This window comes from Bradyrhizobium sp. Y36, from assembly GCF_002531575.1.
Classification (GTDB): domain Bacteria; phylum Pseudomonadota; class Alphaproteobacteria; order Rhizobiales; family Xanthobacteraceae; genus Bradyrhizobium.
In genome coordinates this window covers 1-55,787 of record NZ_NWTI01000015.1, presented here as the reverse complement: position 1 = coordinate 55,787, position 55,787 = coordinate 1, and the positions used below count along the sequence as shown (strand labels likewise).

57 protein-coding genes and 1 tRNA gene (1 of these 58 running past the window's edge) are annotated in these 55,787 nt (G+C 64.3%); 35 read left to right on the top strand and 23 right to left on the bottom strand.

What is annotated here, in order from left to right; all coding sequences use genetic code 11:
• The 3 genes from CO669_RS23195 to CO669_RS23185 all read left to right on the top strand — a co-directional run.
• Positions 1-553, top strand: the 3' portion of a protein-coding gene (locus CO669_RS23195; RefSeq protein ID WP_097662257.1) for a NirA family protein. The gene continues 1,229 nt to the left of window position 1, outside the view; only the last 553 of its 1,782 coding nucleotides appear in the window; its start codon lies beyond the left edge, outside the window; it ends in the stop codon at positions 551-553.
• Positions 550-2,163 (top strand): sulfite reductase subunit alpha, encoded by a 1,614-nt coding sequence (locus tag CO669_RS23190; RefSeq protein WP_097662256.1) that lies wholly within the window; start codon positions 550-552, stop codon positions 2,161-2,163. The genes CO669_RS23195 and CO669_RS23190 overlap by 4 nt, the downstream gene beginning before the upstream one ends.
• Positions 2,164-2,366: 203 nt before the next feature.
• A complete protein-coding gene (locus tag CO669_RS23185) occupies positions 2,367-2,519 on the top strand; it encodes a hypothetical protein (RefSeq protein WP_198964215.1) in 153 nt (50 codons plus the stop codon).
• Positions 2,520-2,664: 145 nt separating this feature from the next.
• On the opposite strand, the gene CO669_RS23180 is transcribed toward CO669_RS23185, so the two are convergent.
• From CO669_RS23180 to pxpB, 3 genes are read right to left on the bottom strand one after another with little or no spacing between them, the layout of a single operon-like run.
• A complete protein-coding gene (locus tag CO669_RS23180) occupies positions 2,665-3,435 on the bottom strand; it encodes a LamB/YcsF family protein (protein ID WP_097662254.1) in 771 nt (256 codons plus the stop codon).
• A 28-nt stretch (positions 3,436-3,463) separates the two neighbouring features.
• On the bottom strand, positions 3,464-4,501 hold the full coding sequence (locus CO669_RS23175; protein WP_097662253.1) for a 5-oxoprolinase subunit C family protein: 1,038 nt from the start codon (positions 4,499-4,501) through the stop codon (positions 3,464-3,466).
• Positions 4,498-5,229 (bottom strand): 5-oxoprolinase subunit PxpB, encoded by a 732-nt coding sequence (pxpB, locus tag CO669_RS23170; protein ID WP_097662252.1) that lies wholly within the window; start codon positions 5,227-5,229, stop codon positions 4,498-4,500. The genes CO669_RS23175 and pxpB overlap by 4 nt, the downstream gene beginning before the upstream one ends.
• A gap of 260 nt (positions 5,230-5,489) precedes the next feature.
• Here pxpB and CO669_RS23165 point away from each other — a divergent pair, with 260 nt between their 5' ends.
• On the top strand, positions 5,490-6,188 hold the full coding sequence (locus CO669_RS23165; protein WP_097662251.1) for a ribonuclease activity regulator RraA: 699 nt from the start codon (positions 5,490-5,492) through the stop codon (positions 6,186-6,188).
• Positions 6,189-6,211: 23 nt separating this feature from the next.
• Entirely contained in the window at positions 6,212-6,616 is a 405-nt protein-coding gene (locus CO669_RS23160) for a (R)-mandelonitrile lyase (protein WP_097662250.1), read from the top strand.
• A 145-nt stretch (positions 6,617-6,761) separates the two neighbouring features.
• Here CO669_RS23160 and CO669_RS23155 read toward each other — a convergent pair whose 3' ends face one another.
• From CO669_RS23155 to CO669_RS23145, 3 genes are all read right to left on the bottom strand, one after another.
• A complete protein-coding gene (locus CO669_RS23155) occupies positions 6,762-7,118 on the bottom strand; it encodes a hypothetical protein (protein WP_097662249.1) in 357 nt (118 codons plus the stop codon).
• A 180-nt stretch (positions 7,119-7,298) separates the two neighbouring features.
• The gene (locus CO669_RS23150) at positions 7,299-8,177 is read right to left on the bottom strand and encodes a DUF2147 domain-containing protein (RefSeq protein WP_097662248.1); all 879 of its coding nucleotides are present in this window, start codon (positions 8,175-8,177) and stop codon (positions 7,299-7,301) included.
• Between the two features lie 268 nt (positions 8,178-8,445).
• Positions 8,446-9,240: a transporter substrate-binding domain-containing protein gene (locus tag CO669_RS23145; RefSeq protein WP_198964214.1), complete on the bottom strand. Its 795-nt coding sequence runs from the start codon at positions 9,238-9,240 to the stop codon at positions 8,446-8,448.
• 114 nt (positions 9,241-9,354) lie between these two features.
• On the opposite strand from CO669_RS23145, the gene CO669_RS23140 reads away from it, so the two are divergent.
• Positions 9,355-9,858: a DUF1993 domain-containing protein gene (locus tag CO669_RS23140; RefSeq protein WP_198964228.1), complete on the top strand. Its 504-nt coding sequence runs from the start codon at positions 9,355-9,357 to the stop codon at positions 9,856-9,858.
• Positions 9,859-9,869: 11 nt separating this feature from the next.
• Here CO669_RS23140 and CO669_RS36105 read toward each other — a convergent pair whose 3' ends face one another.
• From CO669_RS36105 to CO669_RS23110, 6 genes are all read right to left on the bottom strand, one after another.
• Positions 9,870-10,361 carry a hypothetical protein gene (locus CO669_RS36105; RefSeq protein WP_198964213.1) on the bottom strand — a complete coding sequence of 164 codons (492 nt, stop codon included), beginning with the start codon at positions 10,359-10,361 and terminating at the stop codon, positions 9,870-9,872.
• A 169-nt stretch (positions 10,362-10,530) separates the two neighbouring features.
• Positions 10,531-11,520 carry a hydroxyacid dehydrogenase gene (locus CO669_RS23130; RefSeq protein WP_097662247.1) on the bottom strand — a complete coding sequence of 330 codons (990 nt, stop codon included), beginning with the start codon at positions 11,518-11,520 and terminating at the stop codon, positions 10,531-10,533.
• Positions 11,521-11,554: 34 nt separating this feature from the next.
• Positions 11,555-12,655: an ABC transporter ATP-binding protein gene (locus tag CO669_RS23125; RefSeq protein ID WP_097662246.1), complete on the bottom strand. Its 1,101-nt coding sequence runs from the start codon at positions 12,653-12,655 to the stop codon at positions 11,555-11,557.
• 20 nt (positions 12,656-12,675) lie between these two features.
• The gene (locus tag CO669_RS23120; protein WP_097662245.1) at positions 12,676-13,587 is read right to left on the bottom strand and encodes a carbohydrate ABC transporter permease; all 912 of its coding nucleotides are present in this window, start codon (positions 13,585-13,587) and stop codon (positions 12,676-12,678) included.
• The gene (locus CO669_RS23115) at positions 13,587-14,525 is read right to left on the bottom strand and encodes a carbohydrate ABC transporter permease (RefSeq protein ID WP_097662244.1); all 939 of its coding nucleotides are present in this window, start codon (positions 14,523-14,525) and stop codon (positions 13,587-13,589) included. Before CO669_RS23115 ends, CO669_RS23120 begins: the two co-directional genes overlap by 1 nt.
• A 141-nt stretch (positions 14,526-14,666) precedes the next feature.
• Positions 14,667-16,007: an ABC transporter substrate-binding protein gene (locus CO669_RS23110; protein ID WP_097662243.1), complete on the bottom strand. Its 1,341-nt coding sequence runs from the start codon at positions 16,005-16,007 to the stop codon at positions 14,667-14,669.
• Positions 16,008-16,486: 479 nt separating this feature from the next.
• On the opposite strand from CO669_RS23110, the gene CO669_RS23105 reads away from it, so the two are divergent.
• Together CO669_RS23105 and CO669_RS23100 are read left to right on the top strand one after the other, a co-directional pair.
• A complete protein-coding gene (locus CO669_RS23105; RefSeq protein ID WP_198964212.1) occupies positions 16,487-17,272 on the top strand; it encodes a Spy/CpxP family protein refolding chaperone in 786 nt (261 codons plus the stop codon).
• A 111-nt stretch (positions 17,273-17,383) separates the two neighbouring features.
• A complete protein-coding gene (locus CO669_RS23100; RefSeq protein ID WP_097662241.1) occupies positions 17,384-17,761 on the top strand; it encodes a response regulator in 378 nt (125 codons plus the stop codon).
• A 61-nt stretch (positions 17,762-17,822) separates the two neighbouring features.
• Here the strand turns inward: CO669_RS23100 and CO669_RS36100 are convergent, their stop codons facing one another.
• The 3 genes from CO669_RS36100 to glk all read right to left on the bottom strand — a co-directional run bounded on the left by CO669_RS36100 (position 17,823) and on the right by glk (position 19,458).
• Positions 17,823-17,978 (bottom strand): hypothetical protein, encoded by a 156-nt coding sequence (locus CO669_RS36100; protein WP_198964211.1) that lies wholly within the window; start codon positions 17,976-17,978, stop codon positions 17,823-17,825.
• 143 nt (positions 17,979-18,121) lie between these two features.
• Positions 18,122-18,325 carry a hypothetical protein gene (locus CO669_RS23090; protein WP_097662239.1) on the bottom strand — a complete coding sequence of 68 codons (204 nt, stop codon included), beginning with the start codon at positions 18,323-18,325 and terminating at the stop codon, positions 18,122-18,124.
• Between the two features lie 146 nt (positions 18,326-18,471).
• Positions 18,472-19,458, bottom strand: coding sequence for a glucokinase (gene glk / locus CO669_RS23085; protein WP_097662381.1), 987 nt, complete (start codon positions 19,456-19,458; stop codon positions 18,472-18,474).
• 275 nt (positions 19,459-19,733) lie between these two features.
• On the opposite strand from glk, the gene pncA reads away from it, so the two are divergent.
• From pncA to CO669_RS22995, 18 genes are all read left to right on the top strand, one after another.
• On the top strand, positions 19,734-20,360 hold the full coding sequence (pncA, locus tag CO669_RS23080; RefSeq protein WP_097662238.1) for a bifunctional nicotinamidase/pyrazinamidase: 627 nt from the start codon (positions 19,734-19,736) through the stop codon (positions 20,358-20,360).
• A gap of 16 nt (positions 20,361-20,376) precedes the next feature.
• The gene (locus CO669_RS23075; protein WP_097662237.1) at positions 20,377-21,492 is read left to right on the top strand and encodes an alpha/beta fold hydrolase; all 1,116 of its coding nucleotides are present in this window, start codon (positions 20,377-20,379) and stop codon (positions 21,490-21,492) included.
• 142 nt (positions 21,493-21,634) lie between these two features.
• Positions 21,635-23,668 (top strand): NAD(+) synthase, encoded by a 2,034-nt coding sequence (locus CO669_RS23070; protein WP_097662236.1) that lies wholly within the window; start codon positions 21,635-21,637, stop codon positions 23,666-23,668.
• Between the two features lie 29 nt (positions 23,669-23,697).
• A complete protein-coding gene (locus tag CO669_RS23065) occupies positions 23,698-24,078 on the top strand; it encodes a GrlR family regulatory protein (RefSeq protein ID WP_198964210.1) in 381 nt (126 codons plus the stop codon).
• A gap of 21 nt (positions 24,079-24,099) precedes the next feature.
• Positions 24,100-25,428 (top strand): DUF1236 domain-containing protein, encoded by a 1,329-nt coding sequence (locus tag CO669_RS23060; protein ID WP_245444447.1) that lies wholly within the window; start codon positions 24,100-24,102, stop codon positions 25,426-25,428.
• Positions 25,429-25,852: 424 nt separating this feature from the next.
• The gene (locus tag CO669_RS23055) at positions 25,853-26,668 is read left to right on the top strand and encodes a sugar phosphate isomerase/epimerase family protein (RefSeq protein WP_097662233.1); all 816 of its coding nucleotides are present in this window, start codon (positions 25,853-25,855) and stop codon (positions 26,666-26,668) included.
• A gap of 29 nt (positions 26,669-26,697) precedes the next feature.
• The gene (locus tag CO669_RS23050) at positions 26,698-28,335 is read left to right on the top strand and encodes an ABC transporter substrate-binding protein (protein WP_097662232.1); all 1,638 of its coding nucleotides are present in this window, start codon (positions 26,698-26,700) and stop codon (positions 28,333-28,335) included.
• 1 nt (position 28,336) lies between these two features.
• Positions 28,337-29,320 (top strand): ABC transporter ATP-binding protein, encoded by a 984-nt coding sequence (locus CO669_RS23045; RefSeq protein ID WP_097662231.1) that lies wholly within the window; start codon positions 28,337-28,339, stop codon positions 29,318-29,320.
• Positions 29,317-30,303, top strand: coding sequence for an ABC transporter ATP-binding protein (locus CO669_RS23040; RefSeq protein ID WP_097662230.1), 987 nt, complete (start codon positions 29,317-29,319; stop codon positions 30,301-30,303). The genes CO669_RS23045 and CO669_RS23040 overlap by 4 nt, the downstream gene beginning before the upstream one ends.
• A complete protein-coding gene (locus CO669_RS23035; RefSeq protein WP_198964209.1) occupies positions 30,303-31,232 on the top strand; it encodes an ABC transporter permease in 930 nt (309 codons plus the stop codon). The genes CO669_RS23040 and CO669_RS23035 overlap by 1 nt, the downstream gene beginning before the upstream one ends.
• Entirely contained in the window at positions 31,229-32,089 is an 861-nt protein-coding gene (locus CO669_RS23030) for an ABC transporter permease (protein ID WP_097662228.1), read from the top strand. Before CO669_RS23035 ends, CO669_RS23030 begins: the two co-directional genes overlap by 4 nt.
• A 197-nt stretch (positions 32,090-32,286) precedes the next feature.
• A complete protein-coding gene (gene ilvD, locus CO669_RS23025) occupies positions 32,287-34,137 on the top strand; it encodes a dihydroxy-acid dehydratase (RefSeq protein ID WP_097662227.1) in 1,851 nt (616 codons plus the stop codon).
• Between the two features lie 345 nt (positions 34,138-34,482).
• Positions 34,483-34,806, top strand: coding sequence for a hypothetical protein (locus CO669_RS23020; protein WP_097662380.1), 324 nt, complete (start codon positions 34,483-34,485; stop codon positions 34,804-34,806).
• Positions 34,807-35,084: 278 nt separating this feature from the next.
• Positions 35,085-35,174 (top strand) — tRNA-Ser (locus tag CO669_RS23015).
• Positions 35,175-35,190: 16 nt separating this feature from the next.
• On the top strand, positions 35,191-36,948 hold the full coding sequence (locus CO669_RS23010) for a site-specific integrase (protein ID WP_097662226.1): 1,758 nt from the start codon (positions 35,191-35,193) through the stop codon (positions 36,946-36,948).
• A complete protein-coding gene (locus CO669_RS23005) occupies positions 36,948-37,466 on the top strand; it encodes a hypothetical protein (protein ID WP_097662225.1) in 519 nt (172 codons plus the stop codon). Before CO669_RS23010 ends, CO669_RS23005 begins: the two co-directional genes overlap by 1 nt.
• A gap of 10 nt (positions 37,467-37,476) precedes the next feature.
• On the top strand, positions 37,477-39,333 hold the full coding sequence (locus CO669_RS23000) for a hypothetical protein (protein ID WP_097662224.1): 1,857 nt from the start codon (positions 37,477-37,479) through the stop codon (positions 39,331-39,333).
• Positions 39,326-40,114 carry a hypothetical protein gene (locus CO669_RS22995; RefSeq protein WP_198964208.1) on the top strand — a complete coding sequence of 263 codons (789 nt, stop codon included), beginning with the start codon at positions 39,326-39,328 and terminating at the stop codon, positions 40,112-40,114. Before CO669_RS23000 ends, CO669_RS22995 begins: the two co-directional genes overlap by 8 nt.
• On the opposite strand, the gene CO669_RS22990 is transcribed toward CO669_RS22995, so the two are convergent.
• From CO669_RS22990 to CO669_RS22980, 3 genes are all read right to left on the bottom strand, one after another.
• Positions 40,098-40,676, bottom strand: a complete 579-nt coding sequence (locus CO669_RS22990) for a Swt1 family HEPN domain-containing protein (RefSeq protein ID WP_198964207.1) — start codon at positions 40,674-40,676, stop codon at positions 40,098-40,100. The genes CO669_RS22995 and CO669_RS22990 overlap by 17 nt on opposite strands.
• Position 40,677: 1 nt before the next feature.
• Positions 40,678-41,367 carry a DUF5343 domain-containing protein gene (locus tag CO669_RS22985; RefSeq protein WP_097662223.1) on the bottom strand — a complete coding sequence of 230 codons (690 nt, stop codon included), beginning with the start codon at positions 41,365-41,367 and terminating at the stop codon, positions 40,678-40,680.
• Between the two features lie 222 nt (positions 41,368-41,589).
• Entirely contained in the window at positions 41,590-41,790 is a 201-nt protein-coding gene (locus tag CO669_RS22980; RefSeq protein ID WP_097662222.1) for a hypothetical protein, read from the bottom strand.
• A gap of 257 nt (positions 41,791-42,047) precedes the next feature.
• Between CO669_RS22980 and CO669_RS22975 the strand changes: the two genes are divergently transcribed.
• The 4 genes from CO669_RS22975 (at position 42,048) to CO669_RS22960 (ending at position 46,325) form a co-directional block, all read left to right on the top strand.
• The gene (locus CO669_RS22975) at positions 42,048-42,686 is read left to right on the top strand and encodes a recombinase family protein (protein ID WP_097662221.1); all 639 of its coding nucleotides are present in this window, start codon (positions 42,048-42,050) and stop codon (positions 42,684-42,686) included.
• 112 nt (positions 42,687-42,798) lie between these two features.
• Positions 42,799-43,869 (top strand): TIR domain-containing protein, encoded by a 1,071-nt coding sequence (locus CO669_RS22970; protein ID WP_097662220.1) that lies wholly within the window; start codon positions 42,799-42,801, stop codon positions 43,867-43,869.
• A gap of 16 nt (positions 43,870-43,885) precedes the next feature.
• Positions 43,886-44,524 (top strand): hypothetical protein, encoded by a 639-nt coding sequence (locus CO669_RS22965; protein ID WP_143278712.1) that lies wholly within the window; start codon positions 43,886-43,888, stop codon positions 44,522-44,524.
• Between the two features lie 1,057 nt (positions 44,525-45,581).
• Positions 45,582-46,325, top strand: coding sequence for a DUF7168 domain-containing protein (locus CO669_RS22960; protein ID WP_097662218.1), 744 nt, complete (start codon positions 45,582-45,584; stop codon positions 46,323-46,325).
• Between the two features lie 165 nt (positions 46,326-46,490).
• Here CO669_RS22960 and CO669_RS22955 read toward each other — a convergent pair whose 3' ends face one another.
• Positions 46,491-46,784, bottom strand: a complete 294-nt coding sequence (locus CO669_RS22955; protein ID WP_097662378.1) for a hypothetical protein — start codon at positions 46,782-46,784, stop codon at positions 46,491-46,493.
• Between the two features lie 120 nt (positions 46,785-46,904).
• Here CO669_RS22955 and CO669_RS22950 point away from each other — a divergent pair, with 120 nt between their 5' ends.
• On the top strand, positions 46,905-47,648 hold the full coding sequence (locus CO669_RS22950) for a DUF7168 domain-containing protein (RefSeq protein ID WP_097662217.1): 744 nt from the start codon (positions 46,905-46,907) through the stop codon (positions 47,646-47,648).
• 89 nt (positions 47,649-47,737) lie between these two features.
• Here CO669_RS22950 and CO669_RS22945 read toward each other — a convergent pair whose 3' ends face one another.
• A complete protein-coding gene (locus tag CO669_RS22945) occupies positions 47,738-48,346 on the bottom strand; it encodes a sll1863 family stress response protein (protein WP_143278711.1) in 609 nt (202 codons plus the stop codon).
• A 322-nt stretch (positions 48,347-48,668) separates the two neighbouring features.
• Here CO669_RS22945 and CO669_RS22940 point away from each other — a divergent pair, with 322 nt between their 5' ends.
• The gene (locus CO669_RS22940; protein WP_097662216.1) at positions 48,669-48,860 is read left to right on the top strand and encodes a hypothetical protein; all 192 of its coding nucleotides are present in this window, start codon (positions 48,669-48,671) and stop codon (positions 48,858-48,860) included.
• A 47-nt stretch (positions 48,861-48,907) separates the two neighbouring features.
• Here the strand turns inward: CO669_RS22940 and CO669_RS22935 are convergent, their stop codons facing one another.
• Positions 48,908-49,129 (bottom strand): hypothetical protein, encoded by a 222-nt coding sequence (locus CO669_RS22935; protein ID WP_097662215.1) that lies wholly within the window; start codon positions 49,127-49,129, stop codon positions 48,908-48,910.
• 255 nt (positions 49,130-49,384) lie between these two features.
• Between CO669_RS22935 and CO669_RS22930 the strand changes: the two genes are divergently transcribed.
• On the top strand, positions 49,385-49,705 hold the full coding sequence (locus CO669_RS22930) for a DUF1476 domain-containing protein (RefSeq protein ID WP_198964206.1): 321 nt from the start codon (positions 49,385-49,387) through the stop codon (positions 49,703-49,705).
• 16 nt (positions 49,706-49,721) lie between these two features.
• Here CO669_RS22930 and CO669_RS22925 read toward each other — a convergent pair whose 3' ends face one another.
• Entirely contained in the window at positions 49,722-50,312 is a 591-nt protein-coding gene (locus tag CO669_RS22925; RefSeq protein ID WP_097662213.1) for a TIGR00645 family protein, read from the bottom strand.
• A gap of 217 nt (positions 50,313-50,529) precedes the next feature.
• On the opposite strand from CO669_RS22925, the gene CO669_RS22920 reads away from it, so the two are divergent.
• Both CO669_RS22920 and CO669_RS22910 read left to right on the top strand, forming a co-directional pair.
• Positions 50,530-50,763, top strand: coding sequence for a hypothetical protein (locus tag CO669_RS22920; RefSeq protein WP_502694510.1), 234 nt, complete (start codon positions 50,530-50,532; stop codon positions 50,761-50,763).
• Between the two features lie 934 nt (positions 50,764-51,697).
• The gene (locus CO669_RS22910) at positions 51,698-52,633 is read left to right on the top strand and encodes a septal ring lytic transglycosylase RlpA family protein (RefSeq protein WP_097662212.1); all 936 of its coding nucleotides are present in this window, start codon (positions 51,698-51,700) and stop codon (positions 52,631-52,633) included.
• A gap of 69 nt (positions 52,634-52,702) precedes the next feature.
• On the opposite strand, the gene CO669_RS22905 is transcribed toward CO669_RS22910, so the two are convergent.
• Positions 52,703-55,787: beta strand repeat-containing protein (locus CO669_RS22905; RefSeq protein WP_158228784.1), on the bottom strand; the 3,085-nt coding region annotated here is incomplete at its 5' end.

Sequence of the window (55,787 nt, the reverse complement as noted above, 5' to 3'; positions counted from 1 at the left end):
CGTCTGGCAGAACCTCTTGATCTCGGGCGTGCGCGACGAGAACGTCGAGCTCGCCGTTGCCGCGATCAAGCAGATCGGGCTTGCGGTCGAGGCTTCTCACATCCGGGCCGGACTGATCGCCTGCACGGGGAATGCCGGCTGCCGCTTCGCCGCTGCCAACACCAAGCGCAATGCCGAGGAGATCGGCGACTGGTGCGAGCCGCGTGTCGCCATGGACAAGCCGGTCAACATCCACGTCACCGGTTGCCATCATTCCTGCGCGCAGCATTACATCAGCGACATCGGCCTGATCGGCGCGCGCGTGCCGGTCGGCGAGGACGACACGGTCGAGGGCTATCACCTCTTCACCGGGGGCGGCTTCGGCCCTGACGCGGATGTCGGGCAGGAGGTCTACCACGACCTCAAGGCGGAGGACGTGCCGAAGACGGTCGAGGGGCTGCTCAAGGCCTATCTCGCCCATCGCTCGTCCGCCGACGAAACCTTCCTCTCCTTCGCGCGCCGCCACGACGGCGAGGCGTTGCGCAAGCTTGCCGATGCACAGGTGTCCGCATGAACCAGATCACTCCTCCGCCCAGGCTCGATATCATTCCCGCCAGCGCGCCGTTCTCCGACGCGCAGCGCTCCTGGCTGAACGGCTTTTTTGCCGGACTGCTGTCGCCTGACGTCGCCGCGCCGCTGTCGGCCGAGCAGGGCGCTGCGGTCATGCAGGGGGCTGCCGGCGACGGTGACGACGGCGAAGCGCCCTGGCATGACCAGACCATGCCTATCGCCGATCGGATGAAGCTCGCCGAGGGCCGCCCCGTGCGTCGCAAGATGATGGCGGCGATGGCGCAGCAGGATTGCGGTCAGTGCGGCTACAATTGCCACGACTATTCCGAGGCGATCGCCAGCCGCAGCGAGGCGCGGCTCAATCTCTGCGTCCCCGGCGGCAAGGAAACCGCGCGGATGCTGAAGTCGCTGTACGAGGAGCTCGACAAGGCGCCTGCGGCGAAAGCGCCGGAGAAGGCGGACGCGGTGGCCGCGCCCGCCGTCACCGTGACGATCGCCGAGCCCGGCCGTTCACGCGACAATCCAACCGAAGCAACCTTTCTGTCACGCCGTCTGCTTAACAAGGGCAAGTCGGAGAAGGAGACCTACCACGTCGAGTTCGATCTGTCCGAGAGCAAGCTCGACTACGTCGTCGGCGACAGTTTTGGCGTGTTCGCACGCAACGATGTCGGCCTCGTCGACCAGATCATCGCGCTGCTCGGCGCCTCCCACACCACCAAGGTCAACGGCAAGACGCTGCGCGAGGTGCTGATCGACGACGTCTCGCTGTCGCCGGCACCGGACTCGCTGTTCGAGCTGATCTCCTTCATCACCGGCGGCGCGGCGCGCGAGAAGGCAAGGGCGCTGGCGCAGGGTGAGGATCCCGATGGCGATGCAGCGACGCTCGACGTGATGGCGGCGCTGCAGAAGTTCTCCGGCACGCGGCCGCATCCGGAGGCCTTCGTCGAGGCGCTGGAGCCGCTGCAGCCGCGGCTTTACTCGATTTCTTCGTCGCATAATGCGACGCCGGGAAAGCTGTCGCTGACGGTCGATTCCGTGCGCTACCTGATCGGCAAGCGCAAGCGCATCGGTGTCGCCTCGACCTTCCTCGGCGAGCGCATCAATGAGGGCGAGAAGCTCAAGGTCTATGTGCAGAAGGCGCATAATTTCGGCCTGCCGCAGGATCCGAAGACGCCGATCATCATGGTCGGCCCCGGCACGGGCATCGCGCCATTCCGCGCCTTCCTGCTCGACCGCAAGGCAACTGGCGCGCCCGGCAAGAACTGGCTGTTCTTCGGTCATCAGCGCAGCGACTGCGATTTCTTCTACCAGGAAGAGCTCAATGCGATGAAGACCTCGGGCCAGTTGACGCGGCTGTCGCTGGCTTGGTCGCGCGACGGTGAGAAGAAGTTCTACGTGCAGGACCGCATGCGCGAGGTCGGCCGCGAAGTGTGGACCTGGCTCGCCGAGGGCGCGCATCTGTATATCTGCGGCGATGCCAAGCGCATGGCCAAGGACGTCGAGCGCGCGCTGGTCGACATCGTCGCCCAGTTCGGTGCGCGTTCGACGGACGAGGCGGTCAGCTTCGTCGCCGAACTCAAAAAGACCGGCCGTTTCCAGGCGGACGTGTACTGAGGAAAGTCACCGCAGCGTCATCCGGGCCGGTTCCAGCTGGCTCGGATTTGAACGAATAAGATTCTCGGAACCTGCCCCGGCAAAGAATTTACGTCTGCGATGCGGCTTCCTCGGAGGAGGCGCATCGCTATTTCTGCCGGCATCTTGCCTCCTGCCCCGGGTGATCCCTCATAATCCCGCAAATGGGGCCTTGGAGATCGACCATGCGCGAGCTATCGGCGGAAGCCAGACTGCATCTTTACGCGCGCTCGCTCTCGCAGCGGACGCGGGCGAACGTCCATCATGTCGCGCTCTACAGCGCGTTCGCGGTCATCGCGGCGATCGTGTTCGGCACGCTCTCGGTGCACCCGTTCTAGCGTCTTGCTCAGTCTCGTAGGGTGGGCAAAGCGAAGCGTGCCCACCACCTGTTTCGATCACGCGGAAATCGTGGGCACGGCGCGCGAAGTGCGCGCTTTTGCCCACCCTACGGCACTTCGCATCATCCCTGAATGACGGCGTACTTCACGCGCCGCGCTTGAACGGCGCGACCTCGATCCCTGCCGTCGTCAACGCCTGCCGCAAGGTCCGCGCGATCTCGACGGCGCCGTGCGTGTCGCCGTGGATGCACACCGTGTCCGTGCGCATCTTGATGACCTTGCCCGTCACCGACACCACCGCGCCGTCCTGCACCATGCGCACCACGCGGTCGGCGATCGCCTTGGCGTCGTGCAGCACTGCGCCGGGCTTCTTGCGCGAGACGAGGTTGCCGTCGTCCTCATAGGCGCGGTCGGCAAACACCTCGTGCACCATCGGCAGATTGGCGTCTTCGCCTGCCTTCACCAGCTTCGAATTGGCGAGCACCACGAAGATCAGGCTGGGATCGACCGCCTTGATCCCGGCCGCGATCGCCTTTGCCGTCATGTCGTCTTCGCAGGCGACGTTGGAGAGTGCGCCATGCGCCTTCACATGCGTCACCTTGTGGCCCGCCGCGGTCGCGATCGCCTGCAGCGCGCCGATCTGGTAGGCGACCAGGTTCTCGATCTCGGAGGCCTTGAGCCCTGCGATCGGATGCCGGCCGAAGCCGTGCAGGTCGCGATAGCCGGGATGCGCGCCGACCGAAACGCCGCGTGCCTTCGCAAGCTCCACCGTCCGTCGCATGATGTCGGGGTCGCCGGCATGGAAGCCGCAGGCGACGTTGACCGAGCTTGCAAGGTCGATCATGGCGGCGTCGTTGCCCATCTCCCAAGCGCCGAAGCCTTCGCCGAGGTCGCAGTTCAGATCGATCGTCTTCATGGGTGCTCTCCGCCTCTGGTCTTGTTGTTTAAGGCTCCGCGGTGACCTGCCACGTCCCGGCGTCGACGGCGCTCACGGCATAGCCGGCGACGTTCGCATCGCTGAGGGCCTCGATGTTGAGCTCGACGGTGTCGGAAGCGCGCAGGCGATCAGGCAGGGTCTTGATCGCTTGCGCGAACTTGCGCGCCTCGTCCTGCGCCTCGGCCATGCTGACGGCCTTGAAGCGGAACGCCGTTCCCGCCGAGGTCTGCGCGAGGCGGCCGACATCGGCGGTGATGATGGTTGCGATCTTCGGATAGCCGCCGGAGGTGCCGCGATCCATCATCAGCGCGATCGGCGCGCCGTTGCCGGGCACCTGGATGCTGCCATTGACGGTGCCGTCGGAGACGATGTTGTGACCGTGGAGATGCTTGATGGCGGGTCCTTCGAGCCGGTAGCCCATGCGGTCGGAGGTCGCCGAGATCTTCCACTCGCTATCCAGGAACAGCGCCTTGTTGGCGTCGTCGAACTCGTCGTCCTGCGGCCCCAGCACGACACGGATCGGGCCGCTCACGGGCTTGGGCAATTCGATCCGCAACTCCGGCGCGCCGCTGGCGGCATCGACGCTGAATTCATCGCCGGCCTGAAGCGGGCGCGGGTAGGGGCTGCCGAGGCCCGCGCGGGCATTCACCGCAAGACTGCCGAACACCATCTCGCCCTTGATGGCGCCCTCGATGGCGAGATATGTGAACGCGCCGCCGCGGGCAAAGCCCAGCGTCAGCGTCTCGCCGTCCTTCAAGGTCACCGATGTATCCGTGGCGACCGGGCTGCCGGCGATGTCGGCATTGCGCGGGGCGCCTGAAATCGCAACGCGTACGGCCCCGTCACGTGCGGTGAAGGCGGCGCCGAACGGGCCAATTTCCACAGCCGCTGCGAACGGCTCGTTGCCCACGAGCGTATTCGCCGCGGCCAGCGACAGCCGGTCCATCGCGCCGCTGACCGTGAGGCCGTAGCGCTGCGCGCCGTGGCGGCCGCCGTCCTGAACGGAGCTTGCCGGCCCGATGCTGGCGACGACGAGCCGGCTCATGCGTTCACCTGCTCGGCGACGATCTCGCCGGCTTCCGCAGCGCGGTCCATCTCGTCGAAGGTCTTGTGGTCGATGGCGAAGAACGTCACGCGGTCACCGGGTTCGGTGAGGAAGGTCGGATTGCGATGGAGCTGGTAGGTTCGGACAGGCGTGCGGCCGAGCAGGTGCCAGCCGCTGGGGGCGGCGAGGCACTGGATGCCGGCCTGGACGCCGCCGATCGAGATCGTGCCGGCCGGCGTCAGCAGCCGCGGCGACTGCCGGCGCGACATGTGCAGGGATTTGTCGAGGCCGCTGAGATAGGACCAGCCCGGCGTGAAGCCGATCATGGCGACCTTGTAGTCGCCGCCCGCGTGCCGGGCGACGATGTCGTCGGGCGTGGTGTTCAGCGCCTTGGCGACATCCTCGAGGTCGATGCCGTGCTCGCCGCCATAGGCGACGGGAATGCGCCAGCGGCGGGCTTTGGTCACCGGCGGCGGCGGCTGGATCGCAATCGGAATCAGCTTGTCGCCGAGCGCATCGAAACCGATCTTGCCGGGGTCGTAATGCACCAGCAGCGAGCGATAGGTCGGCACCGTCTCGGTGATGCCCTCGATGGGGCTTGCGGCGAGCGCCTTGTCCAGCGCCAGCACGCGCTGGTTGGCGTCGTCGTCGATGGTGCGGCTGAACTCGACCGTGACGGCGCTGTCGCCACTGGGCAGAAGGCGGGGCGGGGGAAGCGTCGCGGCCATTGAGCTGTCGAAGTGAGCTGTCAAAATCGGGCTTCGGAAGAGCGCGGGCTCGAGTTCGAGTTCCGCCTTACCCCTGCTTCGCGTAAATGCGCCCGCAAGTCCAATAAATTAATCCAGGGGAAGGTGATAAAGCCTTGTTATCGCGTCGCATAACGGCCCGGCGGCTCTGCATTTCTGCAGGTCTATTGGCCCTTGACGCAAGGGCTGCGGCTCGCAAGATGCGCGCGTTCTTTCCCGCACCCCGGAGCTCGTTCTCGTCCATGTCGCTGTCCCCCGAAGCCCGCAAGACCCTCGCCGGCATCACCACCGCCACCATCACCACGGTCCTGCTCAAGAAGGGCCTGCGCAATGTGTGGATGCGGCGTGCGCGGCCGCTGCGCCCGGGCCTGCCGCGCCTGGTGGGACCGGCCTTCACGCTGCGTTTCGTGCCGGCGCGCGAGGATCTGGCGACGCCGGAATCCTGGTCCTCGCCGATCTCCACCCGCACCGCGATCGAGGCGATGCCCGAGGGCTGCATTGCCGTGGTCGACGCCATGGGCATTACCGACGCCGGCATCTTCGGCGACATTCTCTGCGCCCGCATGGTCAAGCGCGGCGTCACGGCGCTGGTCACCGACGGCGTCGTGCGTGACGTCGAGGGTGTGCTCGGCACCAATCTCCCGGTGTGGTGCGACGGCTATGCCGCGCCGCCGTCGGTTGCGGGCCTGACCTTCGTCGGCTGGGGCGAGCCGATCGGTTGTGGCGGCGTTGCCGTTTTCCCGAATGACATCGTCGTTGCCGACCAGGACGGCTGCGTGCTGATCCCGCAGGCGATGCTCGAGCACGTGCTCAATGAAGGCGTCGAGCAGGAGCGGATGGAAGCCTGGATCGTCAACGAGGTGAACAACGGCGCCGCGCTGCCCGGCCTCTATCCCATGAACGCCGAGACCAAGGCGCGCTACGCCGCCAGCAAGACGTAACGGACAAGGAAACGAGGTAGCCCATGGATATCACGCTCGCCGGCACGCGGCCCACCCGCCGCGCGCCGAAGGAACATTTCACCGGTACCGTGCTGCAGGACCCCATCAACATGGCGCCCGCGCCGGCGCGGCTGAACGTCTCGCGCGTCGCCTTCGAGCCCAGCGCCCGCACCAACTGGCACCATCATCCGCTCGGCCAGACGCTCTACGTGATTTCGGGTGTCGGCCGTGTCCAGACCAAGGGCGGGCCGGTGCAGGAAATCCGTCCCGGCGACACCGTCTGGATTCCGCCGGGCGAAGTGCACTGGCACGGCGCCTCGCCTGATAACAGCATGTGCCACATCGCCATGCAGGAAGCGCTCGACGGCGTCTATTCGACCTGGCTCGAGCCGGTGAGCGACGCGGACTACGGGGCAGCGGTCGGCTAGCCTCGTGTCCCGGACAAGACGCATCGCCCCCAGGCGATGCGTTGCCGATCCGGGACCCAGAATCTTCCAGCACCCAAGAGAATTGGGTCCCCGCTCTGCGCGGCAGCGTCGCATGCTGCTGCGCGTCCGGGATACGCGAAACGAGTTACATCTTCTCCGCGGTCCAGGTGCCCGTGCACAGCGCACCGCGCCAGGTGCCGGAGCCGGAGCTGCCGCTAAGGCGGCCGAAGCCGACGGCGCGCTTGATGCCGGTGCTCAGGGTGACGTTGATGCTGCCGGCGTCGGCGACGCGCCCGGACGCCGTCACTGCCGTGCTGCCCGAGGCAATCTGCCCATTGTTGATGCCGATCGCGACGGTGGCGCCGTTGCCGCAGGTCTCGCTCGATGACGAGATGCGGACATTCCATGTCCCGTCGAAAGTGCTTGTCGCAGCATCAGCCTGCGCGAGCGGGAAAGCGATGGCGACGAGGATGGCGAAGAGACCTTTGCGAAAGCCGTTCATGACACGCCCCTTTGGGTGACCATGCGGGGAACGTGGCACGGGTGCGGAACCGGCGATGTGAGACCTGTCACGCGCGCGGGAGGCTCTGTGAGGCCGCGTACCTTGCGATCAATCGCGGGGTAAAAGCAAAGGGGCCCGGTTCGCGGGCCCCTTCTTTAGCGGACATATCGACGTTGAAACTCAGTTCACCCGCGTCCAGGTCTGGCCGCCGCAGAACATGCCGCCGAAGGCGCAGCCCTGCACGCGCAGGCGGTCGGTGCCCTTCATCGCGATGGTCGAATCGTAGGTCGAGCCGGAGTTCGGATCGAGGATGCGGCCGGACCATTTCTGGTCCTTGCCGGGCTTCATGTTGATCAGGACCTGCTCGCCGTTCTGGTTCGATTTGCTGTCGACCGAATAGCCACAGAGATTGCTGCCGCACTGCTCGATGCGGACCTTGCCTTCCTTCTCCTCGGTGAGCCAGATCCCGAGCGGGGAATTGAGATCGCGCGTGGGCGCAGCCGCCGGGGCCGGCGGAGCCACGGCCGCAGCCTGAACCGGGGCGGGTGCGGGGGCCGCCGGAGCGGGTGCCGGAGGCGGCGCGGGCGGGGCCGCGGCCACGGTCGGGGCCGGGGGTGGTGTCACGGCGGGAGCAGCCTGCTGTGCGGCCGGCGCCGACGCCGGAGGAGGCGCGGGGGGCGGCAGCACGGCAGTTTCGGCCGGCGCATTGCTGGCGGTTGCCGCCGCAGGCGGAGCCGGCGGGGGCGCCACGGCCGCGGCGGCAGGCGCAGGCGCCTGCGCGGCCGCTGGCGGCGGGTTGACGGGGGCGGGAGCCGGCGTAGCCGGGCTTTGCGGCTCGACTGTGGCTTGCTGCGGCGGCTGCTGGCCCGGCGCCGTTTCGTTCTTCTTGGCCTTCTTGGCCTTGGGCTGGCCGGTGTTGTCGTAGACGCCGGGAATCTGCACCGTGCCGCGGTCCGGATCGATGCGGATGGTGCGCCCGCCATATTCGAATGTGTACTGCGCCTGGGCAGCTGTGCTCGCCAACAAAAGGAACGTGGCCGCAGCCAACAGCTTCCTCATTTCGGATCTCCTCAACAGATGGTCCCCGCACCGACGCTTAGGCGCCGGTCCGATCGCAAAAAGTGATCTAGATCACTGTCTCGGTATGAGTCGTCGTCCTGCTGTCCCGGGTTCAATAGCCCGGGGGCCAGTCCAAAGTGAGGCCGCGGCAAGCGACAGGAGGACGCGGCCTGAGGCGCCGTTCCAGCGGAATCGGAACGGCATTCCGGCTTCTCACGTCACCGTCCTTCTCGATGCGACCGGTCCCTTGCCTCGCGTGACAAACGCGCTAGTCGAACCAGGCGGCGTAGATCTTCCTGTAGCTGCCGTCTTCCATGGCAATGTGCAGCCATTGGTCGACGAAGGCCTTCAGGGCCATGTCGCGCTGAAGCCAATAGGCCTTCTCGGAGAAGTCGAATGGCTTTTCCGGGTGCACCGCGCAGAGCACGCCCTGATGCTGCTTCTGCTGGTAGCGCGTCTCGGAGGCGTCCGTCATCATCAGGTCGGCATTGCCCTTGGCGATCTCGTCGAAGATCACGGTGTTGTCGGGGAAGACAGTGATGTCGGCGTCCTTGATGTTGGCGCGCGCGAAGCGCTCGTTGGTGCCGCCGGGATTGACGATGACGCGGGTGCCCTTCTTGTCGATGTCGGCGATGCTCTGGTACTTGCCGACGTCGGCGCAGCGCGTGATCGGCGTCTTGCCCTCGCGCATGATCGGCGTCGAGAAGAAGCCCTTCTTCTGGCGGTCGAGCGTGACCGAGACACCGCCCATGGCGATGTCGAACTGGTCGGCCTCGAAATCCTTCATCAGCTTCGGCCAGGCCGTGGGCACGAACTCGACCTTGACCCCGAGCGCCTTGCCGAGCGCTTCCGCCATGTCGACGTCGAAGCCGCTGAATTTCTGCGTCGCCTTGTCCAGATAGGTGAAGGGCTTGTAGTCGCCGGTCATGCCGACGCGCAAGGTGCCGCGCTTGACGATCTCGTCGAGGCGCGAGGGCGATGCCTGCTGCGCGTAGGCCGAAAGGTTTGCCAGCAACGCCAAGGCTACAGCCGCCAAAACGCGAACGGATATTCGAACGATCATCTCTTCTCCACCCCTGCGCGAGCTGTCATTGTGCAGCTCTCCAAAGCTGGATTTAGACCAGATGCCAGTCGCTGGCGAGACGGAATTGAAAGGAATCTCGGCGTGACGATCTCGATGTACGAGGCTTCAGTCGGCCTGTTCGTGCCTTACCTGCGCAACCTGTCTGCGCTGCTTGACAAGGGCGTTGCCTATGCCGAGGCGCGCAAGTTCAACCCGACAGTCCTGCTCGGCATGCGCCTTGCGCCGAACATGTACGATCTCGCGCAGCAGGTCGGAGAGGCCTGCCGCCATGCCGTGGTCGCGCCGGCCTTGCTGGCAGAATGCGAGCCGGTCGCGCTGCCCCCGCTCGAGCACGACATGGCCGGGCTGCAGGCGCGCATCGCGACGTCGATCGAGTTCATTGAAGAACTGCCGCGTGCGAAGATCGACGCGGCGGCAGAGCGGAATGTCTTCTTCAAGCTGAAGAACGGGACCGAGCTGCCCTTCACCGGGCGGACGCTGCTGCTGACGTTCAGCGTTCCGCAGTTCTTCTTTCACGTCACGACTGCCTACGACCTGTTGCGGCACGCAGGCGTCGAGCTGGTGAAGCGGGACTTCCTCGGCCCGCGCGAGCGCTGACTCGCCGCGCCTTAGGCTTCGCCTTTGCGCTCGTAGTCGGCGAGGGAGCTGCGGCCGGCGATCTCGCTGCGCAGCAGCTCGAAGCGCCTCTGTGCCTCGTCCTCCTGGACGTCGACGAAATGGACTGCGGCCTCGCTCGTCATGGGGCCGCTGACCACCGGCGCGGATTGTTCGCCGATGGTCTCGTGCACGTAGTACTGGCCGTCATCGCCGCGATGGACCGTCCATTTGAGCCGGATCGCCACCATGGGGCCGGGCCCGACCTTGCTGTAGCCGTCGGCATCGGTGTGGTCCGGGACCAGCGGCTGCTCTTCGACGACCGGATGCTCCTCGAGAGCCGGCTGCTCGTCGATGACTGCCTGCTCGTCTGAAGCGAGGTGTTCACGCTCGCCGGCGAGCACGATTTCAGTCTCGGTCTCGCGGACCACGAGAACAGGCTCGGGGCGCTCCAAAATGCTGGCGATGGTCGCCAGCGCGTGGTCGGTCGGGTCGATCTCTGACAAGGGTCCATCCTCCAGCTCGACGCGGCCGGCGAGTTTGTCCCACTGCCGCCGCGGCCGGGAACATTAGGCGCGTTTGATTAAGGCTGAGTTGGGGCTCGATCTGCACCAAAATGGGACGCATTCTGGCCTTCCGAAGGCGGATGGGGTGACCATCCGCCTCGGGTCGCGTTCAGCCCAGCACGTCCTGATTGATGACGTTCTGCGTGATGGGGTCCCCGTCCAGCACACTCAGGATGTTGCGCGCGGTCTGCTCGCTCATGCGCTGCACCGCCTCGACCGTCACGCCGGCGACATGCGGGGCGATGATGACGTTGGGCAGGGCGAACAGTGCGTTGCTGACCGGCGGCGGCTCCACCTCGAACACGTCGATGCCGGCGCCGGCGAGCTTGCCGGACGTCAGCGCATCGTACAGCGCGGCTTCCTTCACGATGCCGCCGCGCGCGGTGTTGATGAGATAGGATTTCGGCTTCATGCGGCCGATCCTGTCGGCATCGAACAGGCCGACGGTTTCCGGCGTCTTCGGGCAGTGGATAGTGACGAAATCGGCGTGAGGCAACGCCGCGTCGAGGTCCGCGACCGGCTCGCAGCCGGCGGCCTTGATGTCGGCTGCAGGCTTGTAGGGATCGTAGACCTGCACCTTCATTTCCATGGCGAGGCACCGCTTGGCGGTGCGGGTGCCGATGCGGCCGAAGCCGATGATCAGCACAGTCTTGCCGTAGAGATCGAACGGCAGCATGCCGAGCCGGTCGGCCCATTTGCCGTCCTTGACGCAGGCGTGCAACTCGTTCGCGCGCTTGGCCAGCGTCAGCATCATGAACAGCGCCTGCTCGGCGACCGAGGGCGAGTTGGCGCTGCCTGCCACCATCAGCGGCACTTTGCGGCGGGAGAGGGCGGGCACGTCGACGGCGTCGTAGCCTACACCGATACGGGTCACCACTTTCATGTCCCCGGCGGCTTCGAGCTCGGTCTCGCCAAAGGCGGTCGCGCCGAGTGCGACACCGTGGACCGGCGCATGGCTCTTCAGCAGGGCCTCGAAATCCCGAGCCGAGATCAGGTTCGCGAACTCGACGAGCTCGATATCGTCCCGCTGGGTGAGGAGGGCGCGTGCCCCTTGCGACAAAGTTTGTGTAACGAAAATCTTCTTCTTGTTGGTCGCCATCGTCCCCTGCCTGCGCGAGTTTCTTGAACCGGCGTCATATCACGACGCCGGTCGCCTCGTTTAGCAGGTGCATGTTATTGAGGTCCATCGCCAAACGCATGGGAGCCCCGTCCTTGGCGCCGGCATTGGGATCGACGCGGCCGCAGACCGGCGTGCCGTCGAGCCCGAAATAGACCAGGGTTTCCATGCCCATCGGCTCGGTGACGTCGAGCACGGTATCGAAGGACTCGACGCCCGGTCCGAGATGCGCATGCGACTCGGTGAGATGCTCGGGGCGGATGCCCAGCAGCAGCTTCTCCGTGCGCGGCAGCGCGTTGTAGCGCGCGGCGCGAGCCGGCGGCAGCGCGAAGGCGATGCGGTCAGTCAGGCGGATCTGCAGCGTGCCGCCGACATCCTCGAGCCGGCACGGGATGAAGTTCATCGCGGGCGAGCCGATGAAGCCGGCCACGAAGCGCGTTGCCGGCTTGTGGTAGAGCTCGTTCGGCGTGCCGATCTGCTCGATCCGTCCCTTGTTCATCACCACGACGCGGTCGGCCAGGGTCATCGCCTCGACCTGGTCGTGGGTGACGTAGACGGTGGTGGTGCGGACCTTCTGGTGCACCTTCTTGATCTCGATCCGCATCTGCACGCGCAGCTTGGCGTCGAGATTGGACAGCGGCTCGTCGAACAGGAAGACCTTGGGGTTGCGGACGATGGCGCGGCCCATCGCGACGCGCTGGCGCTGGCCGCCGGAGAGCTGCTTCGGCTTGCGGTCGATCAGGTCGGTGATGTCGAGCAGGCGGGCGGCCTCCGTCACCCGCGCCTTGATCTCGGCCTTGGGGTAGTGCTTGAGGCGGAGCCCGAACGACATGTTCTCGGCGACCGTCATGTGCGGATAGAGTGCGTAGTTCTGGAACACCATCGCGATGTCGCGGTCCTTCGGCGGCACGTCGTTGACGACGTCGCCGCCGATCATGATGTCGCCGTCGCTGATGTCCTCGAGGCCGGCGATCATCCGCAGCGTGGTCGACTTGCCGCAGCCGGAGGGGCCGACCAGCACGATGAACTCGTGGTCGGCGATGTCGAGGTCGATGCCGCGCACGGCTTCGACGTCGTCGTAACGCTTGACTACTTTCCGCAAAGCAACGTCAGCCATCGAAGTTCAGCTCCTCGCCATCAACCCTTTGTCGCACCGGCGGTCAGGCCGGCAATGTAATAGTCCATCAGGAACGCGTAGATGATCAGCGGCGGCGCCGCGCCAAGCAGCGCGCCGGTCATGATCTGTCCCCAGTTGAATACGTCGCCCTTGATCAGCGTGGTAATGATGCCGACCGGCAGCACGAGTTGATCCGTGGAGGTCGTGAACACGAGCGGATAGAGGAATTGCGCCCAGGAAACGGTAAAGGCGAAAATGGTCGCAGCGATCAGACCCGGCAGCGCCACCGGAATGAAGATCCGGGTCAGCGTCTGGAACCAGGACGCCCCATCGATGATCGCGGCCTCGTCGAGCTCCTTTGGGATCGATGCGAAGTATCCGATCATGATCCATGTGCAGAACGGGACCGTCAGTGTCGGATAGATGAAGAGCAGCACGTACCAGCGGTTGATGAGCTGGATGCCGGTCCAGTCGCCGAACTGTGCGAAAACCTTGAACAGTGGAATGAACAACAGGCTGTCCGGAATCAGGTAGGTCAGGAACACGCCGGTCGCCAGCGTGGCCGACCCCCAGAATCGCATCCGCGCGAGGGCAAAGGCTGCGGGCACGCTGATCAGCATCGTGATGGTGACCACGAAAATCGAAACCAGCGCGGAATTCAAGAAGAACCGCAGGAACTGGTTCGACGTCAGCAGGCCGACATAGTTCTCGAGGGTGGGATGGAAGACCCACCATGGATTGGTCGCCGCCGAGATTTCGGCGCTGCTCTTGAGAGAGGTGACCAGCATGTAAATGGGCGGCAGCAGCGAGAAGATCGCAAACAGCGTCAGAAAGAAATACGACCATCGCAGCGCCCATTTGCGGTCGCGGCTCATGCTTCCCAGCTTGACGGTGCGCGTCGGCGCGGCCTTGTCTATCGTGACTGAGCTCATCAGGCTTCATTCCCGCGCTTGTTGACGTCCCGCAGGATGAATATCGCTGCGACCGCCAGGATCGGCACCATGAACAGGGAGACGCTTGCGCCAAGCGGAATATCGCTTCCTTCGATGCCGATCCGGAAGGCCCAGGTCGCAAAGATATGGGTGTGGTCGAGAGGGCCGCCGGCGGTCAGGATTCTCACGATGTCGAAATTGGCGAAGGTCACGATCAGCGAGAACAGCGTCGTGATCGCTATGATGTTGCGCATCATCGGCAGCGTGACGTACCAGATGCGCTGCCACCAATTGGCTCCGTCGATCGCCGCGGCTTCATAGAGCTGCTCGGGCACCGATTTCAGGGAAGCCAGATACATGATCATGAAGAACGGCGCGCCGTACCAGACATTGACGAGGATCACGGAAAAGCGCGCCCAGTCGGCATCGCCCGTCCACGGGATCGGCCCGATCCCGAAAAACGACAGCGTGTAGTTGAACGCGCTGTAGGAAGGGTCGAACAGCCACAGCCATGCGAGCGTGCTCATCGCGGGCGGGATGACCCAGGGCACCAGCAGCATGCCGCGCCATTTGCGTTGACCCTTGGCCGGAATGTTATGGACGAAGTGGGCGACAATGAATCCGATCAGCGCTTTGAACAAGACGGCGGTGATCGCGAAGATGCAGGATTGCTTGACGACCAGCCAGAACGTGTCGCGTTTGAACAGGAACTCGAAATTGCCGAGGCCCACGAATCTCTGCATCGACTTGTTGAGCGTCGCCAGATGGAGCGAATAGAACGCAGGATAAAGCACCAGAAGCGCGATCAGGATGATCAACGGCAGCGTCATCAGGAACGCCGCGGTGGATTTGCGTTTGAGCGCCTTTTGCAGACCGGAGCGTTTTCGTACCGGTTGCGCTGCGCCGACCGTGTTCGGCTGCAATGCGACATCCGCCATGATGCATTTTCCTCGCGCGATTTGGTCGATCAACCCGACTCTTGGAAGGTGCGAGAACCGAGGCTGCCGGTTCTCGCCAAGTGAGTGAGACGGAGGACTCGTCGCGGACGGCTTGGTGCCGGCGCGGCGAGCCTGTCCGGCTTAGCTCCGCATGAAGCCTTCGCATTCGCCTTCGGCCCAGGCGAGCGTCTTTTCCATCGCTTCGCCCTGATGATACCGCAGGCACATCTTGGTGAGCGTGGCTTGCGCGTAGATTTGCTGGGCGATCTTCGGCGGGGCAGGAGAGGCCGCAATCGACAACGTCTGATGCTTGTAGGGGTTTGGATAATGAAAGAGCGTCCCCTTCGGCGGCCCCTCTTCCTGCCAAACCTTCAGCGTTGTGAGCTTCTCATAGGCCGGCAAATCGTAGCCTCCGCTGGCGTTCACCATCTTTTCGATGGCTGCCGGCTTCGACAACGCGATGAGCAGACTCTTTGCGGCTTCCTTGTTCTTGGAGAAATTCCAGATGCTCCAGAAATAGGGCAGATAGGGTGCAAAGCGCCCCTTCGGCCCCTTCGGGAATCCGTGCGTCCAGCACTGCTCCGCAACCTGCGGCGCGTCGCGTTTGGCGACGGCCCAGGCGCTCGGCGGATTCATGATCATCGCGCCACGGCCGGAGACCAGCCATTTGTTGTTGGATGCGTCGTCCCATGCCGCGACGTCGGGCGGCAGGAAGCTGATCAGCTTCTTGTAGAAATCGAGAGCCTGACGAACCGCGTCGGTCTTGACGGTGAGATTGCCCTTGGCGTCGACGAGCTGGGCACCGAACGACAGGAAAATCGCGCCTGCGGTATCGACGTTGTCGGTGGTCTCTCCGAGGCCGATACCGAAGGGGACGCCGGCCTTGTGGCAGGCTTCCGCGGCTTTCAGGAAGGTTTCGAGCGTCCAGTCATCGGCTTTTGGTTCGGAGCCCGCCGGGTACATCGCCTGAACGTCAATGCCGGCATGCTTCTTCATCAGATCGATGCGGGAGCAGGGGCCCTTGATCTGGCTGCCGACACAGGCGGGGACGCCGAGCCATTTGTTGTCGGCCATGCCCAGATATTTGACCGTGCCGTTCACCTCGCCATTTTCCGCGATGATCGGTCCCATGATGTCGGCCACGTTTTCGAGTTGGTCCGCATTGGAATGAGCCCACCACGTCGGCATCGCGAAGATATCGTGGCCGGACTTTGCCTGCGCTTCCGCCGCAATGGTCAGAAGGTTCTTGTTTCCCTGACTGGGAATGTAGTCGATGGTGACTTCGACCTTCTCCTTGGCGGCCCATTCGTTGACCAGATCGGTCGAGGCTTTGTTGGCGCCTGGTACCCAATGGTCCCAGAAGCCGATCGAGAGTTTGCCGGCGGCGTAAGCGCCCCGGACGTAGGGCGCCGTGATCAGCGCCGCGGAGGACATTGCAGTGGCAGCCACAAATTGACGTCGCGTCAGTTTCTTGCGTGACATCTCGTTTCCTCGCCTGGGTTTTGTTGTTGGAGTTTCCTCTGAGAGACTTTCTTTTTGTATTCTTGTTGTTGGATTTTCTTATTGGTGCCGTCGGCTGACGTGAACAATCCACGCTGGCCGCAGCAAATTGGTAGCGCGATCAGATCATGATTGATCGCGTCTGTCGAGAAAGCCGAACGGCTCCTCGTCTAGAACTAAGGATGTGCCCGGCGCCGTCTTGCTTGCACGTCTGGATCATGCGTCGCGCCAACGCAGCTGTTCATTTTGCGACGCACACTTCGTGCGAGAGAGCCTTCGAAGATCCCGTGCGCAATTACGCCGCAGTTTCGAATAAGCCTGCATAACCGCTTCGCGCGAAAGACTTTTCGGGCGTGGACAGCAGTCGGCTGCGTCTGGACCGCGAAGCGGCGGAGACGATAGAGTTGCAATTGGCGGGAGTTCTCGCCGACAGGCCAGCCAGATCGACGATGGAGACGAGAATGATCAACCCGGCGCCGCCAGCGCGGCTTCACCTGCGACGATGGTTTGCGCTGGGGTCGGTGCTCGCGCTGCTGCTCGGATGCGCCGCGGCGGCGAATGCTCAGGGTCTGGTCAAGGGCGTGCAGGACGGTGCGGCGGCCGGGAACAAGGCGGCCGGTCCGGTCGGTGGCGTGCTTGGCGGCGCAATCGGCGGTGTGGTCGGCGTCTTCACCGGCGTGCTCGGTGTCGGCAACAACAATGGCAATCAGGCTCCTGCCGCCAAGGACAGCGCGGGCAAGGATGCCAAGCAGCAGGGTGCCGCCAAGGACAAGGATGCCAAGAGCGCCAAGGGGGCGAAGGGCGCCAAGGCGAGCAAGGAGGCGAAGAACGCGCCACAGGGCAAGGACAACAAGGACGTCACGGTCCTCACCCAGCCCGGCGCGCCGCAGCAGACCGCCGAACAGATCGTTGCCAACAGCGATTCCTATATCGAGCGGATCAAGACCCAGCTGAACCTCACGCCTGACCAGGAGAAGCACTGGTACGGCTTCTCGAGCGCAATGCACTACCTCGGGCATAATGGTGCAGAGCGGCTCAACTTGCGGGTTGCCCGCGCCAAGCGGGATCCGCCCGATGACATCATCGAGCAGATGCGCAACGAGGCGCAGTTCCTGATCGACCGCGCTGCCGACCAGCGCAATGTCGCCGATGCCGCCGAGCCGCTGTATTCGAGCCTCGACGACAAGCAGAAGCAGGTCTTCATCCAGGAGATGGTGCGCCTGAGCCACGAGCGGGGATTGGATTGATCAAGTTGAATCGGATCGGGCGCGTGCGAATTAACGGCGCCCACCACGAATTCGTGTATCCCATTCGCGATTGAGGTATGATTATCTTCGCAAGCTGACTGCGGGGTTGATATGGCGGACGGACTCTCCGTTTTCCTGGTCGAAGACGAGGCGTTGATCCGGATGATGATCGCCGACATGGTGGTGGAACTCGGCCATCACGTCGTCGCGGAAGCGGACAATGTCCGGGACGCCAGCGCGTTCGCGATGACCGCTCAATATGATCTGGCCATCCTCGACATCAATCTCATGGGCGTCTACGTCGATCCCGTCGCCGACCTGATCGAGCGCCGCGGCAAGCCGTTTCTGTTCGCCACCGGTTACGGTCCGGAACTGCTGCCGTCCTTGCTCCGGCGCAGGCCGATCCTGCGCAAGCCCATCGCGATGGATCAGCTCAAGGCGATGATCGATTCGATGTTTCCGGGCGCTGCGCCCCAAGCGCCGCACTGAGCCGCAACGAAAACGGCCGCCCGTCAAGGGCGGCCATTTGGCGATGGAACTTGTGACGGTCTCAGACCAGGCCGGCGCCGAGGTCGATGCCGTACGCCATCAGGCCGAACGAGGCGACCAGGCCCGTGCAGCACAGCAGCAAAATGGTCTTGAAGGACGAATCGGAAAAACGCGTTTCGACGACGGCCGGCATCGCGGCAAGCGAAATCATGCTCATGTTCATTCCCCCCTTGTTGATCCTGAATTGCATCAGGTGAGGGAACTTCTAGAGCAAAAAGTTTGACATCAGATTGCGAGGCGTCGTTAACGGAGTCGCAATCGAAGCTCGCGTCCTCGCCGGCGTCGGCCGGATTGCAAGCCTCAGTTGCGGCCGTTCTTCAGCACCGTGGCAATGGTCTGGGCGGTCATGGCGGCCCGGTCCGAAGCGCGCTGGGCGGCCAGCCGGTCCCGCGCCTTTTCCTCGATCAAGAGGTCGATCAGCGCCAGCCGCTTGTCGTCGTCGTCCGCCTCGCACAGCAGGCGGTGATAGCGGTGATAGTCGAAACCCAAATCCTGCTTACGCAAGTCACGCCCCCGCAACTACGCCACACACACGGCGGGATTGTTTCTCATCCGAAACAGGCGCGCAAGTGCGATCCCGTCCGGAGGCGCGCATGCGCAGCAATCAGCTGTGCATGACTGGAACTCTGGGCAGCAAAGACAACCGGACCTCAACCCGCCTGGGAATCGGCAAACATCTTCAGGCCGAGGAAGCTCGCATCGGGCTTCGTGACCAGCCAGGTCGGGATGTTGCGCACGTAGTTCTCAAAGCGCCCCTTCGCCTCGAAGCGCGCACGAAAGGCGGAGGCTGCAAGGAACTCGGGAAAGCGGGGCGCGATGCCGCCGGCGATGTACACGCCGCCGCGGGCGCCGAACGTCATCGCGAGATTGCCCGCAACGGAACCGAGAATGGCGCAGAACATGTCCAGCGTCGCACGGCTGTGCGCACAGCTGCCGTCCAGGGCCGCCTTGGTGATGCCAGCCGCGTCGCGCCGCGGCACGTTTGCGCCGTCGACCTCGGCCAGCGCGTCGTAGAGATTTTGCAGGCCGGTACCGGACAGTGCCCCGAATTCGATGTCGACATGGCCCAGGCGCCGGCGCAGGGACGCGATCACACGTTCCTCATGCTCGTTCTCGGCCGGCAGGGTCGCATGTCCGGCTTCGGTGACGATGGCCAGGCGCGCGCCATGGCGCTCGACCAGGCAGGAGACGCCAAAGCCGGTTCCCGGCCCGACCACCAGCAGCGGCTCTCCGGGCAGGCCGTCCTGTCCTCCGAGCGGGATCAGATCGGCAGAATGCAAGGCGGGCAGGGACCAGGCGACCACCTCGAAATCGTTGAGGACATGGACGCTGTCGAAGCCGAGGGCGGGCTGCAGCTCGTTACCGTCGATAACCCAGGGACTGTTGGTCATGACGCAGCGATTGTTGGTGACAGGGCCCGCTACGGCCAAGACGGCTCTTTGCGGGCGCTGGCCGCCGGCCCGCCGCGTCAGGACGTCCGCAATGGCGTCCCGGACGGTTGGGAAGTCGGCAACCTTCACGTAGTCGATCGGTCCGGCCTGATCGAGTTGGCCCAATTCGCTCCGGCTCAGCGCGAAGCGCGCATTGGTGCCGCCGATATCGGCGAGAAGTATCTGTCCAGTCTTGCCGATATCCATGCCGGTATTCATGACCTCGTGGCTGCCGCCGCCCGCCGGCTGCGGCACCCTGTCCTCCACACATTCGACCCGATCCGCCTGTCGCGGACGATGCGAGAATCCGCCCTGGGATGCGGCTAGTCAACACGGACAGGACGAAACCGTTGCATGCTGGCGGCCGTTCGGTGACCAATTCGCATGGCAAGGCGGCGGCGGTTGCGAAGCAGCGCGGGAAGACCGACACTAAGGGGCCCTGTCCGGCGCCAGCGTGCCGGACCTTTCGAACGAGACCGGCGATGAGGATTTCCGACCGCGACGTGCTGCTGGCGATCGACGTGCAGAACGACTTCTGCAGCGGCGGAGCGCTCGCCGTTCCCGGCGGCGAGCAGGTCGTCCCCGCCATCAACCGCATCGCCCAAAGATTCGGCAATATGGTGCTGACCCAGGACTGGCATCCGCGCGACCATGTCTCGTTTGCGCCGAACCATGCGGGCAAGCAGCCTTTCCAGACCATTGAGCTCGACTACGGCACCCAGGTGCTCTGGCCGGCGCATTGCGTGCAGGGCACCTCCGGTGCCGAATTCCATCGCGAGCTCGACGTCACGTGCGCGAGCCTCGTGGTGCGCAAGGGCTTTCGCCGCGGCATCGATTCCTATTCGGCCTTGTTTGAGAACGACAAGAGGACGCCGACGGGCCTGCTCGGCTATTTGCGCGAGCGCGAGTTGAAGACCGTCTTTGTCGCCGGGCTTGCGCTCGATTTCTGCGTCCGCTTCTCGGCAGAGGACGCCCGCAAGGCGGGATTCGAGGTCGTCGTCATCGAGGAGGCCTGCCGCGGCATTGATCTCGACGGTTCGGTGGCCGCGACGCATCAGAGCTTTCGACAGCGGGGCATTTCGGTGGTCGGCCTGGAGGCGTTGCTGTGAGGTTCGTGAGATAGCCATGGTGGAAAAGGCCCGCAAAGAGAAGGACGCACGGGACGCCAACCCGGAGGATCCGCTGCTGTGGCCGTTTGCGGCGGCGCGCCTTGCCATGGATTCCTGCTTCTGGTGGCTGGAGCGCGGCCCGGTGGAGCAGGACGACCGCTGTTTGGCCTGGACGACGCCGAACGATGTCGCGCTCGAGCTCGCGACCATGCGCCTGCGCGATTGCTCGAAAGACAAGTCCGGCCCGCCGGCGTTGGTCTGTGCGCCCTATGCATTGCATCGGGCGCTGATCGCTGATTTCGCGCCCGGCCACAGCGTGGTGCAGTCCCTGCAGGCCGGCGGCATCGACCGGGTCTATCTGACCGATTGGCGCTCGGCGACGCCGGATATGCGCTATCTCTCGATCGACAGCTATCTCGGCGATCTCAACGTCGCCATCGACGAGATCGGCGCGCCGGTGGATCTGGTCGGCCTGTGCCAGGGCGGCTGGTTGTCGCTGCTTTATGCGGCGCGCTTTCCGGCCAAGGTGCGGCGGCTGGTGCTGGTCGGCGCTCCCGTCGACCTGTCGATCGAGTCCTCGTTGTGCCGGCTCACCCGCAACGCGCCCGATATGGTCTACGACCAGCTCGTGGCACGCGGCGGCGGCAATGTCAGCGGCGGGGAGATGCTGCGCCTGTGGTCCAAGGCGCCGAACCGCGATGATATCGTCGCGGCTCTGCAGAGAGACCTGTCGGACGAGGAGGGCGCGGCACTGCTCGCGCGCTTCGACCGCTGGAACGCGGAGACGCTCGATCTGCCGGGCAAATATTATCTGGAGATCGTCAACCGGATATTCCGGGAGAACCGGATCGCCGGCGGCAGTTTCGTCGCACTTGGTCGCCCGATCGATCTGACGGACGTCAAGGTACCGGTCTTCCTGCTGGCCGGGCTTGACGACGAGGTCGTGCCGGCTGCGCAGGCGCTTGCCACCGCGGGGCTCCTCGGCACGCCGCCGGCCTTCATCGCGGCAGCCTCCGAGCCGAGCAATCACCTCGGCCTCTTCATGGGCGCACGCACCCATGCGCACGCCTGGCCGCGGATTGCCGCCTGGCTGCGCGACGACCTGTCCGGCGTGCTGGCCCGCCGCGCCTGAAACCCCGCCAGGCGCTGGCCAAGCGGTCCTGCAAATCCGTTATGCATGACGGTGGATGGCCTGCACGGGCCGCGGTCGATGGGCTACATAGGGTTCGGAGCTGATGGCTTCGGCCGTGAAGAGATTAAGGGTACTGCGCTCGATGACTTTCCACTCGATCTACGCTCACGGATTTGCGCGCGTGGCGGCCTGTGTCACCACCTCCCATGTCGCCGATCCCACGGCCAACGCCAAGGCGGTGCTGGCGGCGGCCGATGCCTGTCACGAGCAGTCGGTGGCGGTTGCCGTGTTTCCCGAGCTGTGCCTGTCCGGCTATGCGATCGAGGATCTGGTCAAGCAGGATCCGCTGCTGGACGCCGTCGAGCGGGGCCTTGCCGGCATCGTCGAGGCCTCCGCGGGGCTGATGCCGGTCCTGATCGTCGGCGCGCCGCTGCGCTTTGGTCATCGCATCTACAACTGCGCCGTCGTCATTCATCGCGGCAACGTGCTCGGCGTGGTGCCGAAGACCTATTTGCCGACCTATCGCGAGTTCTACGAGGGCCGGCATTTCGGCTCCGGCGCCGGCATGGCCGGAGAGACGATCGCGTTCGGCGGGCTGCATGCGCCGTTTGGCGTCGACCTGCTGTTTGCGGCCGAGGACGTTCCGGGCCTCACCATCGGCGTCGAGATCTGCGAGGACATGTGGATCCCGGTGACGCCGGCCTCGGAGCTCGCGCTGGCGGGCGCCAGCGTGCTGGTCAATCTCTCCGGCAGCCCGATCACGATCGGCCGGGCGCGCTCGCGCGCGCTGTTGTGCCAGTCGACGTCGGCGCGCTGCCTTGCGGCTTACGTCTATTCGGCCGCCGGTGCCGGGGAATCGACCACGGATCTGTCCTGGGACGGCCAGACCTCGATCTACGAGAACGGCGTGCTGCTGGCCGAGGGCGAGCGGTTCCGCCAAGGCGGCCAGATCACCACCGCCGACGTCGATCTCGATCTGCTCAGGCAGGAACGTGCGCTGATGGGCACCTTCGACGACAACCGCCGCCAGCGCGAGGCATTCTATCGCAAGGTGACGTTTGCGTTGAAGCCGCCGTCCGCCGACATCGGCTTCCTGCGCAAGATCGAGCGCTTTCCGTTCGTGCCGAGCGACGAAAGCCTGCTCGAACAGGATTGCTACGAGGCCTACAACATCCAGGTCGCGGGCCTCGTGCAGCGCATGCGCGCCACCGGCACCAAGCGTGTCGTGATCGGCGTCTCGGGCGGGCTTGATTCCACCCACGCTTTGATCGTCGCTGCCAAGGCGGTCGACCTGCTCGGCCTGCCGCGCGAGAACATCCTCGCCTACACCATGCCGGGATTCGCCACCGGCAGCGAGAGCAAGAGCCATGCGCTGGCTTTGATGCAGGCGCTGCGCACGAGCTGGCAGGAGCTCGACATCCGCACCACCGCGACGCAGATGCTCAAGGATATCGGCCATCCCTTCGGCCAAGGCGAGAAGGTCTACGACGTCACTTTCGAGAACGTCCAGGCGGGCCTGCGCACGGACTATCTGTTCCGGCTCGCCAATCATCACGGCGGCATCGTGATCGGAACCGGCGACCTCTCCGAGCTCGCGCTGGGCTGGTGCACCTATGGCGTCGGCGACCAGATGGCGCATTACAACGTCAATGCCGGCGTGCCGAAGACGCTGATCCAGCATCTGATCCGCTGGGTGATCTCATCACAGCAGTTCAGCGGCGACGTCAACCGCACCCTCGGTTCGATCCTCACCGCCGAGATCTCGCCCGAGCTGGTGCCGGTGGAGCCCGGCCAGAAGCCGCAGAGCACGGAAGCATCCGTCGGGCCGTACGAGCTGCAGGATTTCAACCTGTTCTACACGCTGCGCTTCGGCATGCGCCCGTCCAAGATCGCCTTCATGGCGCAGCACGCCTGGAAGGACGTGGCCAAGGGCGAATGGCCGCCGGCGTTTCCGAGCGATCGGCGCAGGGCTTACGAACTCAAGGAGATCAGGCGCTGGCTCGAGGTGTTCCTGCGCCGGTTCTTCGCCTTCAGCCAGTTCAAGCGTTCGGCGATGCCGAACGGCCCGAAGGTCTCGTCGGGCGGCTCGTTGTCGCCCCGCGGCGACTGGCGCGCGCCGTCGGATTCGAGTGCGGCGGCATGGCTCGAGGATCTCGAGCGGAACGTGCCGAACTGATCGACTGGATCGGCGGGGGAGATGGTCGGATGTCGGCAGGGGATCGGGCGGAAGCGGACGAGGCCAGGGTCGTCAACGGCCTCTACATCTTCGACATCGAGATGCGCGACGGCAAGCGCGGCCAGGCGAGAGGTGTCGTGGTGCTCTGCGACGGACGCATCATGGGCGGCGACAGCTATTTCTCCTACACCGGCAGCTACACCTTCCGGAACGGCAAATGGCGCGGCGACATGATCGTCAATCAGCACACCGAGGCCGTCGGCCGAACGCTGGCCTTCGGCGGAAGGGAGGTCACCTGCGGTTTCTCGGGCGACTATTCCGCCGGCGGTGCCGAGGTCGAAGGCATGGCCCTGGTCGGCAAGACCAGCGTGACCTTTACGGCCCGTCTCACGCTCAAGGACCCTATGTAAGGCTGCCTGATCCGCCTGGCTTTGTCGTTCTCCGATCAGGAACCTTCGTCCCCACGGAACGTTCGCGTCTGTCGCTGCGAATTGTCGAGGAGAGGGACTATGCGTAAACACTTGATGTTATCGACTGCGGTCATCGGCCTGATGCTCGCATCCGGCTTGGCCCACGCCCAGGCGCCCGGTGAGCGCCGAGACGAGCCGAGACGGACCGAAGAACCGGCGAAGGGGACCGCGCCCCAGCGTGGTGGCGCAGCTCAGGAACGCATTCAAGAGCGCGCTCAGGGCGTCCAGGAGCGACTGCAGGGCGCCGGGCGCGACGAGAAGGGCGGCGCTGCCAAGCAGGACGCGAACGACGACAAGCGCCAGCCGACCAATTCTGCCGAGCGCAATCAGCCGAAGGGCAAGGACGCGAAGGACGCGAAGGACGCGACCAAGGATCAGGCGCAGGAATCTCGCGAGAACGCGCGCGATCGCAACCGCGAGGCCGAGGGCGGCAAATCGGGCCGGGACGCCGGCAAGAGCGGCGCGGAGACTAACAAGAACAGCGCGGAGACGAAGCAGGACAAGTCCGCGCCGCAGAAATCAACGGCCGAGTCCGAGAAGTCGAAGAGCGGGACCGCGGCCAATCAGAAAGAGACCCAACAGCCGGCGCAACAGAACAACCGGCCTGCCACCGCGACGGACGCGAACCGCACGGCTCCGACCAACAACGCGCAGACCACGCCGTCTGGTACGCAGACCAATCAAGCCAATCAGACCACGCAGACCAACACCCAGGTCAATCAGCAGGCCCAGGTGACGACGGAGAAGCAGGTGCGGATCTCCGAGACAGTGAGCCGTGCGCGCCTGGCCCAGCCGGAACGCAATCTGAACATCTCGATCCGAATCGGCGAGACGATCCCGCCACGCGTCCGTCTCTACCGCGTTCCGCCCGAGATCGTTTCGATCGAGCCGGAATACCGGGACTACGAGTATTTCACCACCGATGACGACATCGTCATCGTGGAGCCGCGCACGCATCGCATCATCAGCCAGGTGCCGCGTGATCCCTCGCGCGCCCGGGCGCAGATGGGCGGCAGCACGCCATCGAGCGTGGCGGCGGCCGGAACGAGCAATGTGACAAGCAATTTGAACTGCCAGGTCATGCGGCGGGACGCGTCGGGCAATGTCGCCCAGGCAGAGCCTTCAACCGTTGGCTCGACCGCACGCAGCGATTCCATGAGCGTGACGGTTCAGATGCCCGGCGGCGGCACGTCGGCCCCGATCGCGCTTGGCGCACCGGCCGGCAACATCGTGGTTGCGACGCAAGGGCAGGGCGACTGCACTGTCACGGTCGAGCCGCAGACGCGCTGACCGAACGCGGACGCTGAAACGACAACGCGCCGCCCGGATGCCCCAGCCGGACGGCGCGAAGTTGCGTTCAATCTCAGAAAGCTTCGAGGTCCGGAGTGCCTAGGAGTCCGGACCTCGTCACCTTGCCCCAGCCTTCAATCCCCCGCCCCATGCGGTCCCCCAACCCCATGTAGCGCGATCAGAGGGTGATGCCCGTGGAAGTGGCCGCCGATCGATGTCCCGCGATGTACGCGAACTATGGTTAGGATTCCATTCCGGATCACTACGGACACCGATACCGCTTGCCACGTGTTCGTTTTGCCATGCGTTGGTTCTGCCATGATGTCCACAGCGCGTCCGCTCTGCGGAACCTGCGTTTCACGGGCCTGTCATTGAACTGGTCTAGCGCTGCTCCCCGTCATCGCTGACGGTCAAGGAGCAAGCCATGTCGAAGCCGGTGCTGGGCGCCGCATTGTCCATCAAATCGATCCCCGCGCATCGCGACTGGCTTCTGGAACGGCAGCGCGACCTCGAGATCCAGGACTTCTTCCGCGCCGATCTGCTCGACAGCGACTGGCGCAGCACGGCCGGCGAGATCAAGCAGATGCTGTCGGGCCACACCGGGCGGCTCGGCATCCACGGTCCGTTCTGGGGCTTCAAGATCGACAGCCATGATCCCATGATCCGTCAGGCGGTGACCAAACGCCTGCTCCAGGGCCTCGATGCCGCAGAATTCCTCGGCGCGACGCAGATGGTGATCCATTCGCCGTTCACGACCTGGGACCACAACAATCTCGACCTCTATCCGGACAATCGCGCCAATATCGTCGAGCGCGTCAAGGCAACGCTCGCCGAGGTGGTCGCGCGCGCCGAGACCATCGGCTGCGAGATCGTCATCGAGAATATCGAGGACAAGGATCCGCGCGACCGCGTCCGCCTCGCCAAGGCGCTGGAAAGCGCCAAGGTTCGCGTCTCGCTCGACACCGGTCACGCCAACTACGCCCACATCTCCACCGGCGCGCCGCCTGTTGATTACTACGTCGAGACCGCTGGCGACATGCTGACGCATGTGCATCTGCAGGACACCGACGGCTTTGCCGACCGGCACTGGGCGCCGGGCGAGGGCAACATCCCCTGGGTCGCCGTGTTCCGCGCGCTCGGACGGCTGAATTCCAATCCGCGGCTGATCCTCGAGCTCCGCAACCACGACGACGTCCGCAAGGGCGCAGCGCATCTCGCCGCGCTCGGTCTCGCCGAATAACCGCATCATCCAGGGCAGGGGCCACCGCCATGAGCAAACTTACCCGTCGCACCATCCTGAAATCCGGCGGCGCTGCCGCAGGCGCGCTGCTGCTGCCGCGCTTTGCCATCGCGCAAGGCGACAACCGCCCGTCGGTGACGGTCGCCGTGCAGAAGGTGACCAACGCAAACGTGCTCGACGTGCTGCGCGAGCAGTCCAATGTCGGTGAACGCGTGTTCTTCTCCTCGATCTGGGAAGGCCTGATCTCCAAGAACTGGCGCGGCAATCTTGAAGCCGTGCCGGGCCTTGCCACCGAATGGCGCCGCATCGACGACCAGACCGTCGAGGTGAAGCTGCGCCAGGGCGTCAAGTTCCACAATGGCGACGAACTGACGGCCGAAGACGTCGTCTTCACCTTCAGCCGCGAGCGCATGTTCGGCGACACCGAGGCCAAGAGCCGTTCGACCATCCAGGCCTTCGAGAAGATCCCGACGCCGCGGCCTGGCAAGGAATTGCCGCCGGACGTGCCCGCCGTCGCACGCCGCATCTGGCCCGACCTCGTCCGCGTCGATGCCGTCGACAAGTACACGGTGCGCTTCTACAACGCGACGCCCGACGTCACGATCGAGGGCCGGCTGTCGCGCTACGGCTCCGACATCATGAACCGCCGCGCCTGGGAGGAGTCCGCCAGCTATCTCGACTGGGCGCGCAAGCCGGTCACGACCGGTCCCTACAAGGTCGTCGAGCTCAAGCCCGACGTGTCGCTGACCCTGGAAGCGCACGACGAATATTGGGGCGGCCGTCCGCCGCTCAAGCGCATCCGCTTCCTCGAAGTGCCTGAAGTGGCGAGCCGCATCAACGGTCTTCTCTCGGGCGAATACCAGTTCGCCTGCGACATCCCGCCGGACCAGATCGCCGGCATCGAGAAGAATGCCGCCTTCGAAGTGCAGGGCGGCACCATCCTCAATCATCGCCTGACCGTGTTCGACAAGAACCACGCCGTGCTCGCCAATCCGCTGGTGCGCCGCGCCTTCACCCATTCGATCGACCGCCAGGCCATCGTCGACAGCCTGTGGGCCGGCCGCACCCGCGTGCCGAAGGGACTGCAATGGGAGTTCTACGGCGACATGTTCAACGCCGACTGGAGCGTGCCGGCCTATGATCCCAAGCTCGCGCAGGATCTGCTCAAGCAGGCGAATTACAAGGGCGATCCGATTCCGTACCGCTTGCTCAACAACTACTACACCAACCAGGTCGCGACCGCGCAGGTGCTGGTCGAGATGTGGAAGTCGGTCGGCCTCAACGTGCAGATCGAGACCAAGGAAAACTGGTCGCAGATCATGGAACGGGCGCCGACTCGCGCCGTGCGCGACTGGTCGAACTCGGCTGCCTTCAACGATCCCGTGTCCTCGCTGGTGGCCCAGCACGGCCCGAACGGCCAGCAGCAGCAGATCGGCGAATGGACCAATGTCGAGCTGAACAAGCTCTCGGAGTTCCTGGAAACGTCGACCGACCGCGCGGCCCGCAAGAAGGCGTTCCGCCGCATGCTGGAGATCGCCGAGCGCGAGGACCCCGCCTACACGGTGCTGCACCAGAACGCGACCTTCACCGCCAAGCCGAAATCGATCAAGTGGAAGGCCTCGCCCGCCTTCGCGATGGATTTCCGCGCCGGCAATTTCGAGGCCTGAGGTGTCGCCGCTGGTCAGCATCCGGGACCTGCGCGTCGCCTTCAGCGGCGTGCCGGTCCTGCGCGGCGTCGATCTCACCCTTGGCAAGGGCGAGGCGCTCGGCCTCGTCGGGGAGTCCGGATCGGGCAAGTCGGTGACCTGGCTTGCTGCGCTCGGGCTCCTGCCGCGCCATGCGAGGGTCTCGGGCTCGGCCCGGCTCGATGGCCGCGAGCTCCTCGGCGCGCCAGCTTCGCAGCTCGACCAGGTCAGGGGCGGGCGCGTCGCCATGATCTTCCAGGATCCCGCGAGTGCGCTCAATCCGGTGCTGACCATCCGCAGGCAGCTCTCCGAAGCGCTGGCGCTGCATCGAAACCTCTCCGGTGAGGCCGCGAAGGCGGAAGCCCGGAGGCTGCTCGATCTCGTCGGCATTCCTGATGCGGCGCGGCGGTTGGAGGCCTATCCGCACGAATTCTCCGGCGGACAGGTCCAGCGCATCATGATCGCGATGGCGCTCGCCGGAAATCCGGATCTGCTGATCGCGGACGAGCCGACCACGGCGCTCGACGCAACCATCCAGGCCCAGATTCTGGAGCTGCTCTCCACCATCCGCCGCGAGATGAACATGGCGATGGTGCTGATCAGCCACGATCTCGGTGTCGTCGCCGAGAACTGCGACCGCGTCGCCGTGATGTACGCCGGCCGCATCGTCGAGCAGGCCCCCAGCAACCAGCTTTTTGCCGATCCTGTTCATCCTTATGCGCAGGGCCTGATCGGCGCGCTGCCGCCGCTCGACGGCCCGCGCCGTCGTCTCGTCGCCATTCCCGGAACGGTCCCCGATCCCGCGCACATGCCCGTTGGCTGCGCCTTCGCGCCGCGTTGCGCGATGGCGGCCGAGGCATGCGGCGTTTCCGCGCCGAAGCTGGCGCCCATTGCCGATGATCGGGCTGTCGCCTGCATCCGAGCCGAGGCTTCGCGCCGCGCGCTGCTCGGGATCGCCGCCGAATGAGCCCGCCGCTCGTCGAGGTAGCCGCGATCTCTCGCAGTTATTCCATGCGCTCGGGCATGTTCGGCCGCAGCACGGCCGTGCATGCGGTCGACGGCGTGTCGCTGACGATTCGCAAAGGCGAAACGCTGGGCCTCGTCGGCGAGTCCGGTTCGGGCAAGTCCACCACCGGCCGCATCGTGCTCGGGCTCGAGCCGCCCGATCGCGGCGAGGTGCGTTTCGACGGCAAGCCGATGGCTGCAACAGGAACGGTTGCGTGGCGGGCGCAGCGCGCCCGCATGCAGATGATCTTCCAGGATCCGCTCGGTGCGCTGGACCGGCGCTTGCCGGTCGCAACGCAGATCCGCGAGCCGCTCGACATTCACGGCCTCGGCACGGCCGCGGAGCGCGAGGACCGAGTGCGCGAATTGCTGCGCGCGGTCGAGCTGACGCCGGCGCACGGCGCGCGCTATCCGGGCGCGCTGTCCGGCGGCCAGCGCCAGCGCATCGTGCTGGCGCGGGCGCTGGCGACCAAGCCCGATTTCCTCGTTTGCGACGAGCCCGTCAGCGCGCTCGACGTCTCGATCCAGGCGCAGGTGGTGAACCTGCTCTGCGATCTCCAGGCGCAGCTCGGGCTGACGCTGCTGTTCATCAGCCATGATCTGCGCGTCGTCAGGCAGATCAGCAACGTCGTCGCCGTGATGTATCTCGGCCGCATCGTCGAGACCGGCAGCGCCGACGATCTCTTTGCGCGCCCCGAGCATCCCTACACGCAGGCGCTGGTCTCGGCATCGCCCGCGCCAGGGCGCCGCAGTGCCGGCCGCATCGTGCTGGCGGGCGATCCGCCGAACCCGGCGGCGCGTCCCAAAGGCTGCGCCTTCCATCCGCGCTGCCCGCGCGCCATCGCCCGCTGTGCGAGCGAGGTGCCGACGCTCTCGGCCGTCGACGGTGACAGGCAGGTGGCCTGTCATCTCGTCACGGGCACGCAGGCGCGGGACGCGGCGTGATGGCACGCTATCTCGCCATCCGGATCGGACGCGCGGCACTCACCATCGTGCTCGTCGTCACCTTCGCCTTCGTCGTGCTGCGGCTGTCGGGCGATCCTGCGCTGATGATTTTGGGACCCGAGGCACCGCCCGAGGTGCTCGCCGCGTTCCGCAAGGCCTGGGGCCTCGATGATCCCATCTGGTTCCAATACCTCGATTACTTCGGCGCCATCGCCAAGGGCGAGCTCGGCCGCTCCATGCGCGACGGACGGCCCGCGATCGAGCTGGTGCTGGAGCGCATTCCGGCGACGCTGGCGCTGACCCTGCCGGCCTTCGTCTTCAAGGTCGCGCTCGGCGTTCCCGCCGGCATCTACGCCGCACTGCATCGCGGCTCGGCCATCGACCGCGCCGTGATGATGACGGCAGTCGCCGGCTTCACCGTCCCGAGCTTCGTGCTGGCGCTGATCCTGGTACTCGTTTTCGCCGTGCAACTGGGCTGGCTGCCCTCGGGCGGGCAGGACAGCTGGCGCCATGCCATTCTGCCGATCGCAACCCTGAGCCTCGGCGGTGCCGCCGTGCTGGCGCGCTTCACCCGCAGCGCCATGCTGGAGGTGTTGGGCCAGCCCTATATCCGCACCGCCTCGGCCAAGGGCGTGCCGTGGCGCAAGGTGGTGACCTCGCATGCGCTGCCGAATGCCGCGATCCCGACCGTGACCATTCTGGGCTTCATGGTCGGCACGCTGATCGCGGGCGCGGTCGTGGTCGAGAGCGTGTTTGCCTGGCCGGGAGTAGGGCGCCTCCTCGTCGTCGCGGTTGCCAATCGCGATCTCGCCGTCGTGCAATGCATCCTGCTGCTGGTCGCGATCACCATGGTCACCTCGAACCTGATCGTCGACTTCCTCTACGGCTTCCTCGATCCGCGGCTGCGCGCCAAAGGAGCGCACGCATGACGGACGCGACGTTGAAGGATACCACCGCGCGCCGCCGCATCGGTCTCCCGGCCATCCCGGTCTCGGTCCTGCTGGCGATCGGCTGGATCGTCGCGATGCTGGTGGTCGCGGCCTTCGCCGAGAAGATCGCCCCCTATGGCTACACCCAGCTCGATCTGCGCAACCGTCTGGCGGCGCCCGGCAATGTCGCGCACTGGCTCGGCACCGACGAGCTCGGCCGCGACGTGCTGTCGCGGCTCCTCGTCTCCATCCGCATCTCGCTGCTGATCGCCTTCGGCGCCACCGCGATCTCCGCCGTCGTCGGCACCACGCTCGGCTTCCTCGCCGCGCATTTCCGCGGGATCGTCGAGCAGCTCGTGCTGATGCTGACCGACTTCCAGGCCAGCATGCCGTTCCTGATCATGGCGCTCGCGGTGCTCGCCTTCTTCGGCAATTCGCTGCCGCTCCTGATCGGCCTGATGGGCCTGTTCGGCTGGGAGCGCTATGCCCGCATCGCCCGCGGCCTTGCCATCTCCGCCAATGCGCAAGGCTATGCCGCCGCCGTCCGCCAGCTCGGGGCGACGCCGCCCCGGATCTATCTCCGGCACATCCTGCCCAACATCGCCTCGACCCTGATCGTCTCGACCACGCTGGTCTTCCCCGAGGTGATCCTGATGGAGTCAGGCCTGTCCTTCCTCGGCCTGGGCGTGCAGCCGCCGATGACCAGCCTCGGCAACATGGTCGGCTACGGCCGCGAGTACCTGACCCGCGCGCCCTGGATCATGCTGGCGCCGGCGGCCACCATCGTCGTCACCACGCTGGCGGTGTCCGTGATCGGCGACTGGCTGCGCGACCGGCTGGATCCGACGCTGCAATAGGGGCTGCTTGTAGCCCGGATTGCGCTTCGCTCCATCCGGGCTACGAATGCCCCGCCAGATGCCCGCGCCGGGAGCAGGGGAGCCCTGTCCGGCCCAAGTTCCCGTTGCGCGCGCCCACCCCGTGCGCTATCCGGCCACAAAGGCCTGAGGCGACGCCACATTTTCCCGCCCGGCCAAACCCGAGGACGGAAACCGCCATGCCAGCCTATCGCTCCCGCACCACCACCCACGGCCGCAACATGGCGGGTGCCCGCGGCCTCTGGCGCGCGACCGGCATGAAGGACGGCGATTTCGGCAAGCCGATCATTGCGGTCGTCAATTCCTTCACCCAGTTCGTGCCCGGCCACGTCCATCTGAAGGACCTCGGCCAGCTGGTCGCCCGCGAGATCGAGCAGGCCGGCGGCGTCGCCAAGGAGTTCAACACCATCGCCGTCGACGACGGTATCGCCATGGGCCATGACGGCATGCTCTACAGCCTGCCGTCGCGCGAGCTGATCGCCGACAGCGTCGAGTACATGGCCAACGCGCACTGCGCCGACGGTCTCGTCTGCATCTCCAATTGCGACAAGATCACGCCCGGCATGCTGATGGCCGCACTGCGCCTCAACATCCCCGCCGTGTTCGTCTCCGGCGGCCCGATGGAGGCCGGCAAGGTCAAGCTTCAGGGCAAGACCAAGGCTGTCGATCTCATCGACGCCATGGTGGCTGCCGCCGACTCCAAGGTCAGCGACGAGGACGTCAAGGTGATCGAGCGCTCGGCGTGCCCGACCTGCGGCTCCTGCTCGGGCATGTTCACCGCCAATTCCATGAACTGCCTCACCGAGGCGCTTGGCCTCGCGCTGCCCGGCAACGGCACTGTCGTTGCCACCCATGCCGACCGCAAGCGCCTGTTCGTCGAGGCCGGCCACACCATTGTCGATCTCGTCCGCCGCTATTACGAGCAGGACGACGCGAGCGTGTTGCCGCGTAACGTTGCGAACTTCAAGGCGTTCGAGAACGCGATGACGCTCGACATCGCCATGGGCGGCTCGACCAACACCGTGCTGCATCTGCTCGCCGCCGCCCACGAGGGCGAGGTCAAGTTCACCATGCAGGACATCGACCGGCTCTCTCGTCGTGTCCCCGTGCTCTGCAAGGTCGCGCCGTCCGTCGCCGACGTGCACGTCGAGGACGTGCATCGCGCCGGCGGCATCATGGGCATTCTCGGCGAGCTCGACCGCGCCGGCCTGATCGACACTTCGGTGTCGACCGTGCACGCGCCGACCATGAACGACGCGCTGGAGCGCTGGGACATCAAGCGCTCCAAGAGCGAAGCCGTGCGCACGTTCTATCGTGCCTCGCCCGGCGGCATTCCCACGCAGGTCGCTTTCAGCCAGGAGCGCCGATACGACGAACTCGATGCCGATCGCGAGAAGGGCGTCGTGCGCAACATCGAGCATGCCTTCAGCAAGGACGGTGGTCTTGCCGTGCTCTACGGCAACCTCGCGCAGGACGGCTGCATCGTGAAGACCGCGGGCGTCGACGCCTCGATCCTGAAATTCTCCGGCCCGGCGCGCGTGTTCGAAAGCCAGGACGCCGCGGTGGAAGGCATTCTCGGGGGCAAGGTCATCGCCGGCGAGGTCGTGGTCATCATCTACGAAGGCCCGCGCGGCGGCCCCGGCATGCAGGAGATGCTCTATCCCACCAGCTATCTGAAATCGATGGGCCTCGGGAAGGCTTGCGCGCTCGTCACCGACGGCCGCTTCTCGGGCGGCTCGTCCGGCCTGTCGATCGGCCATCTGTCGCCGGAAGCGGCGGAGGGCGGCAACATCGGTCTCGTACGCACCGGCGACATCATCGCCATCGACATCCCGAACCGCAGCATCACGCTGGAGGTCTCCGACGAGGAGCTCGCCAAGCGCCGCGCCGCGGAAGAGGCGAAGGGCGATGCCGCCTGGCAGGCGGTGGGGCGCAAGCGCAACGTCTCGACCGCGCTGCAGGCCTACGCCGCACTCACCACCAGCGCCGCGCGCGGCGCGGTGCGTGAGGTGAAGCGCCGCGGGAAGTGACAGTCTTGTAGCCCGGATTACGACAATGGTCGGCGCGAAGCGCCGATCATTGTCGTAATCCGGGGCAGGTACGAGACTGGACGAGAGACCGGCCCCGGATTGCGCTGCGCTCCATCCGGGCTACGTGTCGGGCGCGCGTAGCGCGACCGTCGATGGTCAACGAGTCCTGAACGGCCGGCGCAAGCCGGCCGTTCGCGTTAAGGATGCCTCCACGAACTTCAGCAAAGCAAGGTTTTGCGGCGTATAATGCGCCCACCTTCGCAAATCCATTTCGGGCAATTGGGGCACCACATAATGTCGCGTACTCTTGCTGTTGTTTTCTCGACCGCCGTCGCCGCGATGTCCATGACGGGCGCAGCCTCCGCCGGCTGCTACAATTGCTACGCACCGCCGCCGTGCCAGACCTGCTATCAGCAGCAATACGTCGCGCCGCAATACCGCAGCGTCGACGAGACGGTGATGGTGTCGCCGGGCGCCGTCGTCGCGCACCGCACGCCCGCGCAATACCGCACCGTGATGGTGCCGCAGACCGTGATGGTCGCGCCTCCGAGCGTCCAGTACCAACGCATCCCGCCGCAATACGCCACGCGCCAGCGCGTCGAGATGGTCTCGCCCGGCTATTCCTACTACGCCCCGGTGCAGATGGGCTGTGCGTCCTGCGGCTACTGAGCCAGATGCCGTAACGATCGAATTTCGGCGCGGCGCTCCCTGGTGGGGCGCCGTTTGCTTTTGGAGGCCAGCAAACGAGGCCCGGACACGGAGGCGACTCCAAACCGGGCCTCGCAACCAGCGACGCCCTGGGAGATGTCGCCAGTGTCCGGGATTGCCGAGCGGACGTAGGGTAAGGGAACAGCCTGACGCTCGCCTGACAGATCGTGCCTGGGGCCGCGCCAACTTCGCGTTGCCATGGGCCGCCGACTACGTTAAGCGACAGCCATTCCAGGCTTGGAAGGGTGGCCGAGTGGTTTAAGGCACCGGTCTTGAAAACCGGCGTGCCCGCAAGGGTACCGTGGGTTCGAATCCCACCTCTTCCGCCACTCCCGCCGTAAGTCGTTGATCTTCCAAAAACTCAGCAGTTCCAACGGCTTCCAGTTGATGGGTGCTACGGTGAGCTGCTACAGCGAGCCCATGGAAGACGTGCCTCATCCTCGACTGCATAAGCGCAAGAACACCTACTATCTTCGAGCTTCGTACCCCGCCGACCTGCTGCATCTGTTCAAGGGCAAGGAGCGGTGGAAGTCCCTTGGAACCACTGACTACCGCGAAGCGGTGCGGCGGGTCCGGGCTGCGAGTGCGGACTTCGACGCCGAGATGGAACGCCTCAGGGCGACCGAGGCCGGTCCCCCGGCGAACCTCTCTCAACGGGAGATCGTCCGACTGTGTGGGAAGGCCTACGACTTCGCCATGCGGCAATGGGAAGATCAGCCCGGTGGGGCGGTGATCTACGAGAAGTTCATCGACAAGATGTCGAGGACGAACACCGCAGCCGAGCTGGAAGCAGAGATTGGCCCCCATCTCGCAGAGTTACTAAGCCGCTCATCAACGGTTGGGAAGATCGACGAGGATACTAAGGCGCGGTTCCTGCCCGCCTTGCGCGACACTATCCGGGACGCCGCTACTACACTCCGGCGTCGCGCCAACAACGATTACGGCACTGACCACCTCGTGAACCGTTTCGGAGGAGCGAACAAGAAGCCTGCTGGAGGTCTCAGCCTGCGGCGACTTATGGATGACTACTTGGCTGATCCAAGCGTCAGGCGCGGTGAGAAGACGCTGCTCAGCTATCGTATCCTGTTCGACGCTATCGAAGAACTCATAGGACCGGACAAGCTGGTCCGGGATGTCACCCGAGAGGACTGCAAGCGGGTTCGATCTCTGTTGCAGACGATCCCCAAGAATGCGCGGAAGGTCTACCCCGGCAAGTCGCTGTTGGAAGCCGCCCGACGGGCCAAGATCGAGGGCAAGCCGCTCATGTCTGTCGGAACGGTCAACTCGTACCTGAACAATCAATCATCGCTGTTCAACTGGGCAGTCAAAGAGGAACTGGCAGACCGCAACCCGGCCAGAGACCTGCAGTTAGCCGACCCGGTCAAGGACAGGAACAAGCGCAAGCCAGTGCCACAGACCGATCTATCAAAGCTGTTCCAAATGCCGCTCTACACCGGCTGTGTTGATGACGAGAACGGTTACGCGAAACGTGGCACGAACCACCCGAGGCGGGGGCGTTTCTGGGTGCCACTGCTGGCGCTGTTCCATGGACTGCGCCAAGGCGAAGCGTGTCAGCTCCACAAAACTGACGTTCGGCAGATCGGCGGCGTCTGGTGCCTCATGCTCTCCGAGGAAGACCCAGATGAGATGGAGGTCGAAGACAGGAAGCGGATCAAGACCGAGGCCGGTGAGCGGTTTGTGCCGCTCCACGCGGAACTGGTCGCCATGGGCTTCCTCGACTTCGTTCGGAGCTGCAATGGTGTTCGCCTGTTTCCAGAGCTGGAGCGGGACAAGTACGGCTACTTCTCAACCATGTCGAAGTGGTTCGGGCGGTTCTTGTCCAAGGCTGGTGTCAAGCAACCCCGCGTGACCTTCCATTCGCTACGACACAACTATCGTGACGCCCTGAGACGAGCGAAGCTGTCTCGCGACGTGATCCAAGCCTTGGGCGGATGGGCCAGCGATGGGGTGGACGATAATTACGGCGGTGATCTGGAGGCGTTCGTCTCGGTGTTGGCTGACGCCGTCGCGCGGGTGTCCTACGACGGCTTGGACCTGTCGCACCTGCACGTTTCGGCCACTCCGGCCAGAGCGGTGGCGTAATGGCCGAAGAGATGCCCGAGGCCGTCCAGAAGCAAGCCGAGCCGATCCTTCGGCTGATCAGCTACGCCCGCGAACAGGACCGACTGGGTAAGGTGAAATCCGCTCGCCATGCCCTGATCGAGGCTCGAAGGCAGATCGCCGAACAGCTTGGAGAGACCTTCGATCCCGCCGATGTGGAAGTCGAGGTCAAGAACGGTAGGCGTCGCATCAGGAAGGCCGCCGATACCGGCGAGCACCATCTGAAGGCCCTCGTCAGTTCCGCCCGGCTCTGGGATTGGACCGACCCCGACCGAGCAATCCGCGACATGAGGGCGGCACATTTCGGCTTCGGTTTCTCACACCTCCCACTTACCGACATCGAGGCCGATCTGGTCGAGAAGGGGAACGTCCTGTTCATCCTCGCGATCTACCCCACCTTGAAGTTCTCCATCCTTCGCCGTCTGCAGACGCGGGGTGTCGAGAATGTGCAGCCTGCCGCAACATCGGCAGCTCCCGAGACCAACGAAACTGACGAATAGACCATCGAACATGCTGATCCGCGACACCTTCGGCCCCGCCGATGCCCCGCCTATGGCTCATGGAGGGGGTGATAATTCCACTTCCCTTAGTGAGGTTTTAACCCCCTTGGGGCTCACCGAAGATGGCCTTGCCGGTGCCACTCTGAAGGCACTGCAGGGTTCCTTCGTTGGCTTTGGGCACTCCCTCACAAGCGAGATGTGGGACGGGCTCGCTGCTGTTGCTGGCGTCTTGGAAACGATGGCGAACGGTACCTGCCCGAAGTCGGTGTATGTCTCCAGCCTCGATCCCGGTGTCGGCAAGACCCAGCTCCTTGTTCACTTCCTGCGAGAGTTGCTGCGGTCTCCCGGCCATCGAGGAGCGTCGGCAATCATCTGCGCCAATCGCAAGGACCAAATCCGGGCCATCGCCACGGAAGCGGGTCTTGATCAGTTCGCCGTGCTGACCAGTGATGACGACCTCAACGCAATCGCCACCGCTGATCCGAACGAAGCCCGCATCCTGTTCACCACCCACCAGATGGTCGAGGCCCGCTGTCGAAACTCGAACAGCTTTGAGGCCGTTTCCGCGTTCCATTACGAGGGCGGTCCGAGGATGGTCCGCATCTGGGACGAAGCGATGTTGCCGGGAGAGCCGATAGCCGTCACGCTCGACGATCTCAACACCATCCCGGCCGAGGTGCGCACAGCACGCCCTCGGTTCACGGCAGACTTCGACAAGGTGATCAGCCAGATCGTCCAGGCGGAGGAGGGGGATCGTATCGAACTACCGAACCTCCCGCGCATCCACGATTTCGCGGAGCAGGAAGCTCGAAGGATGACCACTGGGCGGGCTGCGAAGGCCGTTGAGCTGATCTGGCCGTTGTTCGGGCGCACCGTCACCGTGCGGCGACGCTACCGGATTTCGATCCTCGACTACAGAGAGAGCCTTCCTGCGGATTTGCAGCCGGTCATGGTGCTGGATGCGTCGGCCCGTGTCCGAGCCACCTATGATCTCTGGGAGCGACACCGAGGGGGCATGCAGCGATTGCCTTCGGCGACGAAGAGTTACGCGGGGCTGACGATCGGTATCTGGGACCGTGGTGGGGGTAAGGACACGTTCTCCTACGATGCGCCAACTATCGCGGAAGGTGTCGTGAAGACGATCAATGCGAGACCCAACGAGGATTGGCTTGTCGTTCATCACAAGGCCACGGCGGACTTCGACTTCGAGAAGTTGGTCAAGCAGCGGCTGTCTACCAGTGGCGCGGGCAAGGTGAAGTTCGTGACATGGGGACGGCATGACGCCACGAACGACTTTGCGCACATTCCGAACGTCATCTTGGCTGGAGTGTTGTTCAAGCCCGAGCCAGCCTACGAGGCCACCGGAAGGGCTTCCGCTGCACTCCCGTCTGCCTCAGGTGCGTTTCAGTGGACTGACGAGGTCCGACGAGGCGAACACGCCCACGGCATTCTGCAGGCCCTCTGCAGGGGAGCGGTGCGACGCCTCCAGAACGGTTGCTGTCCTGCCAGCCGTGCGTTCATCATAGCGCATAAGGGCTCGGGCATCCCCGCACTTTTGGCGAAGGTCTTCCCCGGTGCATCCATCGGCGATTGGCTTCCGATCCCGAAGCCGCTCAAGGGGCACGCCGAGACGGCCTTTGACTACATCATTAGTCGGGTCGAGGCTGACGCCTCCGAGGTCATTCCACCAGCGGATGTCTACCGCCATCTCGGCGTCACGAAGGACAACTTTAAGAGCGTGCGTGGGCAAAAGAACTTCCGCGCGGCCTTGGAAGCATACGGCGTCAGGGAGACGACTGACGTTGACGGCCAGCCGCCGGGCTTCTGGCACCCGTTCCGCTACTACTTTGGGGACGAAGATGACTGACATCGGCCGCTGGAAACGTCGCGCCGCTCGCAAGGCCGAGGTCAAGGGCCGCGCACGAGAGCCCAGTCACATGTTCAAGATGTGTCGAGTGGTTGGCTGCAAGAACACTGCGCGGGCAGGGACCGGCGACGGCCTCGATACGCGCTTCTGCAGGTCACATGCAGACCACTACGCTCGGCACGGCAGTCCCTATCACGCCAGCTTCAAGGCCAGCGAGATCAATCCATTTCGTCGCGCAGCGGTGGAATGGCTCGTGGTCAACGAGGGCGACCGAGTGGTGGCGAATGCGCTCCTGCGTGTCCGCCGCCTCTACGACCAAGCTGGGCCGTACGTCGAAGCGTTTCGGCTCCGTGGCATGCCCCCTAAAGAACGAGCGAAGGCCGCGTGGGCGCGTCTCCGGCAGCACGAGGTAGACCCTCGCATGGTGGTCGCGGCATGGCTCGCCGTCGAAGCGAAGACCGCCGCCGATCCTCAGTCTGAGACCAAGGGTGAGTTCAAGCGAGTGCAGGCCGCGAAGATCGTTCACCGGCTCGCTTCGGGAAGCCACAAGAGCTGGCCGCAGGGCGGCGGCAAGACCACCGAGCTGCATGTCTACCCGGCGTCCCGAGGCAATGTCCTGCGTCACATCGGCGAAGACATCGAACAGGCTGCCGAGTTGGTGACGGAGCGATACGTGAAAGCAGTGACCGAAACTCTCGGCAGGACCAACCGACGCGCAGCTCCAAGACATCTTGCAGTTCGTCGGCGCTTTTCGAAGAGACGATCTAGCTCATCTGTCTAAACCAATCGCTCATACCAAGATAAAGCCGAGTGACCTCATCTCCAGCGAGCGGCTTGCAGTGAGCGATGGGACCGCGCAGCGTGTTTAGGTTCGACAAGATGCGACCAACAGCAGTCAGGTCTCTGAACATCTCACCAAAGGTGTCTGCGTTCGCCTTGAAAATCTCACCAAGTTCTCCGAAGGTGGAGTAGTCAATCATCTGGTCCGAGCGCGGCGTAAACCCAGCTCCGACCTCCTTGTCTCTGTTCTTCTTGCAGTTCTCGCGGACGTTTTGCGGGACGCGCTCATCCCACCAATTCGCACCGTGCAGCTCCAAGAGCCTTTCCATGATCAGCTCGCGGATCGAGTTCTCAAGGCAGTAGAACACGGCATAGTGCCGCTGCATCATGTCAGCTTCTGATCGGAGCTTCTGAGAGAATTGCGCATAGAACTCTTCTTCGGGGCGCTTCTCAGGTTGGACATGACCCAGGTCAACCCGCTGTTCTTTTTCCAGTCGACGGATGTCCGCCTCAATAGCGAGATTGTTCATGCCGAAAAGTCGGACTGCGTCGAGCCGCTTCACATCAATTCCTCAGCAGGTGCTCTTTGAGAGACCGAAAAATCGCATTGAACACGTCGGGGTTGGTCGTCTCAGGGAGGTTCAGATTGATGGTGTAGCCCACTCGAAACTCCACACCATCCTGTTGCTGGGGCGGGGGCTGGAAGTGTTGCGGGGGCACCGTGTTGGGCGGTGCTGGAGGAGTGGGCGTGGGAGATTGCGCCTGCGGGGGGTCGGCCATCTGCGCTCCATTGTTCGCTGCCGGTAGTTGCTCGTCGCCGAACGTCCCCTCAAAGTCCGCGCCATCCTTCAATGTGAAGAAGGTGCCCACCGTTGCTCGCGACACGGGACTGTCCTTTGCCAGCCCGGTCATCTCAGTAACTAATGACGTGAACTTGTCTCGGGGTAAGTTGTAGGCAAACTGGTTTCTATTGAACACATCCTCGTAGGCCTTTCTGATACCCTCAGCTTGCGCGATGGCCCGTGTGTCATCGTTGCGGAAGCGATCGTACAGCGTAGTGGGCGTTCCATCGCCATTGAGGAACGTCATGCGCTTGAGCAACGGAAGCACAGCACGCGCGTTACCGCCGCGTATGCCGAGCATCGTCTCAAGGTAATCCTGAGTGAAGCGTTCCGGTCGTCGCGCTTCACGGATTTTCGTGAGCACTTTCGGAATGACGCCGGGCGTGACCATGTAAGGCAGCTTAACAGACATCAAATCACCAAATGAAAGGCAGCGATCCGATCTGTATAGCACGGCCGAGGCGAACCAATCTGAGGTAGCAACAGGCCCGACCCGTAGTCCACAGGTCAACGAGCGGATAGTTGGCGGAAAAATGTGAGACCGTGCTTCGAGGGGGCCATCAGTGCCAACACCCCCCATGCCGGGGGGGCCTTGGCTCACGCGGAAGCGCACCTCGAACCTCTCACGTGGCGCCTACCCTTTCGGAGGCTGCAGGCCGGGAGAGTTGATCCACTCGGTCAAATGGGCTGTTGTTTCGGCTTGGCGAGCCTTGCTGATCAGCCGCTCTCGCTCGCTGGGCGTCGCATGGTCGGCTAGTTCGCGAATGCGCTTCGCTTCGGCCGCGAGCCGTTCTTCCAATGTGCTGGTTTGCTTGAAACGACGCCGTCTCAACATGGCGCAGCTCCCGCACTCGTTGCTCCTAACTCGTTGCAGGCGAGTGTGAACCGCTCTCTCAGCCTGCCGGTTACGGAATGCACAACCGGAACTGCGCCGTCCGGTTCCCATTCTCGACTTCACACTGAACGAATGTCCGTAAGGGTATGCCCGTGCGGACAATCAGGGCAGCCCCGAAACAGCGTCCGTTAGGGTTGACTTCGATCAACGGACACGATACTCAACGGACATAACCCTAACGGTTAAAAAGGGCGTCCATGGCCACGATCTTCTATGCGCGAGTATCCACCACCGATCAGACCGTCGAACATCAGCGGACAGGAGCAGAGGCCGCAGGCTTCAAGATCGACCGCGTCGTCGCAGACCATGGTGTCTCGGGCATCAGCACTCGCCTTGCCGAACGTCCCGAGGGCAAGCGTCTCTTCGACATCCTCCGCAGCGGCGACACCCTTGTGGTTCGCTGGATCGACCGTCTCGGGCGCAACTACGGGGACGTGTGCGACACGATCAGGGAGTTCATGCGGCGTGGCGTCGTCATCCGGACGGTGATCAACGGGCTCACGTTCGACGGGGCAACGAAAGACCCTATGCAGCAGGCTGTCAGAGACGCGCTCATTGCGTTCATGGCCGCAACTGCACAGGCCAACGCTGAGGCCATCAAGGAAGCGCAGCGCGGCGGCATCGCTCTCGCCAAGGCCAAGGCGGGGGAGACGAAGTACCGCGGACGGAAGCCGACGTTCGGAAAGGATCAGCTTGAAACGGTCCGCAGCATGCTGGGGCAATCGGCAGGCGTCGGGCAGATCGCGTCAGCAACGGGCCTGAGCCGACAAACGATCTATCGCATCAAGGAAGACCCCGCCGGGGCAGAAGCCAGTCTAACGCATTGGTCAACCTAGAGAAGTAGCACCCCGACACTCTATCTCTGTGAATAAGAGCGGAATGTTCTTCAGTTGTTCTTGACGCTTTTGTAAAGCCGCTTATGTTGTGCGCACCCATAAGGAGGTTCGCATGGACAGCTTGCCGATCCGTACCACCATCGACGACGTGAAAGCGTTGGCTGCGTATCTGGTCACGAAGCCCATAGGAGCTACCCTGACTGAAGCAAAAGCGATCGTGGACAGCAGTGTTCTTGATGGACGCAAGCTGAATGCGATGAAGGCTTGGGGAATGATCGAGGAGAACTCGGGCAGGCTTCGGCTCACTGACCGTGGGCGACGAGGGGCAAAGGATAAGGGTGCAGCCATCGCCACCGTTCTCATCGAGGTTATTCGCTCGATACCGGCCTACGCCGCGGTGGTCGAAAGGGCTGCCCACAAGTCCGAAAAAACTGTCACGGCGGTGGAGGTTGCCTCTCATTGGCACGATCACTTCACCTCGGTGGCATCCTCAAATGAGAAAATCCTCAACGACCAAGCGGTCTGCTTCTTCCAAGTCGCGCAAGGTGCCGATCTCGGCGAGCTTGTCGTTGGACGCAAGGGGTCGCCAACGCGGTTCGAGTTCGACGAAGACGCTGTTAGCCTTTTCGCGGGGGAAAGCAGTTTCGATCACTCTCAAGAGGACGAAGTGGATCGTGAGCCCGACGAGTTGAAGCCCCCGCAGGCTTCTCCATCTATCGAGGTTGTCGTGCCAATGAAGCCCGCTGCAATCCAGCGCGTTTTCATTACGCACGGCAAGAACAAGAAGGTGCTGGAGCAGATCAAGGAGATCGTGGCTTTCGGTAACTTTGTGCCTGTCGTAGCGCAGGAGCGAGAGAGCGCGGCAAAGCCTGTTCCCGACAAGGTCATGGACGAGATGAGGAGCTGCCAAGCCGCGGTTATTCACGTTAGCACCGAGGGTACTTACACGAATGCGGCAGGTAACGAGCGGCCACACATCAATGAGAACGTGCTCATCGAGATCGGCGCAGCGATGGCCCTGTATCGGGCCAACTTCATCCTCGTTGTAGAAGATGGCCTCCAACTCCCGTCCAACCTCAGCGGCCTTTACGAATGTCGCTATGTGGGTGACGAGTTGAATAACGCAGCCACGATGAAGTTGCTGAAGGCTTTCAACGAGTTTCGCGAGAAGGTCGCGGCCTAATGAGGAGCGTTAGTTCATGCGTGTCGGTCGGGATGAGACCATCAGAGGCGTTCGCCTCATAAAGGTGCGAGACCTTTTGCGTTTTGTTGAAAGCGGCGCGGTACGTCCGAGCATCGTGATGGAGCGACTGGGGTGCGATGAGGCTGAGGCCGTCTCGATGATCGAAGCTCTCCTGCGTGAGGGCTACATTGAGAAGGATGTGACCGCAAAACAAGAGCCAGCGCGGCTTGTTGTCAGCGACTTGGGCATTCAGCTCTGCAACGCCAAGTTCGTGCGTCGCATCAGCCGCGCTGAAGCCGAACGGTTGGTGGCCGAGCTCCTTGAACGCGTGAAGCAGGTCAACGAGCGCGATGAACTCACCCACCGCATTACATCGGTCCGTGTGTTTGGCAGCTACCTAGGCGACAACTCTGATCTCGGAGATGTCGATCTCGCGATCCAGTACACGCCACGACGATCCACCCACGTAGAGGAGGCTCAGCAGCGAGCGGAGCAGTCGGGCAAGTCGATGAGCAACTTCCTCCAAGTCATCACATACGGCACTTCGGAGATTAGACAGATACTGAAGAACAAAAGTCCTTACCTGTCGCTACACGAACATTCTGAGCCTGATCGACTTGGCGTAGGCTCCCGCGTGCTCTTCGCCGCACCTTGATCAAGCCAGCAAGCATTGCTACGGATCTGTGCTACGGTACATCGTTTGGTGACCGTTATTTTCGTAATCGGATCAACGCCTTCGGCGTCTAGGTGGGCGGTCCCACCCCTTCCGCCAGTTCTCCTCTCATGTAGCTGATATTGCAGCCAAACTGTTGTCAGCTATGGCATGCACCCCGAAACCAAGTACAGGCGCTGAGCGGGTTTTTCGGCGGGCAGGAGGATCAGATCGAGCACGTCCAGCCCTACGGTTCGGGTTCGGCGGTTTTGAAGCCGATAAGAACTCTCAGCAATGGATGGCGAAGGCTTCACGGGCTTTATGCGGGCACCCGCGGTCACGTCTTGCCCCCATTTTCCTTGCAATCTTATGGCATCTGATGAGGATAGTAAGTCCGCGGCAGGATGATGCGATGTTCAACCGTTTTTTGACTACGAACGCAGTGATCTTGCTTGCAGTCTTGGGTGGCAAGAGCACAGCAGTTGCCGCGCCGACTCCGGCACGACATGCAGTGACTGCGACGGGACAGGTGCTTTGCGACGCGAGAGGATGTCGTCCGGTAAAAAGTGGATGCCGGCTCGAATATCGAGCCGGCATCGCTGGAGGTGCAGTACCCACGGGCGGAAACGTTGAGATTTGCCCTCGCCAGTCGGCTCGATAGATAGGCGCGCGCCGCGTGAGGCTGACGGGCCTAGCGCAAGATGCGTCGATCCTGATTCTTCGACCGAAAAACCATCGTGTCCTTGGACCAAAAAACTACTGTGGTTCGGCTGGCTTATCGCGCTCATGGCTTTCGGCTTCGGCGGCTGCGCATGCGTCCATGCCATGGCACCTGCTTAGATAGTACCGAGCGCCCGCTACGATCGAGGAAACAGCGATCACGGTAACAAGCAGGACGATCATCCACCGTCTATTCGACATTCCAAGTCCTTCTGTGATGACAGCCTTCTACCAATCGCCGTCTGATATCCCGATCGAGAAGGCAAGGAGGAGATGTGGTGCCCTTCTGCCAGTCTATCCGACCGCGATCCATTGGCCATGCCTCCCAGACAGGTAATCCGTGAACCAGGCCTCCAGTCCCGCCGCGCTCGACAAGCTGAAGCTCCGCATTCAGGCGTTGCGCGCCAAGACCATTGCCAATGGCTGCACCGAGGACGAGGCGCTGTCGGCCGCCGCCAAGGTCGCCGAGCTCTTGGATCGCCACGATCTGTCGCTCTCCGACATCGAGCTGCGCGCCTCGCCCTGCGAACGGAGGGTCTTCGAGACCCATCGCAAGAAGCGAATTCCGCTGGACGACTGCATCGGCGCGATCGCGCATATCTGCGATTGCCGGGTCTGGCGCGAGAAGAACGCAGGCGGCGAGAACAGCTATGTGTTCTTCGGTCTCGGCGCGGATGTCGAGGTCGCGCATTACCTGGCCGAGTTGATCGACGGCGTCGTGCGCGCCGAACTCGGCCGCTTCAAGACCTCGGTCGACTACGGCAGGTTCCGGCACCAGGAGCGGCATCTGGCCAATGCGTCCTTCGCGCTCGGGATGGTGGCCTCGATCGCGGACAGGCTGCTGGCAATCAAGGCCGGCCGCGATCAGGTCAACGAAGGCACCGGCCGCGGGCTGGTCGTCCTGAAGGCCTCGGTGGTCGACGCAGAACTGGACAAGCTCGACCTCAAGCTCCGGACCGTGCGCAGCGCCAGCCGGATGGTGTCGATGACGGCCTATGAAGCCGGCGGCGCTGCCGGCGCGTCGCTGGCCATCAATCCCGGCCTTGGCGAGGCGCATCCGGGGACCGCGTCCAAAGGAAGCTGAACGCATCGGGTGAGGAGGGCGGCTTCGGCGGGAGCTGAGCGCATGGCGTCACGCTGAGCAATGACAAGTTGAGCAATGACGACGGGTGCCTCGCCGTCCATTAGGCCGTCGGGCACGCTGTCGGCAGTCTGCCGGTTCACGCCGGCAGGCGTCCTTTAAAATTCGCTAGTTGGGGGTGTTGCCGCTCTTGGCCTTGGACGAATGTTTCACTACTGGTTTGGGCGGTGCAGACGGCTTCTTCGACGCTTCGGCGCCGCGGGCAGTGCCCCACGGATCTACGGCCTTTTGGTCAGGAACGTTGCCGAGGGAGCGTTGATAGGCGCGCTCAGCCCGAATGTCGTCCGCCTTCTGCGTCTCCGACTTGTCCGGGGACTGTTCGCCATACATTGGAACACGGTCCTGCGCCAATGCGGTCGGTGCGATCAGAGCAAACATGACAGCGACGGCGATTTTGCGCATTGAGAAAACTCCCGGTTCTGTGACGAGCATAACAGCGCGCCGATTGCGGCATCAATGGGCGCGGTTGGACAGATACCCCTTCCGCCGAACTATCGGTCGGGCTTTCTGGGCAGGTCATCGGTGAATCAGACATCCAATCCGGCCGGGCTCGACAAGCTCAAGCTCCGCATTCAGGCGTTGCGCGCCAAGACCATCGCGAACGGCTGTACCGAGGACGAGGCGCTGTCGGCCGCCGCCAAGGTCGCGGAGTTGCTGGATCGCCACGATCTGTCGCTCTCCGACGTCGAGCTGCGCGCCTCGCCGTGCGAACGCAGGGTCTTCGAGACCCATCGCAAGAAGCGAATTCCGCTGGACGACTGCATCGGCGCGATCGCTCATTTCTGCGATTGCCGGGTCTGGCGCGAGAAGAACGCAGGCGGAGAGAACGTCTATGTGTTCTTCGGTCTCGGTGCGGACGTCGAGGTCGCGCACTACCTGGCCGAGTTGATCGACGGCGCGGTGCGCGCCGAACTTGGCCGCTTCAAGACCTCGGTCGACTACGGCAGATTCCGGCACCAGCAGCGGCATCTGGCCAATGCCTCCTTCGCGCTCGGGATGGTGTCCTCGATTGCGGACAGGCTGGTGGCCCTCAAGACCAGTCGCGATCAGGTCAACGAAAGCACCGGCCGCGGGCTGGTCGTCCTCAAGACCTCGGTGGTCGATGTAGAGTTGGACAAGCTCGACCTCAAGCTCCGGACCACGCGCAGCACCAGCCGGACGGTGTCGATGACGGCCTATGAAGCCGGTGGCGCTGCCGGAGCATCGCTGGCCATCAATCCCGGCCTTGTCGGGACGCAGTCAGGGACCACCCGCAGGGGAAGCTGAAGGGGGCGCACCGCGATCCCAAAGGGTACGAGGAGGGCGGATGATCTGCGCCCTTCCTCGCGCGCTCCTGTACCCGTCTCTTCTGAGCATCAGCTCTTCGGACCAGCGCCCTTCAGCGCGTCCCACGCGGCCTGGTTCGCCTGATCGAATGCCTTCCGGGACTCGGCGAGCGCGTCGCTCAGGACCGACCAGGAGTCGCTGCCGGCCTGCTTCAGCTTCTGCAGACGCGCTTCGGCTTCTGACGCATCGGATTTCATCTGCTTGAGCGCGGCATCGACATCGACGGTGCGGGCTGCGGCGACCTTGCCGGCGGCCTCGCGGAATTTGTCCGCGGCTTCGCGCCAGGCTTTTGCTTGTGCGGCCGCAACGTCCTTGAACGTGGCCTGCTGCTGCTCGAACTGTTGGCCGGCGCCTTCGAAATAGGTCTTCACCTGGGCTTCGAATCCAGCCCACTGCTTTTCCAGGTCGGCCTTGGCCTCGGTCCAGGCGGCTTCACCTGCTTCGGCCTGGGTCTTGAGCATTGCCTGAAACGCGTCACGGCGCGTCGTCAGGTCCGACAGGAGCTGATCGGTCTTGACCTTGGACTCAGCCTTGGCCTGGCCGGCTTTGACCTCGAACGAGGCCAACGCGGCATCCATTTCGTCGATCCGCTCCTTGGCCCAATTGAGGTAGAAATGCATGCTGCTCTGTTGTGACATGGCCGTCTCCATCTGCTTGCCGGGACAGGATTCCAAAACTCAGGCTTGCTCGTGTTGACCTGTCTCAACGACGACGCCTTGCGAGCCTTCGGAACCTTTCATCTTGGACGGATTTCCCGAAGTTGGCGGTCGGTCGCTGTCGGGTCCCGGGCGGGCTTGAGGGGGCATTTCGCGGACTGAAAAAGACGTGACTCTGACGGGACTTAGCTACTGTGCATGGGGTTGTTTTTCGCCTTTTTGCCGGGAGGTATTTGAATTGAGTGCAGGATGCGCCCGGCCGCGGCGCTGCGGAACTCTTTCCTCACCTCCGCGTTATCTCGGCATGACTGAAGACCTTTCATTCCGACGCAAACCCCTGACCCCCGAGCAGCGCCAGGCGCGCGATGCGGCACGCCGGATCGAGGCCGAAAAGGCCATGCGCGACCATGAAGAGGCGCAGAAGGCGTTTTACGCCAACAAGGAGCGGCTGAGGGCCGAGCGGCTCGCGCGCGAAGCTGCGGAGGCAAAGGCCTGACCAACGGCATGCGTGAACGCGATCACGGTTGGTCGTGACAGCGCGCTTCAATGCCGGTTGGATAGCCGCGTTGCGCTCAAGGCCAGTACGAGCGCCTGGACGGCTCCTGCGAAGGGCCGCCGGGACAATTGTGCCTCGATCGCTTCGGCCGCGACCCGACAATCTTCGGCGACCTTGAGCAGCCCACTTCGCGTGAGGTCCATGGAGAGGGCTGCTTGCTCCAGGCAGACCCGCTCAAGCCGTCGAAACTCCCGCAGCTCTTTGTTCATGCGTCAGCTCTCGGTGTGCCCTGGGCCATGCGGCGCTGAGTCTGCTTAACAAATGGTAAATATCGTCTGTCTAGCCGGGCTGGCTGGCCCAGGGCTTGTGCTGGCGGTGCCGCCCGGGCTTGGGGCTGATCGGCAGGCTTGACGGCGTCCGGCTTCCGCCGGAAGCTTCAAATGATCCTCAACTGACGTGAACCCACGGAGACGTTTGCCAGCCAGTCCGACCCCCTATCAGCGAAAAGCGCAATGGAGCTGACCATGACCACGTTCGACAAGCGCGAGCAGGGCTTCGAGGCCAAGTTTGCCCACGACGAGGAGCTCATCTTCCGGGCCACGGCCCGGTCCAACAAGCTGCTCGGGCTCTGGGCTGCGAGCCAGCTGGGGTTGAGCGGCGATGCCGCGGCGAGCTACGCCACGGCGCTGGTGACGGACCATCTGCAGACCCAGACGATGAACGAGGTCGTGGAGAAGGTGTCGGGCGATCTTGCCGCCAAGGGGCTCGCGCGCGAGCAGGTCGCGCAGAAGCTCCAGGAGTGCCTGCATCAGGCGCTCGCGCAACTCGAAGCCGACAAGCAATGAGGGAAGGCGGTGCGCCTCATGCGGCGTGCTTACGCATCCCGGACTCGCTGAGCTTGTCGACATAGGCGATGCCGAGCGCCGAGACGATGAAGGTGATGTGGATCAGCACCTGCCACATCACCCCGGTCTCGGTGTAGCCGGCGCGGTTCGAGCCGAGATTGCCGGCCTCGATGAAGGTGCGCAGCAGCGCGATCGAGGAGATGCCGATGATGGCCATCGCGAGCTTGATCTTGAGGACGCTGGCATTGACGTGGCCGAGCCATTCCGGCTCGTCGGGATGGCCCTGCAGGTCGAGCCGCGAGACGAAGGTCTCGTAGCCGCCGACGATCACCATCACGAGCAGGTTCGAGATCATCACGACGTCGATCAGCGCGAGCACGCTCATCATGATCTGCTGCTCGGTGAGATCGAGCGCGTGCCAGGAGAGGTGCCAGAGTTCCTTCAGGAACAGTGCGATGTAGACGCATTGCGCCACGATCAGTCCGAGATAGAGCGGCAGCTGCAGCCAGCGCGAACCGAAGATGATCATCGGCAGCAGGCCCAGGCGCGGCAGGGGCGGGCGCGGTTCGATACGAGGTTCGGATGGGGGTCCAGGCTCAACCGACATTCAGGCGGCATCCTCGCAATCGCAACGATCTCGCTTGCATGTAGCCCGACAAGATGGCCGGCGGAAGACGCCGCGCGCGCCGCGCCTTCGGCGGATCGCCCCATTTCGTGCTAGCGTGCCGCGCGGCGGTCGCGTGGCGGCCCGGACCGGGAGGCGGGGAGTGATTCAGCGCGGCTTCGGCAGGTGGACCGGCGGCGTCGCGCTCGCCGGTGCGATCATGATGGGCATCGGCGCCACGGACGTGTCGGCGACACCGCTGACGCCGTTTCGCTACGAGGCGCAGGCGCAGCGTCACTGTCCGCACGACAGGGTGGTCTGGCTGGATCTCCGCAAGGGCGTCTACTACCGCAAGGGCCAGACGCGGTATGGCCAGGGATTCGACGGCAGCTTCGTCTGCCAGACCGAGGCCCGTGACGGCCGCTTTCGCCGCTCGCTGCTGGGCCTGCGCTGAGCGTCGCGTGACCCGCGCTCACGCAACGGGCCGGCTAGGTCCGGCGCGGCAGCTTCACCGGGACGTGCGGGGAGGTGCTGATGACCCGGGGGCTTCCGTCAGGATAGGTGCGGTCGCCGCGGATGAGCGACTCCAGGACCAGAAAGAATTTCTCGGCAAGCATGTGCGTCAGCCCTGTCGGTGATGGCCTCTTGAAATGTAGGTCGAGGCGCCGGACGCGGAAATTCAATCAACTGAACGAGAGCGGCAACGTTACGTGCTGCGTCGCGGTGATGCCGCGGGTTGGAAATTCGGAAGGAGCGTGCGGCGCTCAGGCGAAGGCCAGCGCCATGAGGCTCGAGCAGAGCAGGACCAAACCGCCGGCGGTCAATGCCAGGAAGCCGTCAGAAACCAGATCATGGTTGCGCATGGGACACCTGCCGCTCTCGCCTTCGATGCTCGGTCGGATTGATTAAAATTGTCCGAACGTGCCGTCTTGAAAGAGGTGATGCTTGCCGTCTGCGCGAGTGCCTTTAGGCCCTCGTGCGGTAGCCTTCAAACGCATGGGCCAGGAAGATCCCCGCGCTTACCAGACCCATCAGTGCCGAAACCGTCTCGATCATCGTTAAATTCCAAATCCCGCCCTTGCACGCGAGAGAACGCGGGCGGCCTTGCACAGTCAAAAGAATTCCAATGAGGCCAATGACAATGGGGGTGGAGTGAGGATTCGGCGCAACAGAATCCCGGGGATGCCCCGTAGAACAACGGAAAAATGCGAACGTCCTGTTTACCATCCCGGCGGGATCGCCGTGGGCTCCCCATTTCCGCCGCGTTCGGGTTGCGTTATCCTTACTGTGTCCGAGGCGGTGGTGGGCCGGTTCGGATCACAAGACCGAACAGCTGCCCGTTGCATAGCGGATTGGGCAGACGTTCCGCGGAATGGTATTTGGGGCGAATGGGGATCCGACGGTCAGATTCGGTTTTGCGGGCCGCGCGCGGTGTTGCGGCGGTCGCAACCTGCGTTGTGCTGGCCAATTGCGCCTCGTCCAACAAATTCGCCAGCCGCGTCGATCCGAAATACGGCGTGTCGTCGAGCCCCCGGGTCGTCGCTTTCGGGGACCCGGTCCCGAAGGGCGGCGGCACCTACCGTGTCGGCAAGCCTTATGTGGTGGCGGGCAAGACCTATGTGCCGGAGGAGGACGTCAATTACCGCGCCGAGGGCATGGCGTCCTGGTACGGCGACGACTTCCACGGCCGCCTGACCGCCAATGGCGAGGTGTTCGACATGACCTCGCTGACCGCGGCGCATCCGACCCTGCCGATGCCGTCCTATGCCCGGGTGACCAACATTTCCAACGGCAAGTCGCTGATCGTCCGCGTCAACGACCGCGGCCCCTATCACGGCAACCGCCTCATCGACGTCTCGAACAAGGCCGCCGAACTCCTTGAATTCAAAGGAAATGGTGTCGCCAAGGTCCGCGTCGAATATGTCGGCCGGGCGCCCCTCGAGGGCTCCGACGACCGCCAGCTCCTGGCGACCCTGCGCACCGGCGTTCCGGCGCCGTCGCCCTCGATGGTCCGGGTCGCCTCGGCAAAGCCGTTCGTGCCGGAATTGCCGGGATCGAGCCGCGGTGCCATTCGCGGCGACGTGCCGATGCCGGAGGGGCGGCCCTACAATCTCGGGACCACCTCCGCCGACATGGCCTCGCTCAACGCGACCTCGGAAATGTCGGCCTCAAGCCGCAGCCGGGGCCGGGCGGTCCACAACGCGCGGTCCGTGTCCTACGACGAGGACGGCCGCTATGTCGCCGAGAGCGCTCCGTCCGCCGCCTCCGCCTCGGACGGCGCCGCAGAGGCCCGGAGCATCCTGAGCGGTCGCGGGCTCTACTAACCGCAGGCACCAAGCAAGCAGGTCTGGCTGGCGCTGTCGCGCGCGCCGGTTCGCCGTCATCTCCCGGGATCAGAACGGGATGCGTGCGCGTCCCGAGAACGTCCATATCTGCGTATTGCCGCCGATGCCGCCGAGCTCGGCGCCGAAGCCGACCGTGGCCCCACTCGCCAGCCTGGCACCGATGCCGCCCGTAACCCGCGCCGACCACCCCTGGAGCAGCGGTGTGGACGCCAGCGGTATGCCACCCGCAGCGACGATCGCGGCCGCGTCGTCCTGAGTGAAGTAGTAGTCGGCATAGACGCCGGCATACGGCGCCAGCAGCACACTATCGAGCCACGGCACGGGATAGGAGATCCTGTTGCCCGCAGACGCGCGGCCGCTCGAGAAGGTGCGAGCAGCCTGCTGGGTGCCGAGCGAATCGACATAGGCATTCTCATGCTCCCACAGCGCGTACACCTTGGCCGACGGCTCGATGGTGAAATTGGCCCAGTTGTAGGTGCCGGTGAATCCGGTCGCGAACATCCAGCGATTGCCGTTGAAATTGCCCTGGGCCGTGCCGGCGGTGCCGTCATAGCCGATGCCGGAATAGGTCACCGCCACGTCGTAGCGCAGCGTCGGGATGATCTTCCAGCCGAGATAGGCGCCGACAGTCCAGCCGTCGCCCTTCAGCTTTCCGTTGATGTCGGTCTGGGTGTAGCTGAAGTTTTCGTAGCCGCCGGTCACACCGACCAGCAGGTTCGGCGCCGCCCGATAGGTCAGGCCCGACAGCAGGTTGATCTGCTGGCCGTAGAGCGTGGCCTGGGTTGCTCCCTGACCGATATTGCCGGACGAGCCCCATCGGTCGATGCCGGTGCCGCGCACGTCGATCCAGAACAGCCAGTCCTTTTGCTGCTTGAAGCGCGCGACCGGCGCCTTGTTCGGCGCGGCCCGGTCGATGGCGGCGAAGGCGTCGTCGATCCGCGAGGCGCCGCGCGTGGCGCGGCCACCCCGACCGGAGCTTTCCTTCCCGGCATAGGCATTGGCGCTTTGGGACGCGGACTGGGGCTTGCCGTCGTCCTCGTCACCGTCAGGCGCGGCGGCGAAGTTGACGCGCAGCCCGCCGGCGCCCGGCATGACGTATTGCCCGCCACTGCTGAACCCTTCCGAGATCGCGGTGTCGATCGCGCCGGAGATCGCCTGGCCGGAGTTTTGCGCCACCACCTTGGTGACGTTGAGCTGGAGCGCGCGCAGCCTGGCGCTGTCGGCGGGAATGTCGACTGACTGGGTCAGCGCCGGGGATGTCGAGGCATTGAAGGCGGGACTGCCGTTGTAGGTCGCCGTCATCGTGTGATTGCCGACGACGAGCGTCGTGGTTGCCAAGGTGGCGATGCCGGCTGACAATGTGGACGTGCCGATCGGTGTCGTGCCGTCGAAGAACGTCACCGTTCCCGTCGGCGTCCCGCCCAAGCTGTTTACGTTCGCCGTGAACGTCACCGACTCACCGTAGCTGCTCGGGTTCTTCGAGGAGGTGAGGGCCGTCGCCGTCGTGGCGGACAGATAAGTGAACCTGTCTGCGGCCGAGGTGGGCGATGTGCCACCGCCTGTCGTCACGGTGACGTCGACCGTGCCGGCGCCGGGCGGCGATGTCGCCGTGATCGACGTTGCCGAGTTCACCGTGAAGCTCGTTGCATTGTTGGGGCCGAATTTCACTGCGGTGGTGCCGGTGAAACCGGTTCCCGCGATCGCCACCGACGTGCCGCCGACCGCCGATCCGGAGGTCGGCGCGATCGAGGTCACGGACGGTGCGGGCGTGTAGCTGAATTGATCCGATGCCGATGTGGCTGATGTTCCGCCCGGTGTCGTTACGGTCACATCGACGATGCCGGTGCCGGTGGGCGAGGTTGCCGTAATCGAGGTTGCCGAATTGACCGTGAAGCTCGCGGCATTGGTTGCGCCGAACTTCACGGCGGTCGCACCCGACAGTGCAGAACCGGTGATCGTGACCGAGGTGCCACCCGCTGCAGGCCCTGCGTTCGGCGAAACCGACGTGACTGCCGGCGCTGCGGCGTAGCTGAACTGGTCGGCAGCCGAGGTGGCCGACGTCCCACCTGGCGTCGTCACCGTGACGTCAACCGTGCCGGTGCCGGCAGGGGACGTGGCGGTGATCGAGGTCGAGGAGTTGACCGTGAAGCCGGTCGCATTCGTCGCGCCGAACTTCACGGCTGTCGTGCCGGTGAAGTTGGTGCCCGTGACGGTCACAGACGTTCCGCCGGCGAGCGGGCCAGCGGTCGGCGAAATCGACGTCACCGTCGGCGTGCCGAAATAGGTGAACTGGTCGGCCGCCGAAGTCGCGGACGTGCCGCCGGTCGTCGTCACCCTGACGTCCACGACACCGGCCCCGGCCGGCGAGGTCGCGGTGATCGATGTCGCGGAATTGACCGTGAAGCCCGTCGCAGCCGTTGCCCCGAAGGTCACGGCTGTGGCGCCCGTGAAGTTGGTGCCTGTGATGATCACCGATGTGCCGCCCACCGCCGGGCCCGATGTCGGCGAGATCGAGGTGACGGTCGGCGAGGGGATATAGGTGAACTGGTCCGCAGCAGAGGTCGCTGAGGTACCGCCGGCGGTCGTCACCCTGATGTCAACCGTGCCGGTGCCGGCCGGCGATGTGGCCGTGATCTGGGTCGCCGAATTGACGGTGAAGCCGCTAGCCGGCGTTGCGCCGAAGGTCACGGCCGTTGCACCGGAGAGGTTGGTGCCGGTGATGGTAACGGTGGTGCCACCGGCACCTGGACCCGACGTCGGTGAGATCGAGGTGACGGTTGGTGCTGCGACGTAGGTGAATTGGTCGGCGGCGGAGGTCGCCGACGTGCCGCCCGTAGTCGTCACCCTGATATCAACCGTGCCGGTGCCGGCGGGTGACGTCGCCGTGATCTGGGTCGCCGAATTGACCGTGAAGCCTGTTGCGGCCGTTGCTCCGAATGTGACCGCGCTCGCGCCGGAAAAGTTCGTGCCGGTGATGACCACGGTCGTGCCGCCGGTCTGCGGACCGGCCGTCGGCGAGATCGATGTGACTGTCGGCGTGCCGACATAAGTGAACTGGTCGGCTGCCGAGGTGGCCGACGTTCCGCCTGGGGTCGTGACCCTGACGTCAGCCACGCCGGTCCCCGCCGGCGAG

Excerpts from the sequence above, each read along its gene's own strand:
- CO669_RS22970 (WP_097662220.1), top strand. The coding sequence starts at position 42,799 with ATGGACAGCTTGCCGATCCGTACCACCATCGACGACGTGAAAGCGTTG.
- CO669_RS22995 (WP_198964208.1), top strand. The coding sequence starts at position 39,326 with ATGACTGACATCGGCCGCTGGAAACGTCGCGCCGCTCGCAAGGCCGAG.
- CO669_RS23030 (WP_097662228.1), top strand. The coding sequence starts at position 31,229 with ATGACGGACGCGACGTTGAAGGATACCACCGCGCGCCGCCGCATCGGT.
- CO669_RS23035 (WP_198964209.1), top strand. The coding sequence starts at position 30,303 with ATGGCACGCTATCTCGCCATCCGGATCGGACGCGCGGCACTCACCATC.
- CO669_RS23005 (WP_097662225.1), top strand. The coding sequence starts at position 36,948 with ATGGCCGAAGAGATGCCCGAGGCCGTCCAGAAGCAAGCCGAGCCGATC.
- CO669_RS23155 (WP_097662249.1), bottom strand. The coding sequence starts at position 7,118 with ATGAACGGCTTTCGCAAAGGTCTCTTCGCCATCCTCGTCGCCATCGCT.
- CO669_RS23105 (WP_198964212.1), top strand. The coding sequence starts at position 16,487 with ATGATCAACCCGGCGCCGCCAGCGCGGCTTCACCTGCGACGATGGTTT.
- CO669_RS22985 (WP_097662223.1), bottom strand. The coding sequence starts at position 41,367 with ATGTCTGTTAAGCTGCCTTACATGGTCACGCCCGGCGTCATTCCGAAA.
- CO669_RS23065 (WP_198964210.1), top strand. The coding sequence starts at position 23,698 with ATGTCGGCAGGGGATCGGGCGGAAGCGGACGAGGCCAGGGTCGTCAAC.
- CO669_RS23175 (WP_097662253.1), bottom strand. The coding sequence starts at position 4,501 with ATGAGCCGGCTCGTCGTCGCCAGCATCGGGCCGGCAAGCTCCGTTCAG.
- CO669_RS36100 (WP_198964211.1), bottom strand. The coding sequence starts at position 17,978 with ATGAGCATGATTTCGCTTGCCGCGATGCCGGCCGTCGTCGAAACGCGT.
- CO669_RS22930 (WP_198964206.1), top strand. The coding sequence starts at position 49,385 with ATGACCACGTTCGACAAGCGCGAGCAGGGCTTCGAGGCCAAGTTTGCC.
- CO669_RS23000 (WP_097662224.1), top strand. The coding sequence starts at position 37,477 with ATGCTGATCCGCGACACCTTCGGCCCCGCCGATGCCCCGCCTATGGCT.
- CO669_RS23110 (WP_097662243.1), bottom strand. The coding sequence starts at position 16,007 with ATGTCACGCAAGAAACTGACGCGACGTCAATTTGTGGCTGCCACTGCA.
- CO669_RS22940 (WP_097662216.1), top strand. The coding sequence starts at position 48,669 with ATGACTGAAGACCTTTCATTCCGACGCAAACCCCTGACCCCCGAGCAG.
- CO669_RS23040 (WP_097662230.1), top strand. The coding sequence starts at position 29,317 with ATGAGCCCGCCGCTCGTCGAGGTAGCCGCGATCTCTCGCAGTTATTCC.
- CO669_RS23120 (WP_097662245.1), bottom strand. The coding sequence starts at position 13,587 with ATGAGCTCAGTCACGATAGACAAGGCCGCGCCGACGCGCACCGTCAAG.
- CO669_RS22955 (WP_097662378.1), bottom strand. The coding sequence starts at position 46,784 with ATGCGCAAAATCGCCGTCGCTGTCATGTTTGCTCTGATCGCACCGACC.
- CO669_RS23145 (WP_198964214.1), bottom strand. The coding sequence starts at position 9,240 with ATGATCGTTCGAATATCCGTTCGCGTTTTGGCGGCTGTAGCCTTGGCG.
- CO669_RS23160 (WP_097662250.1), top strand. The coding sequence starts at position 6,212 with ATGGATATCACGCTCGCCGGCACGCGGCCCACCCGCCGCGCGCCGAAG.
- CO669_RS23190 (WP_097662256.1), top strand. The coding sequence starts at position 550 with ATGAACCAGATCACTCCTCCGCCCAGGCTCGATATCATTCCCGCCAGC.
- CO669_RS23140 (WP_198964228.1), top strand. The coding sequence starts at position 9,355 with ATGTACGAGGCTTCAGTCGGCCTGTTCGTGCCTTACCTGCGCAACCTG.
- CO669_RS23150 (WP_097662248.1), bottom strand. The coding sequence starts at position 8,177 with ATGAGGAAGCTGTTGGCTGCGGCCACGTTCCTTTTGTTGGCGAGCACA.
- CO669_RS23055 (WP_097662233.1), top strand. The coding sequence starts at position 25,853 with ATGTCGAAGCCGGTGCTGGGCGCCGCATTGTCCATCAAATCGATCCCC.
- CO669_RS23130 (WP_097662247.1), bottom strand. The coding sequence starts at position 11,520 with ATGGCGACCAACAAGAAGAAGATTTTCGTTACACAAACTTTGTCGCAA.
- CO669_RS23100 (WP_097662241.1), top strand. The coding sequence starts at position 17,384 with ATGGCGGACGGACTCTCCGTTTTCCTGGTCGAAGACGAGGCGTTGATC.
- CO669_RS22980 (WP_097662222.1), bottom strand. The coding sequence starts at position 41,790 with ATGTTGAGACGGCGTCGTTTCAAGCAAACCAGCACATTGGAAGAACGG.
- ilvD (WP_097662227.1), top strand. The coding sequence starts at position 32,287 with ATGCCAGCCTATCGCTCCCGCACCACCACCCACGGCCGCAACATGGCG.
- CO669_RS23185 (WP_198964215.1), top strand. The coding sequence starts at position 2,367 with ATGCGCGAGCTATCGGCGGAAGCCAGACTGCATCTTTACGCGCGCTCG.
- CO669_RS22920 (WP_502694510.1), top strand. The coding sequence starts at position 50,530 with ATGATGGGCATCGGCGCCACGGACGTGTCGGCGACACCGCTGACGCCG.
- CO669_RS22925 (WP_097662213.1), bottom strand. The coding sequence starts at position 50,312 with ATGTCGGTTGAGCCTGGACCCCCATCCGAACCTCGTATCGAACCGCGC.
- pncA (WP_097662238.1), top strand. The coding sequence starts at position 19,734 with ATGAGGATTTCCGACCGCGACGTGCTGCTGGCGATCGACGTGCAGAAC.
- pxpB (WP_097662252.1), bottom strand. The coding sequence starts at position 5,229 with ATGGCCGCGACGCTTCCCCCGCCCCGCCTTCTGCCCAGTGGCGACAGC.
- CO669_RS22935 (WP_097662215.1), bottom strand. The coding sequence starts at position 49,129 with ATGAACAAAGAGCTGCGGGAGTTTCGACGGCTTGAGCGGGTCTGCCTG.
- CO669_RS23050 (WP_097662232.1), top strand. The coding sequence starts at position 26,698 with ATGAGCAAACTTACCCGTCGCACCATCCTGAAATCCGGCGGCGCTGCC.
- CO669_RS22965 (WP_143278712.1), top strand. The coding sequence starts at position 43,886 with ATGCGTGTCGGTCGGGATGAGACCATCAGAGGCGTTCGCCTCATAAAG.
- CO669_RS23180 (WP_097662254.1), bottom strand. The coding sequence starts at position 3,435 with ATGAAGACGATCGATCTGAACTGCGACCTCGGCGAAGGCTTCGGCGCT.
- CO669_RS23075 (WP_097662237.1), top strand. The coding sequence starts at position 20,377 with ATGGTGGAAAAGGCCCGCAAAGAGAAGGACGCACGGGACGCCAACCCG.
- CO669_RS23165 (WP_097662251.1), top strand. The coding sequence starts at position 5,490 with ATGTCGCTGTCCCCCGAAGCCCGCAAGACCCTCGCCGGCATCACCACC.
- CO669_RS22910 (WP_097662212.1), top strand. The coding sequence starts at position 51,698 with ATGGGGATCCGACGGTCAGATTCGGTTTTGCGGGCCGCGCGCGGTGTT.
- CO669_RS23125 (WP_097662246.1), bottom strand. The coding sequence starts at position 12,655 with ATGGCTGACGTTGCTTTGCGGAAAGTAGTCAAGCGTTACGACGACGTC.
- CO669_RS23115 (WP_097662244.1), bottom strand. The coding sequence starts at position 14,525 with ATGGCGGATGTCGCATTGCAGCCGAACACGGTCGGCGCAGCGCAACCG.
- CO669_RS22945 (WP_143278711.1), bottom strand. The coding sequence starts at position 48,346 with ATGTCACAACAGAGCAGCATGCATTTCTACCTCAATTGGGCCAAGGAG.
- CO669_RS23020 (WP_097662380.1), top strand. The coding sequence starts at position 34,483 with ATGACGGGCGCAGCCTCCGCCGGCTGCTACAATTGCTACGCACCGCCG.
- CO669_RS23070 (WP_097662236.1), top strand. The coding sequence starts at position 21,635 with ATGACTTTCCACTCGATCTACGCTCACGGATTTGCGCGCGTGGCGGCC.
- glk (WP_097662381.1), bottom strand. The coding sequence starts at position 19,458 with ATGGATATCGGCAAGACTGGACAGATACTTCTCGCCGATATCGGCGGC.
- CO669_RS22975 (WP_097662221.1), top strand. The coding sequence starts at position 42,048 with ATGGCCACGATCTTCTATGCGCGAGTATCCACCACCGATCAGACCGTC.